General features: G+C 28.2%; 46 protein-coding genes, 1 pseudogene and 1 other annotated feature (2 of these 48 cut by a window edge). Of the genes and pseudogenes, 37 read left to right on the top strand and 10 right to left on the bottom strand.

All coding sequences use genetic code 11. From position 1 onward, the window contains the following. The 4 genes and pseudogenes from mmsB to EJJ37_RS00475 all read left to right on the top strand — a co-directional run. Nucleotides 1-385 (top strand): annotated as a pseudogene (mmsB, locus tag EJJ37_RS00490) (multiple monosaccharide ABC transporter permease) (it extends 803 nt beyond the left edge of the window). A gap of 153 nt (nucleotides 386-538) precedes the next feature. Next, on the top strand, nucleotides 539-2,377 hold the full coding sequence (locus EJJ37_RS00485) for a sensor histidine kinase (RefSeq protein WP_133013634.1): 1,839 nt from the start codon (nucleotides 539-541) through the stop codon (nucleotides 2,375-2,377). 26 nt (nucleotides 2,378-2,403) lie between these two features. Further along, nucleotides 2,404-3,939, top strand: a complete 1,536-nt coding sequence (locus tag EJJ37_RS00480; protein ID WP_133013633.1) for a response regulator — start codon at nucleotides 2,404-2,406, stop codon at nucleotides 3,937-3,939. A 130-nt stretch (nucleotides 3,940-4,069) separates the two neighbouring features. Further along, entirely contained in the window at nucleotides 4,070-4,438 is a 369-nt protein-coding gene (locus tag EJJ37_RS00475; RefSeq protein ID WP_204596848.1) for a transposase, read from the top strand. On the opposite strand, the gene EJJ37_RS00470 is transcribed toward EJJ37_RS00475, so the two are convergent. Beyond that, entirely contained in the window at nucleotides 4,430-5,791 is a 1,362-nt protein-coding gene (locus EJJ37_RS00470) for an MATE family efflux transporter (RefSeq protein ID WP_133013632.1), read from the bottom strand. The genes EJJ37_RS00475 and EJJ37_RS00470 overlap by 9 nt on opposite strands. A 319-nt stretch (nucleotides 5,792-6,110) precedes the next feature. On the opposite strand from EJJ37_RS00470, the gene EJJ37_RS00465 reads away from it, so the two are divergent. The 11 genes from EJJ37_RS00465 to EJJ37_RS00415 all read left to right on the top strand — a co-directional run bounded on the left by EJJ37_RS00465 (nucleotide 6,111) and on the right by EJJ37_RS00415 (nucleotide 19,341). Then, nucleotides 6,111-6,863 carry a DeoR/GlpR family DNA-binding transcription regulator gene (locus EJJ37_RS00465; RefSeq protein ID WP_133013631.1) on the top strand — a complete coding sequence of 251 codons (753 nt, stop codon included), beginning with the start codon at nucleotides 6,111-6,113 and terminating at the stop codon, nucleotides 6,861-6,863. Beyond that, on the top strand, nucleotides 6,863-7,768 hold the full coding sequence (pfkB, locus tag EJJ37_RS00460) for a 1-phosphofructokinase (RefSeq protein ID WP_133013630.1): 906 nt from the start codon (nucleotides 6,863-6,865) through the stop codon (nucleotides 7,766-7,768). The genes EJJ37_RS00465 and pfkB overlap by 1 nt, the downstream gene beginning before the upstream one ends. Nucleotides 7,769-7,789: 21 nt before the next feature. Beyond that, nucleotides 7,790-9,721, top strand: coding sequence for a PTS fructose transporter subunit IIABC (locus EJJ37_RS00455; RefSeq protein ID WP_133013629.1), 1,932 nt, complete (start codon nucleotides 7,790-7,792; stop codon nucleotides 9,719-9,721). A 201-nt stretch (nucleotides 9,722-9,922) separates the two neighbouring features. Then, complete coding sequence (nhaA, locus tag EJJ37_RS00450) at nucleotides 9,923-11,089, top strand: Na+/H+ antiporter NhaA (protein ID WP_133013628.1); 1,167 nt, start codon at nucleotides 9,923-9,925, stop codon at nucleotides 11,087-11,089. Between the two features lie 110 nt (nucleotides 11,090-11,199). Beyond that, nucleotides 11,200-12,843: a GH3 auxin-responsive promoter family protein gene (locus EJJ37_RS00445; protein WP_133013627.1), complete on the top strand. Its 1,644-nt coding sequence runs from the start codon at nucleotides 11,200-11,202 to the stop codon at nucleotides 12,841-12,843. Between the two features lie 264 nt (nucleotides 12,844-13,107). Continuing rightward, nucleotides 13,108-13,317, top strand: a complete 210-nt coding sequence (locus EJJ37_RS00440; protein ID WP_133013626.1) for a hypothetical protein — start codon at nucleotides 13,108-13,110, stop codon at nucleotides 13,315-13,317. Between the two features lie 96 nt (nucleotides 13,318-13,413). Then, a complete protein-coding gene (locus EJJ37_RS00435; protein WP_133013625.1) occupies nucleotides 13,414-14,280 on the top strand; it encodes an EamA family transporter in 867 nt (288 codons plus the stop codon). Between the two features lie 35 nt (nucleotides 14,281-14,315). Further along, nucleotides 14,316-14,774 (top strand): YdeI/OmpD-associated family protein, encoded by a 459-nt coding sequence (locus tag EJJ37_RS00430; protein ID WP_133013624.1) that lies wholly within the window; start codon nucleotides 14,316-14,318, stop codon nucleotides 14,772-14,774. Nucleotides 14,775-14,907: 133 nt separating this feature from the next. After that, nucleotides 14,908-16,536 carry a glycoside hydrolase family 13 protein gene (locus tag EJJ37_RS00425; RefSeq protein ID WP_133013623.1) on the top strand — a complete coding sequence of 543 codons (1,629 nt, stop codon included), beginning with the start codon at nucleotides 14,908-14,910 and terminating at the stop codon, nucleotides 16,534-16,536. A gap of 164 nt (nucleotides 16,537-16,700) precedes the next feature. Next, nucleotides 16,701-18,209, top strand: a complete 1,509-nt coding sequence (locus tag EJJ37_RS00420; RefSeq protein WP_338032221.1) for a carboxypeptidase M32 — start codon at nucleotides 16,701-16,703, stop codon at nucleotides 18,207-18,209. A 121-nt stretch (nucleotides 18,210-18,330) separates the two neighbouring features. Beyond that, entirely contained in the window at nucleotides 18,331-19,341 is a 1,011-nt protein-coding gene (locus EJJ37_RS00415; RefSeq protein ID WP_133013621.1) for a putative ABC transporter permease, read from the top strand. 121 nt (nucleotides 19,342-19,462) lie between these two features. On the opposite strand, the gene EJJ37_RS00410 is transcribed toward EJJ37_RS00415, so the two are convergent. Continuing rightward, on the bottom strand, nucleotides 19,463-20,356 hold the full coding sequence (locus EJJ37_RS00410) for a DMT family transporter (RefSeq protein ID WP_133013620.1): 894 nt from the start codon (nucleotides 20,354-20,356) through the stop codon (nucleotides 19,463-19,465). Nucleotides 20,357-20,509: 153 nt separating this feature from the next. Here EJJ37_RS00410 and EJJ37_RS00405 point away from each other — a divergent pair, with 153 nt between their 5' ends. Next, the gene (locus tag EJJ37_RS00405) at nucleotides 20,510-21,412 is read left to right on the top strand and encodes an AraC family transcriptional regulator (RefSeq protein ID WP_133013619.1); all 903 of its coding nucleotides are present in this window, start codon (nucleotides 20,510-20,512) and stop codon (nucleotides 21,410-21,412) included. Nucleotides 21,413-21,460: 48 nt separating this feature from the next. After that, a complete protein-coding gene (locus tag EJJ37_RS00400) occupies nucleotides 21,461-22,363 on the top strand; it encodes a GNAT family N-acetyltransferase (RefSeq protein WP_133013618.1) in 903 nt (300 codons plus the stop codon). Nucleotides 22,364-22,563: 200 nt separating this feature from the next. On the opposite strand, the gene EJJ37_RS00395 is transcribed toward EJJ37_RS00400, so the two are convergent. Beyond that, nucleotides 22,564-23,382 (bottom strand): AraC family transcriptional regulator, encoded by an 819-nt coding sequence (locus EJJ37_RS00395; protein ID WP_133013617.1) that lies wholly within the window; start codon nucleotides 23,380-23,382, stop codon nucleotides 22,564-22,566. A gap of 132 nt (nucleotides 23,383-23,514) precedes the next feature. Between EJJ37_RS00395 and EJJ37_RS00390 the strand changes: the two genes are divergently transcribed. Together EJJ37_RS00390 and EJJ37_RS00385 are read left to right on the top strand one after the other, a co-directional pair. Next, nucleotides 23,515-25,704, top strand: coding sequence for an alpha-galactosidase (locus EJJ37_RS00390; RefSeq protein WP_133013616.1), 2,190 nt, complete (start codon nucleotides 23,515-23,517; stop codon nucleotides 25,702-25,704). Nucleotides 25,705-25,717: 13 nt separating this feature from the next. Continuing rightward, nucleotides 25,718-27,157 carry a PTS transporter subunit EIIC gene (locus tag EJJ37_RS00385; protein ID WP_133013615.1) on the top strand — a complete coding sequence of 480 codons (1,440 nt, stop codon included), beginning with the start codon at nucleotides 25,718-25,720 and terminating at the stop codon, nucleotides 27,155-27,157. A gap of 134 nt (nucleotides 27,158-27,291) precedes the next feature. Here EJJ37_RS00385 and EJJ37_RS00380 read toward each other — a convergent pair whose 3' ends face one another. After that, on the bottom strand, nucleotides 27,292-27,957 hold the full coding sequence (locus tag EJJ37_RS00380) for a Crp/Fnr family transcriptional regulator (RefSeq protein ID WP_133013614.1): 666 nt from the start codon (nucleotides 27,955-27,957) through the stop codon (nucleotides 27,292-27,294). A gap of 185 nt (nucleotides 27,958-28,142) precedes the next feature. On the opposite strand from EJJ37_RS00380, the gene EJJ37_RS00375 reads away from it, so the two are divergent. From EJJ37_RS00375 to EJJ37_RS00350, 6 genes are all read left to right on the top strand, one after another. Continuing rightward, nucleotides 28,143-28,622: an NUDIX hydrolase gene (locus tag EJJ37_RS00375; RefSeq protein WP_133013613.1), complete on the top strand. Its 480-nt coding sequence runs from the start codon at nucleotides 28,143-28,145 to the stop codon at nucleotides 28,620-28,622. Nucleotides 28,623-28,639: 17 nt separating this feature from the next. Continuing rightward, a complete protein-coding gene (gene fliB / locus EJJ37_RS00370; RefSeq protein ID WP_193553904.1) occupies nucleotides 28,640-29,578 on the top strand; it encodes a flagellin lysine-N-methylase in 939 nt (312 codons plus the stop codon). Between the two features lie 169 nt (nucleotides 29,579-29,747). Continuing rightward, a complete protein-coding gene (locus EJJ37_RS00365; protein WP_133013611.1) occupies nucleotides 29,748-31,352 on the top strand; it encodes a family 20 glycosylhydrolase in 1,605 nt (534 codons plus the stop codon). 148 nt (nucleotides 31,353-31,500) lie between these two features. After that, nucleotides 31,501-32,076, top strand: a complete 576-nt coding sequence (locus tag EJJ37_RS00360) for a histidine phosphatase family protein (protein WP_133013610.1) — start codon at nucleotides 31,501-31,503, stop codon at nucleotides 32,074-32,076. A 125-nt stretch (nucleotides 32,077-32,201) separates the two neighbouring features. Then, nucleotides 32,202-32,492 (top strand) — a binding site (T-box leader). Nucleotides 32,493-32,537: 45 nt separating this feature from the next. Beyond that, on the top strand, nucleotides 32,538-33,020 hold the full coding sequence (locus tag EJJ37_RS00355; protein ID WP_133013609.1) for an Lrp/AsnC family transcriptional regulator: 483 nt from the start codon (nucleotides 32,538-32,540) through the stop codon (nucleotides 33,018-33,020). Continuing rightward, entirely contained in the window at nucleotides 33,017-34,192 is a 1,176-nt protein-coding gene (locus EJJ37_RS00350) for an aminotransferase class I/II-fold pyridoxal phosphate-dependent enzyme (RefSeq protein ID WP_133013608.1), read from the top strand. The genes EJJ37_RS00355 and EJJ37_RS00350 overlap by 4 nt, the downstream gene beginning before the upstream one ends. Nucleotides 34,193-34,280: 88 nt before the next feature. Here the strand turns inward: EJJ37_RS00350 and EJJ37_RS00345 are convergent, their stop codons facing one another. Further along, nucleotides 34,281-35,579, bottom strand: a complete 1,299-nt coding sequence (locus EJJ37_RS00345) for a glycoside hydrolase family 27 protein (protein ID WP_133013607.1) — start codon at nucleotides 35,577-35,579, stop codon at nucleotides 34,281-34,283. Between the two features lie 371 nt (nucleotides 35,580-35,950). Here EJJ37_RS00345 and EJJ37_RS00340 point away from each other — a divergent pair, with 371 nt between their 5' ends. The 3 genes from EJJ37_RS00340 (at nucleotide 35,951) to EJJ37_RS00330 (ending at nucleotide 41,873) form a co-directional block, all read left to right on the top strand. Beyond that, on the top strand, nucleotides 35,951-38,521 hold the full coding sequence (locus EJJ37_RS00340; protein ID WP_133013606.1) for a glycoside hydrolase family 3 N-terminal domain-containing protein: 2,571 nt from the start codon (nucleotides 35,951-35,953) through the stop codon (nucleotides 38,519-38,521). Nucleotides 38,522-38,747: 226 nt separating this feature from the next. Next, nucleotides 38,748-40,739 carry a fructose-1,6-bisphosphatase gene (locus EJJ37_RS00335; RefSeq protein ID WP_133013605.1) on the top strand — a complete coding sequence of 664 codons (1,992 nt, stop codon included), beginning with the start codon at nucleotides 38,748-38,750 and terminating at the stop codon, nucleotides 40,737-40,739. A 147-nt stretch (nucleotides 40,740-40,886) separates the two neighbouring features. Beyond that, nucleotides 40,887-41,873 carry a LacI family DNA-binding transcriptional regulator gene (locus EJJ37_RS00330; RefSeq protein WP_133013604.1) on the top strand — a complete coding sequence of 329 codons (987 nt, stop codon included), beginning with the start codon at nucleotides 40,887-40,889 and terminating at the stop codon, nucleotides 41,871-41,873. A gap of 70 nt (nucleotides 41,874-41,943) precedes the next feature. Here EJJ37_RS00330 and rbr read toward each other — a convergent pair whose 3' ends face one another. From rbr to EJJ37_RS00315, 3 genes are all read right to left on the bottom strand, one after another. Further along, the gene (rbr, locus tag EJJ37_RS00325) at nucleotides 41,944-43,980 is read right to left on the bottom strand and encodes a rubrerythrin (RefSeq protein WP_133013603.1); all 2,037 of its coding nucleotides are present in this window, start codon (nucleotides 43,978-43,980) and stop codon (nucleotides 41,944-41,946) included. 362 nt (nucleotides 43,981-44,342) lie between these two features. Continuing rightward, nucleotides 44,343-45,806: a sucrose phosphorylase gene (gene gtfA, locus EJJ37_RS00320; protein ID WP_133013602.1), complete on the bottom strand. Its 1,464-nt coding sequence runs from the start codon at nucleotides 45,804-45,806 to the stop codon at nucleotides 44,343-44,345. Nucleotides 45,807-45,828: 22 nt separating this feature from the next. Beyond that, nucleotides 45,829-46,785, bottom strand: coding sequence for a carbohydrate kinase family protein (locus EJJ37_RS00315; RefSeq protein ID WP_133013601.1), 957 nt, complete (start codon nucleotides 46,783-46,785; stop codon nucleotides 45,829-45,831). Nucleotides 46,786-47,038: 253 nt separating this feature from the next. Between EJJ37_RS00315 and EJJ37_RS00310 the strand changes: the two genes are divergently transcribed. Then, entirely contained in the window at nucleotides 47,039-48,190 is a 1,152-nt protein-coding gene (locus tag EJJ37_RS00310) for an alpha/beta hydrolase (RefSeq protein WP_133013600.1), read from the top strand. Nucleotides 48,191-48,413: 223 nt separating this feature from the next. Here EJJ37_RS00310 and EJJ37_RS00305 read toward each other — a convergent pair whose 3' ends face one another. Next, nucleotides 48,414-49,148 (bottom strand): GntR family transcriptional regulator, encoded by a 735-nt coding sequence (locus EJJ37_RS00305; protein WP_133013599.1) that lies wholly within the window; start codon nucleotides 49,146-49,148, stop codon nucleotides 48,414-48,416. A 221-nt stretch (nucleotides 49,149-49,369) separates the two neighbouring features. Here EJJ37_RS00305 and udp point away from each other — a divergent pair, with 221 nt between their 5' ends. The 7 genes from udp (at nucleotide 49,370) to fsa (ending at nucleotide 55,958) form a co-directional block, all read left to right on the top strand. Further along, the gene (udp, locus tag EJJ37_RS00300; RefSeq protein WP_133013598.1) at nucleotides 49,370-50,152 is read left to right on the top strand and encodes a uridine phosphorylase; all 783 of its coding nucleotides are present in this window, start codon (nucleotides 49,370-49,372) and stop codon (nucleotides 50,150-50,152) included. Nucleotides 50,153-50,198: 46 nt separating this feature from the next. After that, nucleotides 50,199-51,401 (top strand): NupC/NupG family nucleoside CNT transporter, encoded by a 1,203-nt coding sequence (locus tag EJJ37_RS00295; protein WP_133013597.1) that lies wholly within the window; start codon nucleotides 50,199-50,201, stop codon nucleotides 51,399-51,401. A gap of 66 nt (nucleotides 51,402-51,467) precedes the next feature. Beyond that, nucleotides 51,468-52,658 carry a phosphopentomutase gene (locus EJJ37_RS00290; protein WP_133013596.1) on the top strand — a complete coding sequence of 397 codons (1,191 nt, stop codon included), beginning with the start codon at nucleotides 51,468-51,470 and terminating at the stop codon, nucleotides 52,656-52,658. Between the two features lie 48 nt (nucleotides 52,659-52,706). Beyond that, nucleotides 52,707-53,513 carry a transketolase gene (locus EJJ37_RS00285; protein ID WP_133013595.1) on the top strand — a complete coding sequence of 269 codons (807 nt, stop codon included), beginning with the start codon at nucleotides 52,707-52,709 and terminating at the stop codon, nucleotides 53,511-53,513. Nucleotides 53,514-53,529: 16 nt separating this feature from the next. Next, complete coding sequence (locus EJJ37_RS00280; protein WP_133013594.1) at nucleotides 53,530-54,453, top strand: transketolase family protein; 924 nt, start codon at nucleotides 53,530-53,532, stop codon at nucleotides 54,451-54,453. 26 nt (nucleotides 54,454-54,479) lie between these two features. Then, nucleotides 54,480-55,187 (top strand): purine-nucleoside phosphorylase, encoded by a 708-nt coding sequence (gene deoD, locus EJJ37_RS00275; protein ID WP_133013593.1) that lies wholly within the window; start codon nucleotides 54,480-54,482, stop codon nucleotides 55,185-55,187. Between the two features lie 117 nt (nucleotides 55,188-55,304). After that, nucleotides 55,305-55,958 carry a fructose-6-phosphate aldolase gene (gene fsa / locus EJJ37_RS00270; RefSeq protein WP_133013592.1) on the top strand — a complete coding sequence of 218 codons (654 nt, stop codon included), beginning with the start codon at nucleotides 55,305-55,307 and terminating at the stop codon, nucleotides 55,956-55,958. Nucleotides 55,959-56,193: 235 nt separating this feature from the next. Here fsa and EJJ37_RS00265 read toward each other — a convergent pair whose 3' ends face one another. Continuing rightward, nucleotides 56,194-56,901 (bottom strand): GntR family transcriptional regulator, encoded by a 708-nt coding sequence (locus tag EJJ37_RS00265; protein WP_133013591.1) that lies wholly within the window; start codon nucleotides 56,899-56,901, stop codon nucleotides 56,194-56,196. 178 nt (nucleotides 56,902-57,079) lie between these two features. Between EJJ37_RS00265 and EJJ37_RS00260 the strand changes: the two genes are divergently transcribed. Beyond that, nucleotides 57,080-57,671 carry the 5' portion of a beta-glucoside-specific PTS transporter subunit IIABC gene (locus tag EJJ37_RS00260; protein ID WP_133013590.1) on the top strand. The gene runs 1,319 nt beyond the window's last position, so only the first 592 of its 1,911 coding nucleotides appear in the window; the start codon lies at nucleotides 57,080-57,082; the stop codon falls past the right edge of the window.

The following is a 57,671-nucleotide window of genomic DNA, read 5'->3' as shown; positions in this document are numbered from 1 at the left end:
ACATGTTTATGCATTAGGAGGAAATGAAAAAGCTACTAAATTATCAGGAATAAAAACTAAAAAAGTAATGTTTATGGTATATGTAAACATGGGAATTATGGCAGCATTAGCAGGATTATTATTTGCAGCAAGACTAAATGCTTCTACACCAGGAGCAGGAGAAGGATTTGAATTAGATGCAATAGCAGCTTGTTATATTTGAGGAGCATCAGCAACAGGTGGAGTTGGAACTATAATTGGAGCTATAATTGGTGGACTTGTAATGGGAGTTTTAAATAATGGTATGTCATTAATGGGGGTAGGATCTGATTGGCAACAAACTATTAAGGGACTTGTATTATTAGCAGCAGTAGCCTTCGATATATATAATCAATCTAAAAAGTAATTATATTAAAAAAGGGTTAAGAAGTTGAGCGTTCTAACTTCTTAACCTTTTTTAGTAATAAAAATACATTAATACATAATTATACAATTAAATACAATAAGTTTAAAAATATAAAAATGTTAGTTATAATAAAAGGATAGGTGATAGAGTGGTATGAGATTTAATAAAAATGATTTAATAAAAGATAAAAAAAGTTTAAAGTATAAATTAATTTCAACATTTTTAATAGTATCAATAATCCCATTATTTATAGCACAAGTAATATTTTATATTTTAACTATAAATAAAATGAAGAATAATGTTTATGATTTAGTTAATTTGAATTTAAAACAAACACAAAAGAGTTTAGACTTAACTTTAGAATCTTATGAAGATTTTTTATATAGGATTTATTCTAATAAAGATATTATTAAAGCTATAGAAAATATAAATGTAAATAATGATGTTACTAGTAATATTGAAATTTTACAGGAGAGTTTAAAAAATTTATGTGATTCTAAATATGGAATTGAAGGAATACAGATATTAACTTCTAAAGAAGAATGGTTTTTTTATGATGGGATATCAAATTCTGCAAATGAAAGCCAATGGATATATAACAATAAATACTTCTATAATAACTTTATAAATTCTGATGAAGTTATAACAACTACAACTAGGTTTGCAATTAAAGATGATATTAAAAGCTATTATGTATTTGAAATGGCTCATAAAATTATAAGTAATACAAATGAAAATGAATCAATTGGAGTAGTAGTAATAAGTATAAATTCAGATGTATTGGAATCTGTTTGTAAAACAAATGAGTATTATTACAAAGCAAATAAGATTACTGGAATTAATTATATTTATGATAAATATAGAAATATAGTCTATTTTCCAGACAAACGCAAATTAGGTAGAAATTTAAAAAACTATCATATAGAATCAATATATAATAAAGATAATATTAATATAAAGTTAGTTGAAAATGATCAATATTTTACTGAAGAATTAGAAATTCCTAAGGGTGAAAATTTTACTATTACTGAGTTAACAGACGATAATACAGGATGGACAATTGCTTATTTACAAGATGAAAATGAATTATATACTTCAATAAAATCTTATCAAGTTTTATATATTAGTATTGGTATATTAGCAAATATTTTAATACTATTATTAATAGTAAGATCAACTAATAGAATTACAAGTTCAATTAATAAAATTATTAGTGCTATGAATAGTGTAGGGGATGGAGATTTGCTTACAGAAATCACTATTGACCCTGGGGATGTAAAGGAAGTATGTATAATAGCTAATAATTTTAATAAAATGGTTAATAATTTAAGAGAACTCGTAGAAAAAGTAAAATATATTACAATGAGACAGAAAGAGGCTGAAATAAAAGCATTGGAAGCTCAGATAAATCCACACTTTTTATATAACACTTTAGATACAATTAATTGGAAGGCCATTGAAAAAGATGAATATGAAATTAGTAATATGATTAATGCACTTGCTAAAATTTTAAGATATGCAGTTCAAGATAGTAATAAGATGGTTGTTGTTAGAGATGAATTGGAATGGGTAAAGGAATATATTTTATTGCAGCAAAGTCGTTTAAATTCTCCATTTAAGTTTGTATTGGATGTTGATGAAAAGGTTTTAAATTATAAGATTTATAAATTAATCTTACAGCCGTTTTTAGAAAATTCTATAATACATGGTTTTGAAGAGTGTAATGAACAGTGTATTTTGAAAGTTAGCATAAAAGAATATAGAAATTTATTAAAAATATCAATTGTAGATAATGGAAGAGGAATGAGTAAAAGGGTACTACAGAAATTCATAGATGAAGAGCTAACAATAAATACAAATGGCGAACATATAGGAGTAAATAATGTTATAGGAAGATTAAAAATGTACTATGGGAATAGTTCTAAATTTAATATAAAAAGTGAATTTGGAAAGGGAACAGAAATTAATATTATGGTTCCTAAGTATTTATAATAATTTGTGTATTAGGAGAGAAAGTAATGAGGGTTGTTATTGTTGAGGATGAAGATGTTATTAGAGCTGGGTTAAGCAAATTGATATGTAAAATAAATAATAATGTAAGGGTTATAGCTACTGTAAATAATGGGCTAGAAGGATTAGAAGTAATAAATAAAACAAAGCCAGATCTTGTAATAACAGATATAAAAATGCCTAAGTTAGATGGTTTAGGTATGTTAAATGAACTTAAAGCTAGAGGGATTAAGCATAAAACTATTATTTTAAGTGCATATTCTGAGTTTGAATATGCGCAGCAAGCTATAAAATTAGGAGTTAGTGAATATATTTTAAAACCAATATCGATTACAGATATGACTCAGGCATTAAAAAATATTGAGGAACAAATAGCAACAGCAAATAATCTAGATGAAAAAGAAAACCAATTAAGTCTAGATGATATTTTAAAAAGAATACTATTTACGGAAACAATAAATGAAGCTGAAGTTAAGAGTTTTTTTAAAATAAAAAATGATATAAGATATGATGATAAAATTGGAGTGTTTGTATTATATAATTCTATATATGATGCAGAATATATAGAAAATTTAAAGAAAAGCTTAGAAGATATATTTCAATTAGAAGCCAAGTTAGAGTATTTTATTATAGAAAATAAAGAGAAAAAAGAAATAGTAATATTATTGTTTAAAGTAGATAAGTATAAAAAAGTTTTAGAGAATATAATTACTAAATGTTATATAAATAAGGAAAGGGATAATTTAGCTTTAGGATACTCAGAGTGTTATGGAATAGTAAATCTTAATAATACATTTAAAGATATCAATAATAATTTAGAATGGAATTTAAGTAAGAATGATAAAAAGATTATCTATTCAGATAAGATAAATGATAGATATACTTTACCTATATATTATCCAATAGAAATAGAAAACCAATTAAGAAATAATATATGCAAGATGAAATTTGAAGAAATACAAAATGTTTTTAATAAATTTATTTCATATTGTAAGAAAGATATATATAATCCTAAGGAAATAAAAAATAATTTAATTAGATTTCTATGGGCTGTAATTAATACTACAAAGGAAATAAATAGCTCTGATGAGATTAATATAGATGCGCAAAAGCTTTTGGCAAATATAATGTTAGCAAAAACTTGGAGCGAAATAGAAGTTGTCTTTAACATTTTATTTAAATATATTAGTGAAAATAATGATATAAATAGTAAAGAAAAGAATATAAGTTTGTTAGTAAAACGAGCAAAAAGTTTAACACATGAATTTTATAGTCAAGGAATTACACTTGAAGAAATTTCAGATAGATTAAATGTTACGCCTGAATATTTAGGAACTCAATTTAAAAAGGAAATTGGTGAAACATTTAGTATTTATATAAAAAAATATAGAATAAATAAAGCTAAAAAATTGTTATTAAGTACAAATTTAAAACTATATCAAATTTCAGAAAGAGTTGGATATAATGATCCGAAATATTTTAGTAAGGTATTTAAAGAGAGGACAAACTATTTACCATTAGAATATAGAAAGTTATATAAATAAAGATATAGGAAAATTAATATTATAAAGTTAAAGGGGCTGTCGCACTAATTAATTAGTGCGACAGCCCCTTTTGCTAAAAAAAATAAATCCTAGACTCTATAAGCCTAGGATTTATGGTAAAATATTTTTCATGCTAACAAAAAAAATCTTACAACAAAATTATACTTTAAATCGAAAGTTTTATCAATTAAAACTTCCTTTTGATATAGATTGCATAATTCCAGAAAATGATTCGGTGAGATTACTAAGTCAGTTTGTAGAGGAGATGGATTTAACTGAACTATATTCTACTTATTCTAGAATAAGAGAAAATCAAGTACCGCCAATGAATATGCTGAAAATTATGCTTTATGGATATATGAATGGATTTTATTCTTCAAGAGATATAGAAACTGCATGTCGAAGAGATATCAATTTTATGTTTCTACTAGAGGGTGCTTCGCCTCCGGATCATTCAACATTTGCTTTTTATAAATTTTTTAAATATTATTTATGCTAATTCAGCTTTGTGCAATATGTTTAATGACTTAAACTCTTTGAAGATTAAAACTAATGTTATAACAACAGAGAAGAAATCAGCACAGGCACCTGCAGCCCAAACCCCATCTAATCCAATAAATAAAGGTAATATTAAAGTAAATGGAATTAATAATATAACTTGTCTAAGTAAGCTAACAAACATAGACATTTTAGCTTTACCTATTGATTGGAAATAACTAGTTGATACAATATTGATTCCTACTATAGGCATCATTAATAAATACATTCTAACTCCTTTTACAGCAACAGCAGTAAGTTCAGGATCATTATTAAATAAGCTAATTGCAAATTGAGGGAAAGTCTGAATTAGAACTCCACCAATAGTACAAATAACTGTAGCAGCAATAGTAGCTATTTTAAATGTCTTTTTAGCTCTGTCGTATTTTTTAGCACCATAGTTAAATCCTATAATTGGTTGACAACCTTGATTAATACCAAAAATAGGCATCATAAATACCATGTTAATAGATCCTATTATAGCCATAGCACCTATAGATAAATCATTACCATAGGCTTTTAAAGAGTTATTAGCAATAACTTGTACTAAACTGTTAGCAATTTGAGTTGCAAAAGGAGCAATACCAATTGCAAATGTCATCATAACTAAATTTTTCTTTAGTTTCATATTTTTAATTTTTAATTTTAAGTTAGATTTTCCTTTTGTATAGTAGTAAAGAATTATAATGAATGTAAGTGCTTGAGAAATGACAGTTGCAAATGCAGCACCTTTAATTCCCATATTTAATACAAAAACAAATAAATAGTCTAATATTATATTAGTACCACATCCAATAACCATTGTTATTGAAGCTAGCTTAGGATTACCGTCAGCTCTTACAGTACTATTTAATGCAAAAGAAAGAATATTAAAAGTACATCCACCTAAAATTACGATAATATATTGCTTAGCATAAAATAAAGTATTTTCACTTGCTCCAAAAATATTTAATATTGGATTTAAGAAGATAATCCCAATAATAGTTAGTGCAATACCAACTATTAAACTTAATGTTAGTGCACTACCGATTAACTTTTCTGCATCATCTCTTTTACCACGACCAAGATTTAAAGATATATTTGCTGTTGATCCAATTCCAATAAGCATACCAAATGCTAAAAGAATAGACATTATAGGCATAGTTATTCCAACACCTGTTAAAGCAAGAGAACCAACTTCAGGTATACGACCAATAAACATTCTATCTACAATATTATATAAGGCGTTAACAAGCATACCAATTATTGCTGGAATAGAATATTTTAATAATAATTTGCCTATAGGCTCTTTACCTAATTGATTTTGATGTCCCATATTTTTGTCCTCCTATATAAGTTAGAAATCATTTTAATAAATCTTTCCTTAAGCGAAATTGATAATTAATATTGAATTTATATTAAGGTAAAATGACTGTTAAATTGACTAACATATTATACTGTTAAAATAGTTGCAAATACAACTAAAAAAAGTTGGGATTGCAACTATTTTTTTAATATAAAAAATATATTATTACAAAAATAAAACAGTAAATGAAATAAAATGAATGATTATGAATGTAAATGAAAGTTTTTGAGTGAAAATGATTGACTTATCATTAAAAGTAGAGTATTATGAAATCAAGGAAGTGATGTAAATGTTATCAGAAGAGAGACATAAGATTATTTTAGAAAAGTTAGAAAGAGAATCAGTAGTTTATTTAAATGATTTAGTTAAATATTTAAACACTTCAGAATCCACTATTAGAAGAGATTTAACTGCTCTTGATAAAGCAGGATTATTAAAGAAGGTTCATGGAGGAGCTACATCATTAAAAGAAATAAGTATAAATACAACTGATGATATTGTTGAGAATAGACAGTCTTTAAATATAGATGAAAAGTTAAAAATTGCAGAATATGCTGCATCACTAATAGAAGATAGTGATTTGGTATATATAGATGCAGGAACGACTACAGAACTTATGATTAATTTTATAAATAATACAAAAGCTATATTTGTAACTAACGGAATTGTTCATGCAAGAAAGTTAATTAAAAAGAACTGTACTACTTATATCTTAGGTGGAGAGCTAAAGCTTGCTACTGAAGCTATAGTAGGAGTTGAAACTGTAAATAGTTTAAGAAAATACAATTTTACAAAGGGCTTCTTTGGAGCAAATGGAGTAGATATTGAAAGAGGTTTTACTACCCCAGATGTTAAAGAAGCTATGGTAAAAAATGAAGCATTACATAGAAGTAAAAAAAGATTTGTTTTATGTGATAAATCAAAATTTGATGAAATAAGTTCAATAACTTTTGCAAATATTAAAGAAGCTAAAATAATAACTAGAGGTTTAGAGAATAATAGATATAAGCATGAAACAGAAATTTTGGAGGTGGAAAGTTAATGATATATACAATTACGTTTAATCCGGCTTTAGATTACATTGTTAAGATGGATGAATTCAACTTAGGACATGTTAATAGAAGTAATAATGAATTTGTTTATGCTGGTGGAAAAGGAATTAATGTATCAATCGTATTAAATAATTTAGAAGTAAAAAGTAAAGCATTAGGATTTATAGCTGGTTTTACTGGAGATGAAATAGAAAGAAGAGTTAGAGAGTTTGGATGCGATACTGAATTTATAAAGTTAAAAGAAGGTATGTCTAGAATAAATGTAAAAATAAAGGCTGATGTTGAAAGTGAAATAAATGGTGGTGGTCCTGATATTTCATCAGAGGCATTAGAAGAACTTTATAAAAAGTTAGATACATTAACAGCTGGAGACATATTAGTTTTAGCGGGTAGTATTCCAAAAACAATGCCAACAGATGTTTATGAAAGAATTATGGAAAGACTTCAAGAGAAAGATGTTAAGTTTATAGTTGATACAACTGGTGAATCATTACTTAAAGTACTAAAGTATAATCCATTTTTAATAAAACCAAATCATCATGAACTAGGAGAATTATTTGGAGTAAAGCTTAATAATAAAGAAGAAGTTATAGAGTATGCAAAGAAGCTTAAAGATATGGGAGCACAAAATGTAATTATATCTATGGCTGGAGATGGAGCAGTGTTAATAGATTCTAATGGAGGAGTTGTAACAAGTAATGTACCAAAAGGTGTAGTGAAAAACTCAGTTGGAGCAGGAGATTCAATGGTTGCTGGATTTATAGCTGGATATTTAAATTCAGGAAAAATTGAAGATGGATTTAAATTAGGTGTGGCAACAGGAAGTGCATCAGCATTTTCAGAAGGATTAGCTACAAAAGATTATGTTTATGAATTGTTAGAACAAGTAAGATAGAGAACCAAGGAGGAAGAAAAAGTGAAAATTACTGATTTATTAAAAAAGAATGGTATAGCACTTAATCCTAAAGTAGATTCTAAAGAAGCAGCAATAAATAAATTAGTTGATTTAATGGAGGCTACAGGAAGATTAAGAGATAAAGAGGCATATAAAAATGCTGTTTTAGAAAGAGAAAGCTTAAGTACAACAGGAATTGGAGATAATATAGCAATTCCACATGCTAAGACAAGTGCAGTAAAGGAAGCAGGTCTTAGTGCAATGGTACTTACTAATGGTGTTGATTATGATTCATTAGATGGTGAACCAGCAAAGTTATTCTTCATGATAGCAGCGCCAGAAGGTGAAAATAATCTTCACTTAGATGTATTAGCAAGATTATCAATGATGTTAATGGATCCAGAGTTTAAAGAGCAATTAATAAATGCTAAAAGTGTTGATGAGTTTTTATCACTTATTGATTCTAAAGAAAATGATAAATTAAAAGCAGAAAATGATAAAGAAGAAGCTCAAAAGGCACAAACTAATGGATACAGAGTATTAGCTGTTACTGCATGTCCAACAGGTATAGCTCATACATTTATGGCAGCTGAAGCTTTAGAAAATAAGGCTAAGGATATGGGAATTACAATAAAAGTTGAAACTAATGGTTCAGGAGGAGCTAAAAATGTTTTAACTGATGAAGAAATAGCTAATGCGGAATGTATAATAGTTGCAGCTGATAAAAAAGTTGAAATGGCTAGATTTGAAGGAAAAAGAGTTATTCAAACTAAAGTTGCAAATGGAATTCATAAAACAGAAGAATTATTAAATAGAGCTACTAGTGGAGATGCGCCAGTTTACCATCATGCAGGCGGAAGTGATAGAGATGGTTCAGCATCAGAAGAAGGAGAAAGCTTTGGAAGACAAATATATAAACACTTAATGAATGGTGTATCTCATATGTTACCATTTGTTATTGGTGGAGGTATATTAATAGCTTTAGCATTCTTATTAGACAATTACAGTATTAATCCAGCTAACTTTGGTAAAAATACTCCAATAGCTGCATTAATAAAAACTATAGGTGAAACTGCATTTGGATTTATGTTACCTGTATTAGCAGGATATATTTCAATGAGTATTGCAGATAGACCAGGTCTTGCAGTTGGTTTTGTTGGTGGTATGTTAGCTAATTTAGGAACAACTTATGCAAGTGCATTTGATTCTTCAGTATCAGTTATTAGTGGAGGATTTTTAGGAGCATTATTTGCAGGGTTCTTAGGTGGTTACTTAGTATTAGGATTAAAGAAGATATTTGATAAATTACCACAATCATTAGAAGGTTTAAAACCAACATTATTATATCCTTTCTTTGGTATTGGATTAATTGGTGTAATAATGATATTTGTAAATCCATTCTTTGGTGGAATAAATGAAGCAATTACACATTTCCTTAACTCAATGGGTGGAACAAGTAGAGTATTATTAGGTATTGTTGTTGCAGGTATGATGTCAATTGATATGGGTGGTCCTTTCAATAAAGCAGCATACGTATTTGGTACAGCATCACTTGCATCTGGTAACTATGAAGTAATGGCAGCAGTAATGGCTGGTGGTATGGTTCCACCACTTGCAATAGCTTTAGCATCAACATTCTTTAAAAATAAGTTTACTAAGAGAGAAAGACAATCAGCTCTTACAAACTACATTATGGGATTATCATTTATAACAGAAGGAGCAATTCCTTTTGCAGCAGCAGATCCATTAAGAGTTATACCTTCATGTGTATTAGGTTCTGCAACAGCTGGAGCACTTACAATGTTATTTAACTGTCAATTAAGAGCTCCTCATGGTGGAATATTTGTATTACCTGTAATAGGAAATCCATTTGGATTCTTAGCTGCAGTTGTTATAGGTTCTGTAGTAGGAATGGCAATGTTAGCATTATTAAAGAAAAAGGTAGTAGAATAAAATAGGGAAATTTTAAAGGTCTGAGACATTTACTAATTTAGTTAGTGTCTCAGACTTTTTTGTTTTGCTATATTATTAATTAATTAATAAAACAGATATATATTTCCAATAGAAAGTATCGCATTACACAAAGGATAAAAAGCATAGAACTGTACAAAATATAAGAGTGAATAAAAAGAAGTAAGTAGTAGGAGAAATATTATGGGAAAGAATAAAGAAAATAAAAAAAGTATAGTAAATTCAGAAGCCTTTCCAGGAATATTACTATTGGCAAGTACAATATTAGCTTTAATTTTGGCCAACACTCAGTTAGATAAATTTTACAATTTTATATTATATGATTTAAAAATAGGAAAGGAATTTAATTTACATTTATTTATAAATGATTTTCTAATGGCTATTTTTTTCTTGGTAGTAGGATGTGAAATTAAAAGAGAGCTTGTATATGGAAAACTTTCAAGTATAAAACAAGCATCTTTTCCTGTGATAGCAGCTGTTGGAGGAATGGTTGTACCAGCATTAATATTTACTCTATTTAATTATAGTAGTGGATTTGAGATAGGTGCAGGAATACCGTTATCTACTGATATAGCATTTGCAATAGGAATTTTCTCCATATTAGAAAGTAGGCTTAATATTTCATTAAAATTATTTTTACTTACTTTAGCTGTTGTAGATGATTTGTTATCAATAATAATAATAGGGGTATTCTATTCATCTCATATAAGAATTTCAGGAATAATTATTGCTTTAATTATAATAGCTCTCCTATTTTCTATTAGATTTTTTAATAAAAGAAATAAATTATATCCATATTTAATATTAGGTTTAGCTTTATGGATAGCCATATTTTATAGTGGTATTCACTCTACATTAAGTGGAGTAATTTTAGCATTTAGTATACCAGTATTACAGGAAAAAGATAGAAAGAAAGATTTGAGTTATAAGGTGCAACATAAATTAGAACCATTTTCTAATTATGTAATACTTCCTTTATTTGCTTTTGCCAATACAGGAATAGCATTAGGTGGAGATTTGAACTTAGCAAAAGATTATCCATTAATGATAGGAATAATATTAGGCTTAGTTATAGGAAAGCCACTTGGAATTATGTCTTTTGGATATTTAGGAAGTTTAATTGGAATAACAAAAAAGCCTAAAGATACATCATGGTATGATGTTTTAGAAGTATCTATACTAGCGGGAATAGGATTTACAATGTCATTATTTATATCAGAAATAGCTTTTGCAGGAGAAGAAGTTGAACTTAGTGTATCAAAAATTTCTGTATTAATAGCGGCTGTTATTTCAATAATACTAGCCAGTATACTAACATCAATAGGTGAAAAAATTCAACATAAAAAGTAATTTAAGAATATAATAATCAATTTATAAAGCACTTTCATATATTACTTACGACAGAAATATATAGGAAGTGCTTTATTACGAGTATAATAAGTAAAGTTTTATATCGTACTATGATTTCAGCAGGAGGATTAGTAGAAAAAAAGTTTAATAAGTATACTTTAAATTCAAGGTATATAAATGAAGAAGTATTATTTAAAATATTAAATAAAAATAGTACATCGAAATATGGAGAAAAATATAAGTTTAATTCAATAAAATCTGTGGATGAATATAAATCAAATGTACCTATTACAGATTATTTAGATTATGAGCTATATATAAATGAAATGCTCAAAGGGGAGAAAAATATTTTAATTACTGATGATGTTGAATTTTTTGGACATACATCAGGAACAACAGGTAAACAAAAACTAGTTCCTGTTACTAAAAAATCAAGAGAAGTTGGCAGTAAGTATATGGCATTGTTAATCGAAAGATTTGCATATAACAATTTGAAAAATAAATGGAATTATGGAAGAGGGCTAATGTTAGCTGATACTGTTATGACAACTTATTCAGAAGGTGGAGTACCTATATGTTCAGCAACATCAGGAGGAATGGATGCTATAAAAGTCATACTTCCTAAAATATATACTTCACCATATGAAGTAATGAAAATTAAAGATAAAAATGCAGCATTATATTTACACTTATTATTTGCTCTTGAGGATAAAAACTTAACTTATATAAGTGGTGTTTTTATATCAAATGTTTTAGATGCATTAAGAACGTTAGAAGATAATGCAGAGTTATTAGTTAGAGATATTAGAAGAGGTAGTATAAATAGAAATTTAAATATTGATGGAGAGACAAGAAAAAAATTAAATAAATGTTTAAAACCAAATGCAGGACGAGCTGATGAAATGGAATTAGAGTTTTCTAAAGGTTTTGAAGGAATATGTAGAAGAATATGGCCTAAATTAATTTATATTGCATCAGTAACAGGAGCTAATTTTTCTATATATGATGATATGGTTAATTATTATACTGGATCTGTACCAATATACTCTCCGGCATATGCATCAACTGAAGCAATGATAGGAATTAATCCATATATATCTAAAATAAGATATGTAATAATACCAGATACTGTATTTTACGAATTTATTCCAGTAAAAGAAAGTAATAAAGAAAATCCTCAAACTTATTGTATAGATGAGTTAAAAGTAGGAGAAAAATATGAGATTATAATAACTAGCTATGCTGGATTTTATAGATATAGATTAGGTGATGTTGTTAAGGTAGTTGATTATTATAATAATTCACCAGAGATAGAGTTTTTATATAGAAAAAATCAAGCACTTAATATGGTTTCTGAAAAAACAACAGAAGATCATTTAAGGGAGTCTCTTAGTAAAACTGTAAAAGAATTTAATTTGTCTTTAGTTGATTATACAACTTTAGAGGATAATAGTATAACACCAGGAAGGTATGTTTTCTATTTAGAATTTAATGAAGAGATACCTAAGAGTAAAATAAAATTTATAGAAAATACCTTAGATAAAGAGTTACAAAAAGCAAATTTGGCATATGGAAGATTTAGAAAAAACAATAGATTAGCATGCTTAAGTATTAATATAGTTAGAAGAAATACATTTGATATTATAAAAGGATATTTAATATCAAAGGGAGTTTCAAAAAGTCAAATTAAAATTCCAAGGGTAATAACTAATAAAAAAGATATTTTAAATATATTAAATGATAATAGTAAGTAATTATAAATTGTATTCTATAAAAAGGTTAATATAATTTTTTTATAGAATACAATTAAGTTTTATTCCAAAAAAGTTAAAATTTATATATAATAAGATGATAAAAAAGATATTTTAAATGATATAAATGAGGGGGAAAAGCGCTTGGAGTGGATGGGGTGGTTTAGTTTTATTATTCTTTTGTGTTATTCTTCATATCCAGGAAGAGTAAAAAAGCTTGAGAAAAAAATTAAAAAACTTACAAAGAAAGAAAAGGGGGAATATAATATGTCAAGTATAATATCTAAACTTGTGGGAGAAAAGTGTAAAATAAAAACAGAAGAAGCATTATTTTTAGGAAGTATGGAATGTTATTGCACGGTATTAGAAGCAGATGATGAATGGATTAAAATTTCTTATTCTGATAAAAAAGGTAATAGTAAAATAAAAATATTAAGAATAGAATCTATTAATGATATAGAATTAGATGTAGAATAAATTATGACATAATTTACTTAATTAAGTTATAAAATAAGTAAAAGGTTGCCTTAGGCAACCTTTTTAATTACATAAATGAAGGGGGAATAATTATTTATGTGGATATTATACGCATTAGGATCGGCATTTTTTGCAGGAGTTACATCAATTTTAGCTAAGATAGGTGTTAAAGATGTAGACTCTCATGTAGCAACAGCTATAAGAACTATTATAGTCTTAATTTTTTCATGGATAATGGTATTTATAATTGGTTCACAAAGTACAATACTAAATATTGATGGAAAAACTTTTTTATTCTTAATTTTATCAGGTTTATCAACAGGAGCATCTTGGTTATGTTATTTTAAAGCATTGCAATTAGGTGATGTAAATAAGGTAGTACCTATTGATAAAAGTAGTACAATATTAACTATGATTTTAGCTTTTATTTTCTTAAATGAAAAGATAACTATAAACATGGTAATTGGAATGATAGGAATAGCTATTGGAACTTACTTAATGATTCAAAAGAAAGAAGGAGTAGAAAAGGTTGTTAAGGGAAAGGCATGGTTAATATATGCTTTATTATCAGCTTTATTTGCTTCGTTAACATCTATACTAGGTAAGGTTGGTATAGAAAATGTTGAATCAAATTTAGGAACAGCTATTAGAACGATAGTTGTACTTATAATGGCTTGGATTATAGTTTTTGCTACTAAAAAACAAGGAGATATTAAGAAGATTGATAAAAACAGTTTAATATTTTTAATTTTATCTGGAATAGCAACTGGTGCATCATGGCTTTGCTATTATAAGGCTTTACAAGATGGACTAGCTTCTATAGTTGTTCCTATAGACAAGCTTAGTATTTTAGTAACTGTATTATTTGCTTATATATTTTTAAAAGAAAAATTATCAAAAAAATCATTATTAGGTTTAATTTTAATTGTAGTTGGAACATTACTATTATTAATAAAAGTTTAGATGCAGGAAAGTTAATTCTAGGAGGGCAATAACAAATGAAAAAATTTAATGCAGAAATAAAAAAAATAGAGGAAAAAGATGGAGCATATATAGAGATACCTTTTGATGTAGAAGAGGTATATGGAGCTAAAAGGGTAAAGGTAAAAGCCACTTTTGATGGAGTTGAATATAGAGGTTCAATAGTTAAGATGGGATTACCATGTTATATTATAGGAATAACTAAAGATATAAGAAAAAAGATAGAAAAGGAACCAGGCGATATTATTGAAGTAATCATAGAAAAAGATGAAGAAGAAAGAGTTGTTGAGATACCTACGTATTTTAAAGAGAGAATAGAGTTAGATAATAATATAAAAGAATTTTGGAATACATTATCTTTTTCTATGCAAAAAAAATATGTTACATGGATAACTTCAGCTAAGAAAGAAGACACAAGAAATAAAAGAATAGATACAGCAATAGAAAAACTGAAAAATAAAGAGAAGATGAAGTAAAATAGCATTATTGTGTTAAAAAAAGCCTATATTTTGCAAGTAAAGTAATAAGAATATTATGTATAATCACATTATAAATCATTAATTGTAATAAAAAGATAAATTGAGTTTTTATAATGTGGAGGTAACAAATATGGAAAGACAATGGTGGCATAGCTCAGTAGTATATCAAATATACCCAAGAAGCTTTAATGATAGTAATGGTGATGGAATAGGTGATATTAACGGAATTAGGGAAAAGTTAGATTATCTAAAAGAGCTTGGGATAGATGTTATTTGGCTTAGCCCAGTTTATAAATCTCCAAATGATGATAATGGATATGATATAAGTGATTACTGTGATATCATGGACGAATTTGGAACAATGGAAGATATGGATAATCTTTTAAAAGAAGCTAATGAAAGAGGAATTAAGATTCTTATGGACTTAGTTGTTAATCATACTTCAGATGAACATAAATGGTTTATTGAAGCTAAAAAATCTAAGGATAATGAGTATAGAGATTACTATATATGGAGAGATCCAGTAGATGGACATGAACCAAATGATTTAGGATCAACATTTAGTGGAAGTGCATGGCAATATGATGAAACAACAGGTCAATACTATTTACATTTATTTAGTAAGAAACAACCTGATTTAAATTGGGAAAATGAAAATGTTAGAAGTGAAGTTTATAAAATGATGAATTTCTGGGTGGATAAAGGTATTGGTGGATTTAGAATGGATGTTATTGACCTTATCGGTAAAGTTCCAGATGAGATGATAACAGGAAATGGACCTAAATTACATGAATATCTACAAGAAATGAATAAGGCAGCATTAGAAGGAAATGATTTATTAACAGTAGGTGAAACTTGGGGAGCAACTCCGGAGGTAGCCAAGCTTTATTCAAATCCAGAAAGAAAAGAATTAAGTATGGTATTCCAATTTGAACATATAGGATTAGATCAAATTGAAGGAAAAGAAAAGTGGGATCTTAAGGAATTAGAATTACTTGATTTAAAGAGAGTTTTATCTAAGTGGCAAACAGAGCTTGAAGGACAAGGGTGGAACAGTCTTTTCTGGAATAATCATGATTTACCAAGAATAGTTTCAAGATGGGGAAATGATAAAGAATATAGAGTTCTAAGTGCGAAAATGTTTGCAACTCTTCTTCATGGAATGAAAGGTACTCCGTATATTTATCAAGGAGAAGAACTTGGAATGACTAATGTGAAATTCGAAGATATTAATGAGTATAATGATATTGAAAGTTTAAATATGTATAAAGATAGACTTTCAAAAGGATATACCCATGATGAAATAATGGAATCTATCTATGCAAAGGGAAGAGATAATGCTAGAACTCCAATGCAATGGGATTCAACAGAAAATGCAGGATTTACTACAGGAACTCCTTGGATTGCTGTAAACAAAAATTATAATGAAATAAATGCTAAACAATGTTTACAAGATGAAAATTCAATTTTCCATCATTATAGAAAATTAATAGATATAAGAAAGAACAATGATACTATAATTTATGGAGATTATACTTTATTATGTCCTGAAGATAAAAATATCTTTGCTTATACTAGAGAGTTAAATGGAGACAAGATATTAGTAGTTTGTAATTTCTATGATAAGGAAGTTATTTTCAGTTTTGACGGTGATTTTAATCATGCTGATATTTTATTAAGCAATTATAAGGATTCAAGCACATTGATTGAGAAATTAAACTTAAGACCATATGAAGCTATAATGTTTAGAGTTAAATAATATTAAAATGTAAAATAATGTATGAACCTCCGGGGTCAATCCAGAATATGGATTGACCCCGGAGGCGCATACATTTTTTTCCTGATAAAAATGTACTATTCATTTAATTCAAAATAAAGTATATAATTAAATGAATAGAAAATATTAGAATGGGGGCTAAATTTTTGGATAAATTAGAGAAAAAGTTAGAAGAGCTTTCAGCATATTTAAAAACTATTGAGCATTATAGAAATGTAGGAAGTCTTATGTATTGGGATATGACAACTGGAATGCCAGAAAATGCAGCAGAGGGAAGAGCAGAAACTATGTCTTTCATGCAAATGCAAGCACATAATTTATCTGTTTCAAAAGAAATTCATGACTTTATTAAATTCTTTGAGAAGAACGAAGAAAAATTAGATTTTGTTCAGAAAAGAATGGTACATGAACTTAAGAAGAATTATGAAAAAGAAAAAATATTTCCTGAAGAATTTATAAAGGAATTTTCTTTAGCAGCCTCTAGGGGACAGTTAGCTTGGGAGAAAGCTAAGAATGAAGATAACTTTGAAATATTTAAACCTGCCTTAGAAAAGATAGTAGAGCTTACAAAGAAATCAATAAAATATAAAGGATATAAAGGTAATAAGTATAATGCCTTACTAGATGATTATGAGCCAGGACTTACTGTTGAAAAATTAGACAAAGTTTTTGATGAGTTAAGAGATGGAATTGTTAATATATTAAAAAAGATAAATAATAGTGGAACAGAAATTTCTAATGTCTTTGAGGGAAAAGAATTTCCTAAAGAAAATCAAAAAAGATTTTGTATTAAAATTTTAAAGACTATCGGATTCGATTTTAAATCTGGAAGAATGGATGAAACTGAACATCCATATACTTTAGATATGAGTAATAAGGACGTCAGAATAACTAATCATTATTACTTAAATGACTTTACATCAGCAATGTTTTCAGCAATACATGAAGGTGGACATGGAATATATGAACAAAATATACCTGACTACTTAGAAGGTACTGGATTAAATGTTGCAGCATCTATGGCTATTCACGAATCACAATCAAGATTTTATGAAAATATAATAGGAAGAAATAAAGCATTTTGTGGATATTTATATGAAGAAGCTAAAAAAGAGTTTCCTAATCAGTTTGAGTTTATTAATGAAGAAGAATTTTATAATACAATAAATAAGGTACAACCTTCATTAATAAGAACTGAGGCAGATGAACTAACTTATAGTATTCATGTAATTATAAGATATGAAATAGAAAAATTACTTATAAATGATAAAATTCAAGTTGCTGATTTACCTAGAGTTTGGAATGAAAAGTACAAGGAGTATTTAGGAATAGAACCAACAAGTGATAAGGTTGGAGTACTTCAAGATATGCATTGGTCAGATGGATCCTTTGGATATTTTCCAAGTTATGCATTAGGGAATCTTTACGGAGCACAAATGTTAAATGAAATGCTTAAGGATATTCCGAATATATACGATGAAATAGCTACAGGAGATTTGTCTTCAGTATATGAATGGTTAAAAGAAAATGTTCATGAATATGCTAATCTTTATGATCCAAGCGATTTAATAAAGAGAATTACAGGAGAGGAACTTCAAGCAAAATATTTTATTGAATACTTAGATAAGAAATATAAGGAAATATATAATTATTAATTCATATCTAAATTACCCTCAGAAAAAATTTTATTATAGATAACTTTTTTTCTGAGGTATTTTTATTTTAAAAAATTTACAAATATGATATGAAGTAATTATTAAGAAATGAGGGGAGAGAATGCACATATATACCTTACATCAATGGCTTCTTTTATTTTATCTATATTGTTTTATAGGTTGGGTATGGGAGTCATGTTATGTATCTTTAAAAAAGCATAAGTGGGTAAATAGAGGATTTTTAAAAGGACCTTTATTACCTATTTATGGATCAGGAGCTATAGTAGTATTAATTTCCACATTACCAGTTGAGAGGAATCTTATATTAGTTTTTATTATAGGGATGATTTCTGCAACAATATTAGAATATATAACTGGTGTAGTGATGGAGAAATTATTTCATGTTAGGTACTGGGATTACACTAAAGAGCCTTTTAATATTAATGGGCATATTTGTTTAATATCGTCTTTAGCTTGGGGAGTTTTTTCTGTACTTTTAGTTAGATTTGTTAATCCTAATATAGAGAGTTTAGTTACAATAATACCTTATGGAATATCAGAAATAATTTCATATATTATAACTGTTTTTATTACAATTGATGGTGTACAATCATTCAATGAAGCTATGGACTTAAAGAATATTTTAATAAAGTTTACTGAAAGAAATGAGGCTATTATCAATGTAAAGAAGAGAATAGAGATAATAGAAGCTTTTGTTAACGAAGATGTAAAATCCATGCAAGAAAAATTAGTTGAAAAAGTAGCAATTAAACAACAGGAAGCATTACTTAAGAAGAGCACAAGAAAGCAATCTATTGAAGTAATTATTAGAAAAAATTTGGAATTAAAAGAAGAAGCAATGAAGGGATTTGTTGAAAAGGTATCAAGATATGTTGATAAATTTGATGAGCTATCAGCAAAGGCCATAGATGAGCCAAGTAAAATAAAGGCTGAGTTTTTAGAGTATTTATCAAAACTAAAAGTACATGAATTAAAAATTAATAATACTGAAAATAAGGTTTATATGAATTCTATAAATATATTAAGAAGAAATCCAAATGCAAGAGCTAAGAAGTATGAAGAGGCTATGAGAGAGGTTAAAAACTTAGATAAGTATATAAAGGATAAATAAATTTATAATTTCAATATTAAAGTATATATTAAGAATTATTATATAAAATACTATTTATAATTATGAAAGGATCTTAAGTATTTAGTTTAAATTTAAGATCCTTTTATAATATATAGATTTATTATTTCTTTGAAAAAGATAAAAGTATTACAGTGAAAATTATACAAGCTGTTCCTATAAGTTCTGGTAAACCAAATGATACATTTAACCATAAAATAGATAGAATTGTAGCAGATAAAGGTTCTACACATCCTAGTATACTTGATTCTGTTGGTAGAAGATATTTAAGGCTTTCCAAGTAACAATAAAATGCAATAAGTGTTCCAAAAATAACAATAAAAATAACTGAGATTATAGAAATAATAGATAGTTCACCAGTAAAATTAAAGGGTGAATGTATAAAACTAAAAGCTAGTCCACCAATGAGCATACCCCAGCCGACTACAGCTATAGAGCTATATTTCTTTAGCAGAGAAATAGGTTGTAAGGTGTATATTGCAGCACAAAATGCAGAAGAAATACCCCAAAATAAAGCTGCTTTTGAGAGTGATAAACTATGAATATCTCCTCTTGTTATTATAAAGAATGTACCTATTAAAGCTAAAACTATTGCAAGTAATTCTCTGAAATTAGGCAATTTTTTATTACGTATAATTAAATAACAAGTTATAATGACTGGAGATAAGTATTGAAGTATAGTAGCTGTTGCTGCATTTCCATGTTTAATTGCAGCAAAGTATGTATATTGTACACCAAGCATACCAATGATACCGAATAGTATAAGGGTTATACGATCATTTTTTTCCTTCCATATATTTTTCATATCTTTATTCTTTTTTAGATAACCATATAAAAGTAGTGTGAAACCAGATATTAATAATCTAACTACAACAAGCCATTCAGGATTAAATGATTTCTGCTGAAATAAAAATTGTGCTACGGTACCAGATATACCCCATAACATTGTACCTACAATTACTAAAATTATTCCTTTAGTTCTTAAATTTAAGTTCATATTCTTCACTCCTCTAAAGACTTATATAATAAAGGGAATATAATACAAATATTGATTTATAAGTATTAATCTGTAATAATTTTATTAATATTTAAAGTATATAACAATTAATATATTGATATAAATTAAAACTATATTAGCAAAGAGGTAAAAATGCAGGTTAATAAAATAGATGTAGATAGTAATTTACAAGAGATAATAAAACATGGATCTAGTGACTTGCCAATAGCTTTATATAATGATGATTTTAGTTTATTTGATGAGGGATATATAAGATGGCATTGGCATAAGGAGGTACAGATTTCTTATGTTTTAAGTGATAAGGTATGTTTTCAAGTTGAAGGTGAAGAAATTATATTGGAACCAGATGAGGGAATTATATTTAATACAAATGTTTTACATCAAATAAAGCCAGTCATAAACAATTGTAAGATGTATTCTATTGTGTTTGATTCAAACTTCATTGATGGCAATGAAAATTCATTAATAAATAAGAAATATATAAATCCTATTTTATATAGTAGCAATTTAAAGTATATAGTATTAAAAAAAGATATTATATGGAAAAAAGAGATTTTAGACTATACTGAAAAGATTTTTAAAGCTTTTAATAAAAAGGAATATGCTTATGAATTAGAGGTAAGGAATTATTTAAACTATATTTGGTTTACTTTAGTAAAGGAGATGAAAACTTATAATAAAAGTTCAAATAAGTTATCTCTATATGATGAAAAAAGGGTTAAATTAGCATTAGAATATATACATAGTAATTATGAAAATAGTATTTCTTTAAATGATATAGCTATGGCTGTAAATATTAGCAAAAGCGAATGTTGTAGAGCTTTCAAAAGGGTTTTAAATACGACTCCATTTGAGTATTTGATGGAGTATAGAGTTTTAAAATCTACTCATTATCTTTGTAACAGTAATGAATCTATATCTAATATTGCACTTAATGTAGGCTTTAATGGAATAAGTTATTATGGAAAGATATTTAAAAAACATATGAATTGTACACCTTCCCAATATAGAAGAAAATATAATATTTATATATAAAGTTGTATATAATTGATAAAAGGTAAGGAAGAATATGAGGGGTGTAAAATGAGTAAAAAAGTATTGATTAATGGTTATGAATATACCTATATAAAAGGTTATAGGGATAACGAAAATTTAAGAGATGGTCTTAATAAGTTAACAGAAGAAACTTATGGGTTTAATTTTAGAAAATGGTATGAGGCTGGTTATTGGGGAGAAGGATATATCCCATATTCATTATTAGATGATGATAAATTAGTAGCTAATGTATCAGTAAGTATTATGAAAATAAATATTTTAGGAGAAGAAAAAAATTATATCCAAATAGGAACTGTAATGACTGATGAAAAATATAGAAATCAAGGTTTATCAAGATTTCTTATGGAGAAAGTTTTAAGTGAATGGGAAAATAAATGTGATTGTATATATCTTTTTGCAAATGATACTGTATTAGATTTTTATCCTAAGTTTGGATTTGAAAGAGTTTATGAATATCAATATTCTATAAAAAAGAACAAAGAGAGAAGTAATAAAAAAGTTAGAAAAATAAATATTAATGATAATGAGGACAAAGTACTTTTAGAAAATATAATTAATAATAGTATTCAAATTTCAAAGCTTCATGTTAAAGATAATAAAAATTTAATTATGTTTTATTGCTTGGATTTCTTGAAGGATAATATTTATTATATTGAGGATTGTAATTCAATAGCAATTTGTGAATATGATGGGGAAGAGTTATTTATTCAATATGTATTTATGGATGAAGAAATAGATCTAAATATAGTTATTGATTTATTAATGAATGAAGATACTAAGATTATTAGATTAGGGTTTACCCCTATAAATATTGAAGAATATAATAAAGAATTATTAAATGATGATAATGATGCTCTATATGTTAAGAGTAAGAATAAAAGTGTTTTTAATAATGAAAATATAATGTTTCCTATATTATCTCATGCATAAGTAAGAATTATATTTAATCAAAAACTGTACTTTCTACTATTATTTATTAAAACTAATAATTATCAAAAGAGAGAGGTATAAAGCCTATCTCTTTTTTTATATAGAAATTTATTAAGAATTAAATATTTACCGTATATAATTTAAATTTTAATAAGCCTTATAGAAGTAAAAAACATAGAAATGAAAATATACCATGATTATTAATTAAACTTTCTATATCTTGAAGGAGTACAACCTTTATATTTTTTGAAAGTTTTAGAAAATAGCATAGTATCATTATAGCCTACTGAACGTGCTATATCTCCTATAGTTAAAGAGGTTGTTGATAATAATTCAGTGGCTTTTTCTAATTTAAGGTTCAAAATATACTCTTGAGGAGATAAGTTTAAAATTCTTTTAAATATTCTATGTAAATAAGATCTATCAATAGATAAGTGATTTGCAATATCCATAATAGAAATATTGTCTTGGAAATTTAATTGAATATAAAGTAATGCCTCATCTAAATAAGTTTGCTGAGTATTTTTATTGCTATTTATTAGATTAGGAAATTCATTTAATAATTCAAAAAGAAAATCATATAAAGTAGCTAATATTTTTAAATTCTTATTATTATCTATCTTAGTGCTATTAATTATAGAATTAATAGAATTTATTAATTTACTGCTTTCACTTAAAGTAAATATAGGATTAGATTTAGAAATTGAAGTTTTGTTTAAATAATCACTTATCTTAGTACCAACAAGTCCAACCCAAATATATTCCCAGGGATTATCTTTATCTGCTTCATAGTATATAAGTTCATTAGGATAGATTAAAAAGCCATCTCCAGCAGTTAAATTATATGAAGTATTATTAACTTTATATGTTCCTTTACCATTTAAAACTATATGAATTAAATATCCGCTTCTTACAGCTGGTCCATAAGAATGCTTACTTTTACAAGATTCATGTCCACAAGTATAAAGATTTAATTCAATATTATCATAGGGATTCCTATAAGAAAAATTAAAATCCATAATAGCCTCCTAGTTTAAAAATTAGTCACAAAGTTTATAGTATTTGTCTACATAATTCCATATTAATACATTTTAAAAAGGTTTACAATATAAATGTAAAAAGAATAAAAAAATATTTGAAAGAGGTAGAGCATGGGTATTAAGATAGATAATAAAAAATCTTTATTCCATATACAGGGAAAAAGTACAAGCTACATTATGCAGGTTTTAGAGGGTGGATATTTAGCTCATTTATACTATGGGGCTAGGATTAATGAATATAGAGGAAGTAATAAAATAATTTATTTAGACAGAGGATTTTCACCTAATCCATGTGATAAAGATAGAAGCTTTTCATTAGATACAATTCCACAAGAATATCAAGGATTTGGCAATGGAGATTTTAGAATACCGGCATACCAAGTTAAATTGGAGAATGGAACAAGAATTTCAGATTTAAGATATCTAGGTTATAAAGTATTTAAAGGGAAAAAACAATTAGTGGGGTTACCAGCAACTTATGCTAATAATGATGATGAGTGTGATAGTTTAGAAATATATTTAGAAGATAAAGTAATAGGTTTGAAGGTAATATTAAATTACTCTGTATTTAATGATTTAGATGTAATAACAAGAAGTGTTAAGTTTATTAATGAAGGACAAGAAGAAATAAGACTTTTAAGAGCGTTAAGTATGAGCATTGATTTTAGAGATGATGATTTTGAAATGATTACTTTATATGGTGCTCACAACAATGAGAAAAATATTGAAAGAAGAAAAATCGTATCAGGGATTCAAATGGTAGATAGTTCAAGAGGAGCGAGTAGTCCTCATCAAGCACCTTTTGTAGCATTAGTTAGAAAAGATACAAATGAGGATAGTGGAGAGGCCTATGGATTTAATTTTGTATACAGTGGGAATTTTACCGCACAAGTTCAAGTAGACCAATATAGAAATACAAGAGTTGCTATGGGAATTAATCCATTTGATTTTTCATGGTTATTAAAAGAAAATGAAGAATTTCAAACACCAGAAGTTGTTATGATTTACTCTAATAATGGATTAGGAGGAATGTCAAGAAAGTTTCATAATTTATATAAGGAAAATTTATGTAGAGGAGAATTTAAACATAAAGTTAGACCTATATTGATAAATAATTGGGAAGCTACATATTTTGATTTTAATGAAGATAAACTTATTAAAATTGCAGAAGAAGGTAAAAAACTTGGAATGGAACTTTTTGTTCTGGATGATGGATGGTTTGGACAAAGAGATGATGACAATACTTCTTTAGGGGATTGGGTAGTAGATAGAAGAAAATTACCTAATGGAATAGAAGGAATTGCAAATAAAATAGTAGATATGGGAATGGAGTTTGGATTATGGTTTGAGCCAGAAATGATTTCAATAGAAAGTAATTTATATAAAGCTCATCCAGATTGGTGTATTCATGTACCAAATAGACCATATACAATGGGAAGAGGGCAATTAGTTTTAGACTTATCAAGAAAAGATGTTTGTGATTATATAGTTGAATCTGTATGTAAGATATTAGAATCAGCACCTATAACCTATGTTAAGTGGGATATGAATAGACACATTACAGATATAGGTTCTGAATTATTGCCAATAGAAAGACAAGAGGAAACAAGTCATAGATACATGTTAGGATTATATGATGTTATGGAAAGAATAACTGGTAGATTTCCTAATATATTATTTGAAAGTTGTTCAAGTGGAGGAGGAAGATTTGATCCAGGAATGCTTTATTACATGCCACAAACATGGGTAAGTGATAATACAGATGCTATTTGTAGGACAAAAATACAGTATGGGACTAGTTTAGCATATCCTCCAATAACTATGGGCTGTCATGTATCAACAGTAGCTAATCATCAAGTTGGTAGAATAACGCCACTTGAAACAAGAGGAAATGTAGCAATGGCAGGTAATTTTGGATATGAGTTAGATTTAACCAAATTAACTGAAGAAGAAAAGGAAATAGTTAAGGAGCAAATAAAAGAATATAAGGATATAAGAGAAGTAATTCAATTTGGTGATTTATATAGAATATTTAATCCTTTTGATGGAAATGAATCAGCATGGAATATTGTTTCAAAAGATAAAACACAGTTTGTTGCTACTTACGTAAAGGTTTTATCTTTGCCAGCAGCTCAAATTAGAACTATAAAGTTTAGAGGGCTAAATCCAGAGTATTTATATAAAGATATTAAAACAGGTGAAATATTTGCTGGTGATGAGCTTATGAATGTTGGTATAACAATTGAAAGAGTGAAACAAGACTTCTATAGCAAAAAATGGATATTTAAAGCGATTGGTTAAGGGAGAGTTTGTAATGAGTAAAGTTATTAATAAAAATGAAAGATATTTAAATATCACTAATGATATTATTAAAAATATCGGTGGTAAGGAAAATATTAAAGGGGTAGCGCACTGTGCAACAAGACTTAGAATTGTTTTAGATGATGATAGTAAAATAAATATGAAGGCTTTAGATGAAATAGATATGGCTAAAGGTGTATTTATGGTTGGGGATCAGCTTCAAATAATTTTTGGTGCAGGGTTAGTTAATGAAGTATATGAGATATTTGCTCAATATACTAATATGCAAAACATGTCACTTTCGGATATAAAAACTAAATCAGCTGAAAAACAAAACATATTTCAAAAAGCAATAAAATCGATTTCTGATGTATTTATAGAGATAATGCCAGCAATTCTTGCAGCTGCTTTATTATTAGGGATATCAGGACTTTTAGGGCAACAAGGTATTTTTGGTAAGCAATCTGTAGTTGAGATGTGGCCTTGGCTTGAAGGAATAAATAGATTTATATCAATAGTATCATCGAGTGTATTTGATATTTTACCATTAATAGTTGTTTATTCAGCAACTAGAAGATATGGAGGTAGACCAGTATTAGGACTAGTTATAGGAGCAATAATGCTTAGTTCAAAGTTAACAGATGCATATTCAGCAGCACAGGGAACTATTACTCCGGAAACTATTAATGTATTAGGGTTAAAAATACAATTAGTTGGATTCCAAGGTGGGGTTATTATTGCACTTATGATGGGAGCTGTTATATCTTATTTAGATAAATTTTTTGAAAGCAAAGTTGCTAATAGTATAAAGTTATTAGTTTCTCCAATGCTTACAGTATTTGTTTCTGCATTATTATTATTTACAGTAATTGGACCTGTTGGGCGTACATTAGCAAGTTTAATTACTACAACATTAGTTTGGACAACTACTAATTTAGGTGTTTTTGGATATATGGTATTTGCAGGTTTCCATCAGATAATTGTAATAACAGGTTTACATCATATATTTGGAGCAATAGAAAGTCAATTATTAGTTGATACAGGTGTAAATTTCTTAAATCCAATATTTTCGGTAGCAGTTGTTGCTCAAGGTGGAGCTGTTTTAGGATATTTAGCATTACATTGGAATGATGTAAAAGCAAGAGAAATGTGTATTCCAGCATTTACATCAACATTATTTGGTATATCAGAACCTGCTGTTTTTGGTGTTACTTTAAGAAATAAATATCCACTAATTTGTGGATGTCTAGCATCTGCTTTAGCAGGAGGATATATTTATATAAGTAAGTTAACTGCAATAGGTTTTGGAACAACTGCAGTACCAGGATTTGCAATAGTAAATTCAGCAAATAATGGATATTTAAATTATATAATAGCTCATTTAATTGCACTTTTAGGTGGCTTATTGATAACTATGATTTGGGGAAAAATGAATATTAAAGTTAATAAATAATTATTAAAATGCTGAATCGTAATTAAATTTATGATTCAGCATTTTAAATTTATAAATATAAATTATTAATATATTTTCTTTATTTTTTTCTTATAATTATATGCTTTATAGAAGGACAAGTCTAAAGCACCTCATTACTTTATAATTTCACTTAAATCTTTTTCTATTTGTATTTTACCTCTGCCTAATTTTAAATATCCTTTTCTTTCTAGCTCTTTCAGCTTTCTACTTACTACTTCTCTAGCAGAATCTAATTCAAAAGCTAAATCATTATGAGTTAAATAAATGTTTTTACTTTTTTTATCTATAAGTAACTTAACTAATCTATTTGTTAGTGATTCATGTTTAACTTCTTCTTTTACATTTACAATTAGCGTAAATTTACTATATAAATCCTTATAAATGTATTGTAAAAATAAAGTATCATGTAATAAGTAATTATTAACAACATCAAATGGAACAACGCATATTTTAGAATCTTGAAGTGCTCTGGCTATAATATTTAGAGATTTACAATTCATAAAACAGCTTAAAGATTCATGGCATAATTGACCTTTTTCAACATTATAAAGATTAGTTTCTTCACCTTTTTCATTTATCTTTTGAATTTTTATATTTCCACTTATAACAAATAAAAAACCTATACATTCACCTTCATGGGTTGTTAAATATTCATCTGATAAAAGTTCTTTAAAGGTTGCTCTTTGACTTAATATTCCATCATTATCTTTATCTATTTGAGATAAAATTGGATATGCTTCATAAAGCTCACTTATATAGTGATTTCTATTATTAATCATATTTTTATTTGATTCTCCTCCATAAATAAAAAATTATCTTATCTAATATTTTATATATTTAATATACATATATATTGTGACTTAGTCACGTAAAAATAATATTATTACTAATAAGTGGTTAAATTGATGTGAGTATAAACTAATAAATATAAAGTTTAATTATAAATTAAAGGGAGGAATAGGTTATGGTATTTCCAACACATATAGTAGCAGCTGGGGCATTAGTGATTAATGAAAAAGATGAGGTTTTATTAGTTAAAAATCCACATAGGGGATGGGAATTTCCAGGTGGACAAATTGAAAATGGAGAAGATTTAATTGAAGGAGTAACTAGAGAGGTTTTTGAAGAATCAGGAATAAAAATTGCTGTTAAGAAGCTTGCTGGAGTTTATTCTAACACAAAGTCATATATAGGATGGGATAATGAAACATTTGTACCTACTAAGGTAATCTTTGATTTCTTGGCAGTAAAAGTTGGAGGAGAACTAAGAAGTAGTGAAGAAAGTATTGAGGTTGGATGGTTTAATAAAAGTGTAGCTTTAGATATGATAAAGGAACCATGGATAAAAGAAAGGGCAAAGGATATGCTAGATTTTAATGGACAAGTAGTTTATAGAGTATATTCATCAAGACCTTATGAAGTTTATAGAGATGAGTATATATGAGAATATGATATAATTAAATTTCAAATGTTTGTACATGCTTTCCAAGGGTAACTAATAAAATAGATGAAACTTATGAGATGTCTTTAGATGTGGCATGTCCGGAAGCAGCAAGGCTTATTTTATTAAAAGAAGAAGGAATAAAATTTGTTAATAAAGAAGAAGAACTAGGCAAACATATAATATCTGCACAAATAAATACAAATTTAAAAGAAGTAAAAAATACACCTTTAAAATATTTTAAAGAGATAAGAGATTTTTCTATAAAAATTATTCAAGATAGAAGGTTTACTATAAGTGAAAGATTATATTCATTAGGATGTTTTATAGAGCAACTTGAAGAAGAAGTTCAAAATAATAATAATATAATTAAATTTATAGAAAGTTATGATGTTTATTTATTTGCTAAGTCTTATTTAGATTATGATCTTAATCTTTTATTAGGAAATAGCAATATGAACTATATAATACAAATAGACTTATTTAGGAAAATGCTTAAAATATTAAGAGTAGATAAAGATGTTAAAAGTTTTAGATTTAAGGAATATACAAGTAGAATGCTAAATGGCTATAGTTTTGGGGAAGGAGAAAATATCCAATATAAATCAGAGTTTTATATAAAAGCTTTTGAAGAGTACAATGAAAAATATTTTGATAAATATAGCTATATCTTAGAAAACTATTTAGTTAATTTTATTTATAATAATATGTTCCCGTTTAATGGGGTTTTATCATTTTTTGATAGTTATATGATGCTTATAATAAGAGTTAGTTTTATAAGATTCTATTTAGTTGGATTATATTTAAACAATAAAGAAGATAACCATGAGAATATAGTTGATTTCATACAAGTATTTTCAAAAACTATCGAGCATCATAAAAGTTATTTAATAGATTCATTACATTATATTAAGAGAAAAGAATTTGATAATATGGAATTTGCAAAGACTATTTTATAAGTTTAAAGCTACTAATATTGAGATATGAAAAATCAATATTGGTAGTTTTTTTTATATAAAATGTATAAACATTTTTTGTATTATTATCATAATGAAGAGAAATAATAAAATTTGTAAAGCCTAATAAATTTAAATGATAGAAAAATATAAATTTTAAGGACGTGTACATATGAAAAATATATTTAAATGGAATAAAACAACACTTCTATTAATAATAATGGGAATAGTAACTATATCTGTGATATGTTTTAAAATATATATGATAGATAGTTATGATGTAAAAGAGGTTTTTAATGATGAAGGGAGTGTGGGAAAAATTAATATTATTCCAAAGCCAATGAGTTACCAAAGTAAAGAAGGAAAGTTTATTTTAACAAAAGATAGTGCAATTTATATAAAAGGAAAAAATGATGAAGAAACTGAGCATATTAAATGGGTTGCAGAGTTTATAAGAGAAAAATTAAATGCATCAACAGGATTTGATTTGAAAATTATTGTAAGTGATAAGCCTACGGATGGAAGTATTTACTTAACAACTATTAATTCAAATGAAGAATTAGGCAATGAAGGATATGAAATGAATACGACTTCAAAAGCTGTTAAAATTACAGCTTATAAACCAGAAGGAATATCAAGAGGAGTTCAGACATTAAGACAATTATTGCCACCAGAAATTGATAGTAGTAAGGTTTTTGAAAATATAGAATGGAGTGTACCTGCATCAGTAATTAAAGATAAGCCAGAGTATAGTTATAGAGGATTAATGATAGATGTTGCAAGGCATTTTTTTACTGTTGATGAAATTAAGAGACAAATAGACTTAGCAGCACAATATAAGATAAATAAAGTTCATTTACATTTAAGTGATGACCAAGGATGGCGTCTTGAAATAAAGAAATATCCTGACTTAACGCTTATAGGTGGAAGCACAGAAGTTGGTGGAGGGCCTGGTGGATACTATACTCAAGAGCAGTTTAAAGATATAGTAAACTTTGCAATGCAAAGATATGTAGAAATAGTTCCAGAGTTTGATATGCCAGGTCATACAAATGCAGCATTAGCTTCTTATGGATTTTTAAATCCAGATGGTAAAAGAGCGCCTTTATATACAGGAACAGAGGTAGGATTTAGTTCTTTTATGGCTCATAGTGAAAAGACTTATGAATTTATAGATGATGTATTTAAGGAAGTTTCACAAATATCCCCATCAAAATATCTTCAAATTGGAGGAGATGAGGCACATAATACTAAAAAGGAAGACTATGATTATTTTGTAGGAAGAGTAGCTAAAATAGCACAAAAGTATGGAAAGACACCAATAGGTTGGGATCCGATAGATACTTCTCCTGAAATAGATTCAAGTGTAATACTTCAAAACTGGAAAGATTCAAATGAAGAGGCTGTAAAAAAGAATATGAAAATACTTGTATCAATTGCAAGTAAAGCTTATTTAGATATGAAATATAATGAGGAAACGCCTTATGGACTTAATTGGGCAGGGTATATTCCTGTTGATGTAGCATATAAATGGGATCCAACAGATTATGCACCAAAGAATTTAGTTTTAGGAATAGAAGCACCATTATGGACAGAAACAATATCAACACAAGATCAAATGGATTATATGATATATCCAAGGTTACCGGGATATGCTGAAATAGGATGGACAGCTAAAGCTAATAGAAATTGGGATGAATATAAGGTAAGGTTAGCCGCACAAGAAAAAAGATTAACTAATGAAGGGGTAAATTATTATAAATGGACAGAATCATAATAAAAGAATAACTTATTTTTATAGAGAAAGTAAATTATTACTTTCTCTATAAATTTTTAACTAAAATTCTTGACTTAGAGTTAACTTCAATGTGTAAAATTTAAGTCAAATAGATAATATTTGAAGTATACTTAAGGGAGAGGGAGTAATGAAAAAGACTTTATATTTAATGAGGCATGGACAAACTTTATTTAATCTAAGAAGGAAAATACAAGGAAGTTGTGATTCACCTTTAACTGAGTTAGGAAGAGAACAAGCAAAAGTTGCAGGTGAATTTTTAAAAGATATTAAATTTGATAATTATTATAGTTCAACATCAGAGCGTAGTTGTGATACATTAGAAATAGTTACTGATTATAAGGTTACATATACGCGATTAAAGGGATTGAAAGAAATGGATTTTGGAATTTTTGAAGGAGAAAGTGAAGATTTAAATCCAAAGACGCCAGGCGGATATGCAACATTTTTTAAAGATTATGGTGGTGAAACTCAAGAGGAAGTTAAAGAACGTTTAAAAAATACTTGTATTGAAATCATGGAAAAAGAAGATAATCAAACAGTACTAGCAGTATCTCATGCAGGGGCCTGCTATCATTTTTTAAGAAATTGGCATGATGATGAGTTTGTGACTACAGAACTTAAAAAAGGATTTCCTAATTGTTGCATTTTTAAGTATGAATATGAGAATAAAGTATTTAATCTTGTTGAAGTTATTAGATTTTAGAATTTATTAATTTATATTCACATTATATATTAAAAAAGCTAAAATAAGGTTAATTTTTTATTGACTTAAAAATAAATATAATAGATAATAGTATAAAGGAAATATCCTATTTTAATAAAATAAAATTAAAGATTATGATAAGGAAGAGTAATTTAAGTGATTACTTTTAGAGAGCTAAGGGTAGGTGTAACTTAGTAGTAATACTTTTATGAAGCAGCCTTTGAATCGCTTACTGAGAACTAAGAAATACTCTTAATGTAGGTAAAGCCGTATATCCTAACGTTATAAGGAATAGAATATGAATTTGCAACTCAATTTACTGAATAAGGAGTTGTTTCAGAAGTATTCTTACTGAGTGAGTAAAGAGATTTACTTATGAGGGTGGTACCGCGGAATTTTATAGCTTCGTCCCTTTTTTATATAGGGATGGGGCTTTTTTTTATTATTAAGGAGGGCTAATTATGGATGAAATTTTAGAGATTTTAGAAGAGAATAGTAGATATAGTGATGAGCAAATAGCCGTAATGGCAGGTAAAACTGTAGAGGAAGTTAGAGAAGCTATTAGAGATTATGAAGAAAAAAGCATAATAGCGGGATATACTACTCTTATAAATTGGGAAAATACAGGTAAAGAAACAGTTACTGCTCTTATACAAGTTAAAATAACACCTCAAAGAGGAGAAGGTTTTGATAAAGTAGCAGAAAGAATATATAAATTTGATCAAGTTAAAGCATGTTATTTAATGTCTTCAGGAGGTTTTGATCTTACTGTTATAGTTGAGGGAAAAACAATGAAGGAAGTTGCTATGTTTGTATCAGAAAAGTTAGCAGTACAAGATAATGTAATTGGAACAGCAACACATTTTGTATTAAAGAAATATAAAGATCATGGAACTATCTTTAAAGAGAAGAAAACTTCAAACAGGGAGGTAATATTTATATGATACTAGAAAATATGATAAGAAAAGAAGTTAAGGAAATGCCTCCTTCAGGTATAAGAAAATATTTTGATATAGTAAATGAGATGGAAGGTGTAATATCTTTAGGGGTAGGAGAACCTGATTTTGTAACTCCTTGGAATGTTAGAGAGGCTGGAATATATTCATTAGAGCAAGGGGACACTCATTATTCCTCTAATGCAGGGTTTATAGAGCTTAGAGAAGAAATAGCTAAGTATTTATATAGAAGATTTGATTTAAAGTACAATCCAAAGGATGAAATTTTAGTTACTGTCGGTGGTAGTGAAGGAATAGATATTGCACTAAGGGCTTTAGTTGGGCCAGGAGATGAAGTTATTATTCCAGAGCCAAGCTTTGTTGCATATAAGGGATGTACAGCATTTACAGGGGCTACTTCAAAGGTAATAAATCTTAAGGCAGAAAATGATTTTAAGTTAACAGCGCAAGAATTAGAAGAAGCAATTACTGAAAAAACAAAAGTAGTTATAATACCATTTCCTAATAATCCAACAGGAGCAATAATGACAAGAGAAGAATTAGCTCCACTTGTTGAGGTATTAAAGGACAAAGATATAATTGTTATTTCAGATGAGATTTATGCAGAATTATCTTATGATAAGCCACATGTATCTATAGCAAGCTTCCCTGAGATTAAGGAAAAAACTCTTGTTATAAATGGATTTTCAAAATCTTATGCCATGACAGGATGGAGATTAGGTTATGTATGTGGGCATCCAGTGCTTTTAGAGGCTATGAAAAAGATTCACCAATATGCAATAATGTGTTCACCAACAACAGCACAATTTGCAGCAATTGAGGCTTTAAAGAATGGCGATGAAAGTGTTACTAAGATGGTTAAGGAATATAATAGAAGAAGAAGAGTTCTTGTTGATGGATTTAGAAAACTTGGATTAGATTGTTTTGAGCCACTTGGAGCTTTTTATGTATTCCCGTGTATTAAATCTACAGGAATGACATCTGATGAATTCTGTGAAAAACTTTTATTAAAAGAAAAAGTACTAGCAGTGCCAGGAAATGCTTTTGGTGAATGTGGTGAAGGATTCATTAGAGCATGTTACGCATCTTCTATGGAAAACATAATGGAAGCACTTAAGAGAATTGAAAAGTTCTTAGATGAAGAAGTAAATAATAAATAAGCTTATATAGAGTGTTTATAATAAAAATATAAACTAAATAAAATCTCCATAAGTTATTTTTAGCATTAACTTATGGAGATTTTATTAATTATAATCCTATTTCATAAACAGCACTAGCATGAGGAGCTAGTTCTTTAGAAATAATTTTATTTACATTTTTAGAGGAATTGTTTGTCCAAAGGTCAGTAAGTGTAACTTTTGTTTTAAGAATGTCTAATTCTTCTAAGTTGACGGAAATATTAGCAGTTTCATCACTAAGATTGAAAAGTGCTACATATTTTTTATTAGTTTTATTGTTACTAGCAAACCAGATAGCATTTGTATCATCAAGAGAAATTTGTTTAGGCTTACAATCTGGAGTAAGCATAGCTAATACTTTTTTATTTGTAAGTAAAGATAATGTAAAATCATCTAATTTAGTCATTTCAGCACCTAACATTAGTGGAGAACCAAATAAACACCATAATGTCATCATTGTTTGTTGTTCATCTTTAGTAAAGTTTGTTACTCTTTCTTCCCCAAATCCTTTACCTAAATAACCTAAAGGTAACATATCACAGTCTGGATAACATCCTTCAGATACATGATTTTGCCATAGTTCACAACGATAGAACATATCTTTAAGAAGAGTCCAATTATCCCAAAAGTCATCAGTAATACGCCACATATTAGCATATTTTTCATAGTGCCATGCTTTATCAATAAGAGCAGGACCAGGGGAAAGAGAAAGGACAATAGGTCTTCCACACTTTTGAATTGCTTTTGCTAGCATTTCAATTTCATGTCTAGCAGAATATTGATTTTCAGGATAAATATTTGTATTACAGATATCATCACATTTTATAAAATCTACTCCCCAAGAAGCATAAAGTTCTATTAAAGAATCATAATAAGCTTGTCCTTCAGAAGTATTACGAACTCCATACATATCGGGATTCCAACCGCAAATAGAACTTGGATCAGCAATCATATCAGCAGTAACACTACAATCTTTAATTTTAGTATGATTATGAGCAGCAGTACGTGGAATTCCTCTCATAATATGAATACCAAATTTTAAACCAAGACTATGAATATATTTTGCTAATGGAGCAAAACCAGCACCGTTTATTGATGAAGGAAAACGTTTGGGATCTGGTTGTAACCTTGAATATTCATCTATTTCTAAATCTGAAAAAGGAATGTATTGAAATTTTTTTCTCATTGATCCTGCATTATGAGCATACCATTGAATATCAATTATAATATATTCCCAACCATATTCTTTTAAGTATTTAGCCATATAATCTGCATTAGCTTTAATTTGAGATTCGTTTACAGTAGTATCGTAGTAATCATAACTATTCCAACCCATAGGTGGAGTTTGGGCAAATGTATTTTTATTCATAATTTCCTCCTTGAAACTATATATAGAAAATTGTTTACTAAAATAGAAAATATTTAAAAACGTATAATTTAATTATAATACTATTGGTATGAATAATTAAATGTTATTTTTGTAAGTTATTTACAAAGCATGTTGGAATATCATCAACCAGGTATCAAAAGAGTTAAAAATTAAATTAATAGGTATAAATATTGAATGAAATATTAACATTTAATAGATACTAGAAATAAAGAAAATATTTAATAAAATTAATGAAATAAAATTTTGTGAATTTTTACAAAAAATGAAAAAAACATTGATTTCTGAAAAAATACTGTAAAATTTTATTGTAAACGTTATAAGAGCGGATAAAAAAGAGGGGACGAGAAAATATGAAGAGAAAGAAAATTATGGCTATGATAATGGCTACACTGATTTCAAGTTCATTAATACTAGGAAATGCTACAAATACTTATGCAGCAGATTCAACTATTCAAGCTAAAGCTATTGTGAATGAAATGACAATAGAACAAAAAATTGGACAAATGTTAATGCCTGATTTTAGACAGTGGAAAATGGAAGGAGAAGATAACCTTTCTAATTTCACTACAATGAATGAAGAAGTTGCTAAAATTATAGATGATTTTGATTTAGGGGGAGTAATTTTATTTGCTCAAAACGTTGAAACTACAGAGCAAACTACGCAATTAACTCACGATTTACAACAAGTTATTGCAAATGATGAATCTAATGATATACCGTTACTAATATCAATAGACCAAGAAGGTGGTATTGTTACTAGACTTGGTACAGGTACAAGCTTACCAGGAAATATGGCATTAGGAGCTACAAAAAATGAATTAAGTTCTTATAGAGCTGGTACTGTATTAGGAAAAGAGTTAGATTCTTTGGGGATTAATGTTAATTTTGCACCATCTTTAGATGTTAATAATAATCCAGCAAATCCAGTCATAGGTCTAAGATCATTTTCAAGTGATGCAGAATTAGTTGGTAAGCTAGGTATTCAAATGATAAATGGTATTCAAGAACAGGGTGTTTCAGCGGCTGCTAAGCATTTCCCAGGGCATGGTGATACTGCAACAGACTCTCACTATGGATTACCTTTAGTAGATAAGAGTTATGAAGAAATTAAGGAAGTAGAGTTAAAACCTTTCCAAGAAGCAGTTGACAATGGGGTAGATATGATAATGACAGCTCATATTCAATATCCGCAAATTGAAAGTGATACTTATACATCTAAAAATGATGGAACAGAAATAACTCTTCCAGCTACTTTATCAGATGATATATTAACTGGAGTTTTAAGAGGAGATATGGGTTATGATGGGGTAATTGTAACAGATGCTCTTAATATGGATGCCATTGCTGTAAACTTTGGAGAGGTGGAAGCAGTTATTATGACTATTAAAGCAGGAGCTGATATAGCGTTAATGCCTACTGTTTTAAGAAGTACTGATGATATTCATAAGTTACAAGCTATAGTTGATGGAGTTAAAGCAGCAGTTGAATCTGGCGAATTAACAATGGCTGAGCTTGATGATTCTGTTGAAAGAATAATTAAATTAAAAATAGATAGAGGTATCATGGATGTTAATAATGATACTAAAACTCTTGAAGAAAAAATAGCTAATGCTAAAAATATTGTTGGTTCTGAAGAAAATAGACTTATAGAAAGAGAAGTATCTGCAGAAGCTGTTACTGTAGTTAAGAATGAAAATAACATATTACCTTTAAATCCTAAGGAAGGTGAAAATGTACTTCTTATAGCTCCATATAATAATGAACTTCCAGGTATGAAATATGGTGTTACTAGGCTTATTTCTGAAGGAAAACTTAATTCTGTAAATATTGAAACTCATCGTTATTCAAATGGTAATTTATTAACTGATGAATTAAAGAATAAAATAGAAGATGCAGATTATGTTATAGTTATATCTGAAATGGGTAGTTACTCTCATTTAAATGCTAACCATTGGATAACTGCTGGACCAAATTCTATAGTTGATTATGCTAATGAATTAAATAAGGATTCTGTAATTGTAAGTGTTGGTAAACCTTATGATGTTGCAGCTCATAAAACTTCTAATGCTGAAGTAGTTGTTTATGGATATAAAGGAATGGATCCAACTGAAGCTGATGGGGGATTAAATCCAACTCAAACATTTGGACCAAACATTCCAGCTGCAATGGATGTTATATTTGGTGCTTATGAAGCTCAAGGCACGTTACCAGTTGATATTCCACAAGTTGATGAAACTGGTTCTATAATTACTGGAGAAAATGCATATGAATATGGATTTGGTATAACTGATTTAACTTCTGTAGGAATATCTACTTCTATTAATGAAGAAGAAGTTAAATCATTAGAAGAGTTTGACGTTAAACTTTCTTTAAGTGAAATTGAAGGACTTAAATCTGATAATTATTCATTAAAAGTTAATTTCAATAATGCTGATTTTGAAGTAGTTTCTGTAAAATCTAATGACGAAAACTTAAGTGTAGTAGATTATTTAGTTGATGGTTCATTATTAACTATTAATTTATCTGATATAAATGAAGATGCTTTAACTGATGTTACAATAACATTAAAAGCTATTGGTGAAGCAAAAACTGATGCAGTTATTTTCGATGACATTAAGGTGCTTGATAGAAAAGATAGAGAGTTTACTACTTCTGGAACTTACTCAACTATTAATATAGTTGAAGATAATAATACAAATAATCCAGATGTTCCGGTTGAACCAGAAGAACCATCAGAGCCAGAAAAACCATCTAACCAAGGAAATTCAAGTAAACCAGGAAATACTTCTAAACCTGGGAACACAACTAAACCTAGTAGTGGAAAATTGCCTAACACAGGAGGCATATCTGCTGTGGCTGTTGGTATATTTGGTACATTAATTTCCACTGCTGGTGCATTTATTTCTAGAAAGAAAAAATAATAGTTTATAAAAAATAAAAATAATCCTAAAGCTTTATAAGGCTTTAGGATTATTTTTATTTTTTGAATATATAGCTTTTATATGTTTAAAGCACTAATAAATATTTTTTATTCACAAATTAGCTTAAATGTCAATTATAAAAATTTACAAAAATATAAATTGTGATAAAATCTATATTATGGGTAAAATTCACAAATAAAGAATTTTAAGAGAGGTGAATAAAAGAATGTCTAATAATTTAGAAGAATTTAATAATGAAACTATAAGTGAATTAGAATATTTAAAGCTATTATCTAAAAGGTATCCAAGTATTGCATCGGCATCAACTGAAATAATAAACTTAGAAGCAATATTAAACTTACCAAAAGGTACAGAACATTTTCTAACAGATTTACATGGAGAATATGAGCCTTTTGTACATGTATTGAAAAATGGATCAGGAGTAATAAAAATTAAAATTCAAGAGATGTTTGGAAGACAATTAACAGAATTAGAGCAAAAAAGCTTAGCAACATTAGTTTATTATCCAGAACAAAAGTTAGATATAGTTCTAAAAAATGAAAGTAATATTAATGATTGGTATAGGATAACTTTATATAGATTAATTAAATTATGTAGATATGCAGCTTCAAAATATACTAGATCAAAGGTGAGAAAAGCATTGCCAAAGGATTTTGCTTATATAATTGAAGAATTATTACATGAACAAGCTAAGTATGAAGATAAAGAACAATATTATGAGGGGATAATAAATACAATAATAGAAATTGGACGAGCAAAGGAATTTATAATAGCAATTTGTAAATTAATTCAAAGACTTGTAATTGATAGACTTCACATAATAGGAGATATATTCGATAGAGGACCAAGACCAGATATAATATTAGATACACTTATGGAATATCACTCAGTTGATATTCAATGGGGAAATCATGATATGCTTTGGATGGCTGCAGCAGCAGGATGCAAAGGATGTATGGCAAATGTGCTAAGATTTTCGGCAAGATACTCTAATTTAGATGTAATAGAAGATATTTATGGAATAAATCTTTTACCACTAGCAACTTATGCATTAAAGTATTATAAGGATGATCCATGTATAGAATTTAGACCAAAAGTAAAGCAAGAGGATATTTGTAACAATCATGAAGTTGATTTAATTGCAAAAATGCATAAGGCAATTGCTATGTTACAATTTAAAATCGAGTATGAAATAATAAAAAGGCATCCAGAGTTTGAAATGGAAGAAAGACTTTTATTACATAAGATAAATTTTGACAAGGGAACAATAACAATTAATAATATAGAATATAAGCTTAAAGATAAGTACTTTCCGACTATTGATCCAAAGGATCCTTATAAATTAACAGAAGAAGAAAATATATTAATAGAAAAGCTTTCAGCATCTTTTGTTAATAGTGAAAAATTACAAAAACATATTACATTTTTATTTGCAAAAGGAAGTATGTATTTAAAATATAATTCTAATTTATTATTTCATGGTTGTATACCAGTTAATGAAGATAAATCATTTAAAAGTATGATAATTCAAGGAAAATCATATAAGGGAAAGGCTTTACTTGAGAAGTTTGAAAAGTTAGCAAGAGAAGGATATTTTAATAAGGAAAGTATTGAAGAAAAACAATATGCAATGGATATAATGTGGTATCTAGGTAATGGATGTTGTTCATCATTATTTGGAAAAAGAGGAATGTCAACCTTTGAAAGATATTTTATTGATGATAAAGAAATTCAAAAGGAAAAGAAAAATCCATATTATAAATTTAGAGAAGATGAAGACATGTGTAATAGAATATTTGAGGAATTTGGATTAGATCCCAATACATCAAGAATAGTAAATGGACATGTTCCTGTTCGTAGAAAGCAAGGGGAGAGTCCAATTAAGGCTAATGGTAAGTTACTAGTTATTGATGGTGGATTTTCTAAGGCATATAGAGGTAAAACTGGAATTGCAGGATATACTTTAATATATAATTCTTATGGAATGAGATTGGTGGCACATGAACCCTTTGAATCTATTGAGGCTGCAATATCAGAGGAAAAGGATATTATTTCAACTGAATTAATTGTTGATAAAGAAGTAGTAAGAAAAAGAGTTAGTGATACTGATGTAGGTGAGGAATTAAAGAAACAGATTGCCAAACTTAAGTTACTGCTAACTGCATATAGTAAGGGATTAATTAATGAAAAAATATAACAATAAAATATAACAATAAATGTAAGCACCTCCGGGGTTAATCCAAATATTGGATTAACCCCGGAGGTGCTTACATTATTTGGATTGACCTTAGGGGAGAATTTTTATTATAATTATTAATATTAATTATGATAGGAGAAGAGAAATATGGCTACAATAGTAGATGTTGCAAAGCTAGCAGGTGTTACTCCAACTACTGTATCACGTGTAATTAACAATAGAGGGTATATTAGTGAAAAAACAAGAAATAAGGTTAATGAAGCAATGGATCAGTTAGGCTATCAACCAAATGAAATAGCACGATCCTTAACAAAGCAAAAAAGTAATACCATAGGTGTAATAGTTCCACATATATCTCATCCATACTTTGCAAAGTTAATAAGTAATTTAGAAAATGAAGCATCTAAAAATGGTTATAAAATAATTTTATGTAATAGCAAAGAAAAAGCTGAAAAAGAAAAACAATATTTAGATATGTGTAAAAGTAATAGGGTAGCGGGAATAATTTTATGTAGTGGTAATATTGAATCAAATAAGATTAATACTGGCAATATTCCGGTAGTTTTATTAGAAAAAAACTTTGAAGATGGTAAGCTAGGAATTCAATGTGATAATTATCAAGGAGGAAAGCTTGCTACAGAACATTTAATAAAATCTGGTTGTAAAAGATTATTACATTTTAGTGGAGTAATTGATGAGGATATGCCTGCAGATAATAGAGAGAAGGCATTTATAGATATATGTAATGAAAATAATGTTGAGTATTTTATTAGAAAATATGATATAGATACATATAATGAAATGAATTATTATGGATATATAAAAGAGACACTTAAGGAAATAGAAAATATTGATGGAATATTTGCTAGTAGTGATTTGATTGCAGCGCAGGTTATTCAAGTTTGTAATGAATTAAATATCAGAATTCCACAGGATATTAAGCTTGTTGGATTTGATGATGTTGAAATAGCTAAATTAACAACACCAACTATAACAACTATACATCAACCAATTAAGGAAATGGCTAAATTAGCAATTGAATTGGTAGATAGTAAATATAAAAATATAGAAGTAAATGAGCAAACTATATTACCTATAGAATTAGTTATTAGAAATAGTACACTTAATAAGTAAAAATAACTAATCTAAATTAATATAAGGATAAAGTAAAGAAGCATTTTTTAGAAAAATGCTTCTTTTATTATTAATAATTTTCTTTTCTAACTTCAAAGAAGCTTTGAGAGTACTTACATACTGGACATACTTCTGGTGCTTTTTTACCCATTACTAAGTGTCCGCAGATACGGCACTCCCACATAGTTTCTTCACCTTTTTCAAAAACTTGTTGCATTTCTACATTCTTTAATAATGCACGATATCTTTCTTCATGAGATTTTTCTATAGCTGCAACTTTTCTAAATCTTTCAGCTAATTCAGTAAATCCTTCTTCATCTGCTTCTTTAGCAAATTTTGAGTACATATCTGTCCACTCATAATTTTCTCCTTCAGCAGCATGTAGTAAGTTAGTTGCTGTATCACTTAATCCACCTAGTTCTTGATACCAGATTCTTGCATGCTCTTGTTCGTTTCTAGCTGTACTTAAGAATATTTCAGCTAGTTGATCATAACCTTCTTGACTAGCAATATTAGCGAAATAAGTATATTTATTTCTTGCTTGTGACTCTCCTGCAAAAGCTTCCATTAAATTTTTCTCAGTTTTAGTTCCTGCATAAATATTATTTGAAGTTTTCTTTTCTTCTAATAATACAAAAACAGATGCTGGTTGCTTACAAATTGGGCAAACAAATCCTTCTTCTAATTCTCCTTCGTGGATATATCCACATATACTACAACGATATTTCATTTTTTTACCTCCTAATAGTTTACTTTTGTCATTATAATGTGTATGTAACATTTCTTCAGCTAAAGCTGATAATGGTGTTTTATAAAATTCTTTATAAAGATTTTTTATTTCTTCATTTTCATGACTACTTCTAGTATTCATTCCTTTATCATATTTATAAAGTCCATCAATACGTTTTTGTCTTAAGGTATCTCCTTTTAGTAGAGTTCCTTTAGGTTGTCCACCACCACCTATGCAACCACCTGGACAAGTCATAACTTCAATAAAATGATATTCTTTTACGCCTTCTTTTATACGTCTAATCATTTCACTTGCATTCTTTGTTCCAAATACAACAGCAATATTTAGTTTTAATCCATTAATTTCTACTGTTGTTTCTTTAATATCTTCCATTCCACGAATAGGTGTTAAATCATAAAATGAATCTGGTGCTTTTTCTTTAGTGATAAATTCATATGCAGTTCTTAATGCAGCTTCCATAACACCTCCGCTATTGCCAAAAATGGCTCCTGCCCCAGAAGCTTCTCCCATTAAAGAATCAAATTTACTATCATCTAAGCTAACAAAATCAATGTTCTCTTCTTTTGCCCATTTAGCTAATTCTCTAGTAGTAATTACGTAATCCATATCTCGCATTTCATCAACACCTAAGTATTTAGCAGCTGAATTCATTTCTTCACGACGAATTTCATACTTCTTAGCAGTGCAAGGTGTTACTGCAACATTAACAATTTTTTTAGGATCAATACCCATCTTATTTGCATAATATGTTTTGATTGTAGCTCCTTGCATTCCGATAGGACTTTTAGCACTAGATATATGTTCTAACATATCGGGATGATAAATTTCTGCATATTTAACCCAAGCTGGACAGCAACTAGTAAATTGAGGTAATGGTTTATTTTTCTTAGTAATTCTTTCTATTAACTCACTAGCTTCTTCCATAATTGTTAAATCAGCAGAGAAGTTTGTATCTAATACATAATCAGCGCCTAATTGACGAAGTAATGATACCATCTTTCCTTCAACAAAACTTCCATCCATCATATCAAATTCTTCACCTAAAGCAACTCGAATAGATGGAGAAGTACTGAAAATTACAATCTTATTAGGATTAGTAATGGCTTTTTTTACATCTTCATATTCATATTTTTCAGTAATACTAGATACTGGACAGACATTTGCACATTGTCCACAATGAATACAGACAGCAATATCATCTGTATTTTCTAAACAATATGTTCCATGAACACCAATATAATCTGTACAAATATTCTTACATTGTCCACACTTAATACATAGCGGTTCATCTCTTTGTATAGATGGATTATCTACTTCAATTGGAACACGAATATCCATTGGTAAATGCTTACTCATTTAAGATCTCCTTTCTCTTTTGTTTTCCAATAAAACCACAAAAACAACTTTATTTTACAGTTTTATTATACCAATTTTAAAATAAATTTCAAAACTGTATAACAAATTTCTATTTTTATTTATGATTTTAAGTTAATATTTTTTTATTTAATACTTAAATTTAAGAATAGAAATTTTAATAAATAATAATAATAATCTTAAATTATTATGAAATAAATTATTTTTTTATTTAATAGTACGGTATTGAATTTGCGGCATAAATTTAATGAATATTTCTTAAGTTTTAGTGATTATATTTTAAGTTAAGATATAAATAAAAGAAGCATTTTTATTTAGAAAAATGCTTCTTTTATTTATATATATTAAATTGTGTATAATGATGTGTCGCCATCATCATTTATATATTTAATTGTTGATTTGCTAGTATTTAAATCAACATTTAAAGTACAATATTTATAATCTTTTTTCCAAGTTAATATAATTTCATCATCATCTGAAGGTTCAACTGTAAAATCACCATCAAATGCAGAATAATCATTTCTGAAGTCAATTAATTTAAGTAATCTCTGAACTACATCTTGATTATAGGCTTTATCAATTTCATCTAAAGTAAAATTATGTCTATTGATTTCACGACCTTCTCCAGTACGAGCAACATTCTCAACATCATTCTCACCAGCTAATAATCCTACATAGTATACTTGTGGAATACCAGGAGCAAAGAATTGAATTGCTCTTGCAGTTAAGTATGCATCATCATTGCACCCTAAGACAGAATAATAAGAACATCTTATTTGATGAACGTCAAATCCATCTTGGCTCTTATGAGCATCAGAGTGAACTAAGCTTAAATTTGCACCATGATCTAAGCAATGGTTAACAATTTTTCTAGCATCATTTGTTGATACTAAATCATCTAAATCCGGTTTTACAGGAATTCCATCATGACAATCTAACATTGTAAATTGATTATGAGGTCTATCTTTTAAATATTCTGTAATTTGAGAGCTAGATTTATTAACTATTGTGCTAAGAATCATATATGGAAGTATAAAGTCATAAATATAGTTACCGTATTTAGCTAACTTAAATTGGGTAGTGTAATGGGCATGAACTTCCGGAAGTAAGTCAATATTAAGAGATTTAGCTAAATCAGATATCCAATCTAAGAATTTATATATTTCAGGTTCAACAAAGAAACAGCTAGTACCAAGTTTCTTTATTACATATCCTACAGCATCAAGTCTTACAATCTTAACATTATTTTTGTGAAAATTCTCAAAGAATTCCTTTAATAATGCTCTAACTGATTCAGAGTTTATATCAAGATCAATTTGTTCAGATGGAGTTTCTTTACCGAAGGTAGTCCAAACAGAAACTTCTTCACCTTTTATATTAAATGTTGAGTATGGAACTTGTCTACGTAAGAACATTTTATTAATATCTTCTTGAACAGGCTTTCCATCATTCCAAATTTTATCTAATGTAATAAATAAATCAGAATACTTTGATTCTTTTCCGTTCTTTAAAAAATCTTGGAAGAATACTGAGTTTTTAGAAATGTGATTAACCATTAGATCAAGAAGAACATCATGATTTTCACCTATTTTACGAATATCTTCCCATGTACCAAATTCAGGTTCTATTTCTAGATAAGTAAGAGGTGCAAAACCTCTATCCCCTGATGATGGGAATGGAGGAAGTATGTGAATACCACCTTTAAATGTATTTGGAAAATATTTTGTAAGTACATTATCTAATGTTTTTAAATCTCCACCAAGAGAATCAGGATAAGTTATAAGTTGAACTTTATTTTTAACTGCCATTTTAATATCTCCTCTTAATTAACTATATATTATAAAGTATTTTTAATTCTTCTATAGAAGGTAATTCTGCAATAGCACCTACATGTTTTAGCTTGAAAGCACTTGTTGCAAAGCCAATATTTAAAGCTTCTTTTAAAGCGTGATTACTAGTTATAGCTGTATAGAATCCACCCCAAAAAGCATCTCCAGCACCAGTTGTATCTACAACTTCAGTAGCTAAAGTTTTAAATTTAATAGTTTCAGTGCCGTTAGAAACTATTGCACCATCTTTACCTAAAGTCATTATTACAAGTTTTGCACCATATTGAATAAACTTGTCCACATAATTTTCAGGAGTATCTGAACCAAAAATTCTTTCTGCATCAACTTCTGAAGGTTTTATTATATCTACTTTACCTATAAGGCTTTTTATATATTCTATTCCATCATGTCCTTCTTCCCAAATCATTTCATGATAGTTAGGATCAAATCCTATAAGAACATTATTTTTTCTAGCTTCTTCAATAACTTTTTCAATCATTTTTCTAGATTTTGCTTGAGAAATGGGCCAACAAGAAAAATGAACTATTTTACTATTTTTTAATGTTGAATCTATTTCAGAAGTATATTCCAAATTATAATCTGCACTACGATAGAAAATAGGTAGTGGAGTTTCCTTACTCTTAGTTACAAGAACCATACTTGTAGAGTTATTAACTCTAGTAATTAATTCAGTATTAATATTATTTTTCTTTAAGTGATTAATTAAGAAATCGCCTAGTCCGTCATTTCCTACACAGGAAGTTATAATTGGATTACCACCAAGTCTCTTTATATTCATAGTTATATTTGCTGGTGAACCACCAAAAAATCTTGAGTATTTGTTACAAGTGAAGTTAGTATCATAGTCATCGGAAATCATATCTACTAGAATTTCACCAATTGTAAATACATCGTTTGCTTTATTGTGGAATTGTATAGCATTACTAAAATTAAACATTGTTACCTCCTAATGGTTTTCTATAAATAGAGTATAATTATAAAAAATAAATATGTCAAGCGATTGACATAAAGGTGTATATATTATTCTTTTTTCAATTTTATGTTCAGCTATTACAAGAGTAGCCATTATATTTTATAATATAGATAATAATGAAGAAGAAATAGATAAGCTAGATATTGTTTTAAAACAGTAACTTACAGTTAGATGAATGTTAATGATAAATAAAGTTATAAATGGAGCGTGATTATTTATGAGAAAATATTCAAAAGAATACTTGAAAATATTAAAAAATGAGACAATAGAAATTGAAAATAATGGTGTGAAAATTATATTAAAACCAAGTCCAGGGGAGAAAAGAGAAGGATATTTAGATCCTTGTGAAAAATTAATAATGGAAGGTCATTGGGCAAGTAAAACTAGTAATGATAAAGAAATAACAGAAGAAAAAGGTAATTCTGATAATGCATTAGAAGGACAAGCACCTTCGTCAGATATGATTATTTCAATGATTAGGGACAGTATGGGATTTGCGAACTATAACTTAAATACAGTTGAAATTTATACAAAGTTTGAGACAATAACTGATAGTGGAAATGAAGTTGGATTATGGCGTTATTATCCAAGACATATTGAAAAAATTAAAAATAGACCAGCCTTAGTATTTATTCATGGAGGAGGATGGATAGGTGGAACTACATATGTAGTAGAAAATTTCTGTAAGTTAATTGCAGAAAAAGCTAACTGTGTAGTATTTAACATTGATTATTCATTAGCACCTGAAAAACCATATCCAAATGGGTTAAATGATAATTATTATGCAATAAAACATATATATGATAATGCTGATAAGTATGGAATTGATAAGAATAAAATTGCTGTTGGTGGTGATAGTGCCGGTGGAAATTATACTGCAGTAGTTTCGTTAAGAGCTAGGGATGAAGAAATTCCAATGATAGCATTACAAGTATTAATTTATCCAGCAGTAGCTATTGGAGATGCTTCAGTTCCTGGATATAACTGGTCAGAAGATATGATTAAGATTGCACAAGAGTTAGAAGAAAAGATAAGACCGTTGACTGGATTAGGAAGGCCTAGTAAAGATTTTAGTGATCCAATATTATCAAGTTATTTACCTAGTTTTGATTTAGTTGATGATCCGTATGTTAGTCCTATGCTAGCAAAATCGCACTCTAATTTACCAAAGACTATTTTAGTTGGAGCAGAGTTTGATGGACTTCGTATTCAAACAGAGTTTTACGCAAAGCAGCTCAAAGATGCAGGGGTTGATGTAACGTGTTATAGGTATAAAGGAATGACTCATGCATTTATTGATAAATTAGGGTTTGTACCTCAGGCTGAAGATTTAGCTAATATTATTAGTGAAGCTATTAAAGAGATATAATAAAATAGATAATAGTTTTAAAATATATTTTAATATTATTATGAATTATATAGTAATAGTATTAAATTTTATATTATAGAGATTCAAGGTAATATTACAACATGTATTAATTGGCGAGTTGAGGAAAAAATAATAATTAAAAAACTTAAGTGATTATGGGTTTGATACATAATTACTTAAGTTTTTTTTGTTTTGGTTAATTTAAAATTTATAATTGTCCATATTATTTTGTAGGATGAAATTTTATTGTAGTGTATTGTAAAGGAAGATAATGTTTATTAACCATTATAGGAAATTCACTATTTTTATAAACTTTTTCTTCTATTAAATAAAATCCTTTTTCTGATGCTAATGGATATCTTTTAGCTGCAAAATTATTAAAAGTAGAAAATTTAAATTCTACAGAAGTATTAGTACATTGTTCATAGATTTCAGTTTCAAGTAAATTAAGTAGTGAATCTTTATCATTTAAATCAATATTTAATTCATCTATGCTTTCTATAGGAAGTATTGTAAAAGTATAAGCAAAAGTTCCCTCATCAGAGGTATACCATCTATCAACACAAACAGTTGCAAGAGTTTTCTTCTCAAAGATCTTTGTATAATAATCAGAAGGAGGATCTATTTTAAATTCCATTTCTACATTAGTAATTGTTTTTTCTAAGCATTTGTGAACTGTATTACCTATTTTTTCCAAACCTATCTTTTTAGGTGGAGCTTTCTTTTGAATATAATTACCTTTTCCATGGATATTTTTTATTAAACCATCATCTTGCAATAAGGCTAATGCTTGACGTAATGTACTTCTGCTTACCCCTAAATTTTTTGCGAGTTCAGGTTCGGTTGGTAATTTACTATTTTCAGGAAAAGTTCCTTCAGTTATCATTTTAAAAAGCTTGTTATAAACAGCTACATAAAGCAAGCCTTTTTTCTTATCTACAATATTTATATCAGACATTTTTTTACCTCTTTATTAAATAATAGAATATAATGTAAAGTATTTGTTTAAATAAATTATAAAGCATTTATAGTTAATAACCAATAATAATAATATAAAAATTTCCATGTAAACGATTGACAAATATAGCGTATAGTGGTATTATTAACCCATACAAAACATACAACTTAACATACAAGTTTGAACTTGTATGAAAAATGGTTTATTTGGGAGGAATTAAAATGATTTATTCACAAGGTTCAGAAAAGCAATATCACATAAATGTTGCTGCTAGTGAAGTTGGGAAATATGTAATTATGCCAGGTGATCCTAAGAGATGTGCAAAAATAGCAAAATATCTTGAAAATTCAAAATTAGTAGCTGACAGTAGAGAATATGTTACGTATACAGGATATTTAGATGGAGTTAAAGTTAGTGTAACTTCTACAGGAATAGGTGGGCCATCTGCTTCTATAGCATTAGAAGAGTTAGTTAAATGCGGTGCAGATACATTTATTAGAGTAGGAACTTGTGGTGGAATGGATGTTAATGTAAAAGGTGGAGATATGGTAATAGCTACAGGGTCTATAAGAATGGAAGGTACAACTAAGGAGTATGCACCAATTGAATTTCCAGCAGTAGCGAACTTAGAAGTAGTAAACTCACTAGTAAAGGCTTCTAAAAATTTAAATAAAACTTATCATACTGGAGTTGTTCAATCAAAGGATTCTTTTTATGGACAACATTCACCAGAAAAGATGCCAATAGGATATGATTTAATCAATAAATGGGATGCGTGGGTTAAATGTGGTTGCTTAGCTTCAGAGATGGAATCAGCAGCATTATTTATAGTTGGAAGCTATTTAAGGGTTAGAGTAGGAGCAATATTTTTAACAATAGCTAATCAAGAAAGAGAAAAATTAGGTTTAGAAAACATACAAGTTCATGATACAGAAGGTGCTATAAGAGTAGCGGTAGAAGCTATAAGAAATTTAATAAATGAAGATAAGCTAAAAGAAAAATAAATTATCTTAATTAATAAATTATGGTTAATATTGGGGAGTTGGGAAAATGAAAATACTTATAAGTTTATTAGGAATAGTAGTTATATTAAGCATAATGTACTTAATGTCAACAAATAAGAAAAATATTCCTTACAAAACTATATTAAAATCTGTGTCAATACAATTTATTATTGCTTTTGTATTAGTTAAATTTCCTCTTGGTAGGCTTGCTGTTGAAAAGGTTTCAAGTGTTGTAACTAGAATTTTAGATTATGGAAAAGATGGTTTAGTATTTTTATTTGGAAGCCTTGCAGATAGTGGATCATCTACAGGATTTATATTTGCAATTCAAACATTAGGAAATATAATATTCGTTTCAGCTTTAGTTTCAGCTTTATATTATTTAGGAATATTGAGCTTTATAGTAAAAATAATAGGAAAAGCAGTAGGTAAGCTTTTAGGTACTACACAGGTTGAAAGCTTTGTTGCTGTAGCTAATATGTTTTTAGGACAAACTGAAAGTCCTATATTAGTTAGTAAGTATCTAAACAAAATGACTGACAGCGAAATTTTAGTTGTTTTAGTATCTGGAATGGGAAGTATGTCAGCTACAATAATAGGTGGATATACAGCATTGGGAATTCCTATGGAGTATTTACTTATTGCAAGTGCCTTAGTTCCTATGGGGAGTATTGCAATTTCAAAAATATTATATCCTGAAATAGAGGAAACGAGACAGATTAATGATATAAGTATGGATCGTAAAGGTAAAAATGAAAACTTAATTGGAGCTATTTCAGAGGGAGCTATGAGCGGATTAAATACTGCACTAGCAATAGGAGCTTCATTAATTGCAATAATTGCATTAGTGGCTATGGTAAATGGATTTTTAGGTTTATTTGGAACAACTCTTCAAGATTTATTATCTTATTTATTTGCGCCAATTGGATGGTTAATGGGATTAGAAGGAAAAGAAGTTCTTATAGCGGGACAAATGTTAGGTACTAAGATAGTATTAAACGAATTTGTAGCTTTTGAAGCTTTAGGTAAAATGTTAAATGAATTAAGTTATAGAACAGGATTAATAATAACTATTTCACTTTGTGGATTTGCGAATATTTCAAGTATTGGAGTTTGTATCTCAGGAATTTCAGCATTATGCCCAGAAAAGAAAAATACACTTGCTAAATTAGCATTTAAGGCTATGATTGGAGGATTCACAGTAAGTATTTTAAGTGCAATGATAGTTGGAGTTATAACTCTTATATAAAGAATAGATATGTTTTTACAGACTTAAAAATATATTTAATAAAATAGATATATAAGGAGGATTTATATGAAAAAGTATAAAAGAATTTTTACAATAGTAATTGATTCACTAGGAATTGGTGAGATGGAAGATTCTAAAATGTATGGGGATGTTGGAGTTGATACTTTAGGAAATATAGCAAAGTCTGTAGAGAAGTTTGATATTCCTAATATGAAGAAGATGGGTATTTCTAACCTACATAAAATAGAACATGTAGATAAGGTTTCAAAGCCTTTAGGATATCAAATGAAAATGAAGGAAGCTAGTGTTGGGAAAGATACTATGACAGGACATTGGGAAATGATGGGGCTTCATATTACAAAACCATTTAAGACATTTACAGATACAGGATTTCCGGAAAGCTTATTAAAGGAGTTGTCTGAAAAGACAGGACATAAGATTGTTGGAAATAAGAGTGCTAGTGGTACAGAGATATTAGATGAACTTGGTGAACATCAGATAAAAACTGGAGATATGATTGTTTATACATCGGCTGATTCTGTATTACAGATTTGTGGGCATGAAGAAACTTTTGGATTAGATGAATTATATAGATGTTGTGAAATTGCAAGAGAAATAACACTTAAAGATGAATGGAAGGTTGGAAGAGTAATTGCAAGACCCTATTTAGGAGATAAAGTAGGAGAATTCAAACGTACAAGTAATAGACATGATTATGCTTTAAAGCCCTATGGAAGGACTGTACTTAATGAGTTAAAGGACAACGGATTTGATGTAATTTCAGTAGGTAAAATTAATGATATTTTTGATGGTGAGGGTATCACAGAGTATTATAAATCTAAAAGTTCTGTTCATGGAATGGAGCAAACTTTAGAAATTATGGATAAGGATTTTGAAGGATTATGTTTTGTAAACTTAGTTGATTTCGATGCATTATGGGGACATAGAAGAAATCCACAAGGATATGCAAGGGAATTAGAAAAGTTTGATGTTAATCTAGGAAAAGTATTAGAAAAATTAAGAGAAGATGATTTATTAATATTAACTGCAGATCATGGAAATGATCCAACATATGAAGGAACAGATCATACAAGAGAGTATGTGCCATTTTTAGCATATTCACCTTCAATGAAAGTTAACGGATTATTACAAACAGCTGAAAGCTTTGGAACATTAGGGGCTACTATAGCTGATAACTTTAAAGTTAATATGCCAGAAAATACTATTGGAGAATCAATTTTAGATAAATTAATTTAATAGTTAGTAAGAGATATTATATAAATTTAAAAAGTAGTTGGTGAAAATATGAATAATAATAATTTAAGTGTTATAGCAAAAAATATTAGAAAAAACATTATAGAAATGATTTATGAAGCAAAATCTGGACATCCAGGTGGGTCCTTATCTTGTACAGATATAATGACTTATTTATATTTTGAAAAGATGAATATTAATGTAGAAAATCCAAAGGATGAAAATAGAGATAGATTTGTAATGAGTAAAGGACATGCAGCACCAGCATTATATGCTGTTCTTGCTGAAAAAGGTTTTTTCCCTAAAGAACAGTTAATGAATTTAAGAAAAATAGGAGCTATGCTTCAAGGTCATCCAGATGCAAAGAACATACCAGGAGTAGATGTTTCAACTGGATCATTAGGACAAGGAATATCAAATGCTGTAGGAATGTCATTAGGCCTTAAGCATAAAAAAAGTAAATCTAAAGTTTATGCAGTTTTAGGTGACGGAGAGATTCAAGAGGGTTTAGTATGGGAATCTGCAATGGCAGCAGGACATTACAAATTAGATAATTTAGTTGCTATATTAGATTATAATGGCCTTCAGATTGATGGTAAAAATGAAGAAGTAATGACTATTAGTCCTATAGATAAAAAGTTTGAAAGTTTTGGATGGAATGTAGTAGTTTGTGATGGTCATGATTATGAAGATATAGATAAAGCCTTTGGAAAAATAATAGAAGGAAAGCCAACAATTATAATTGCTAAAACTATTAAAGGTAAGGGCGTAAGCTTTATGGAAAATGAAGCAGGATGGCACGGACAAGCTCCTAATTTAGCACAAAAAGAAGTCGCATTAGTGGAATTAAGTAAGTAGAAATGGGAGGTTTAATATGGGTAAGGCAACAAGAGAGTCGTATGGAATGGCATTGGTTGAATTAGGAAAAGAAAATAAAAATATAGTTGTATTAGATGCGGATCTTTCTAAGTCAACAAAAACAGCTGATTTTAAAAAATTATATAGTGATAGATTTTTTAATGCAGGCATAGCTGAACAAAATTTAATGGGAATGGCAGCAGGGCTTGCGAATGTAGGATTAGTACCATTTGCTAGTACATTTGCAGTATTTGCAAGTGGTAGAGCCTTTGAAATAATAAGAAATTCAATATGCTATCCTAAAGTTAATGTTAAAATAGCAGCAACTCATGCAGGTATAACAGTAGGCGAAGATGGTGGATCACATCAATCTATTGAAGATATAGCTTTAATGAATTCACTTCCTAATATGATAGTGATAGTTCCAGCTGATCATAGAGAAGCAATGCAAGCAACAAAAGCAGCAGCTGAAATGTATGGACCAGTTTATTTAAGATTTGGAAGATGTAATACTGAAGATATATTTGATGATAATTATAAGTTTGAAATAGGAAAAGGAACAGAAGTTAGATCAGGAGATGACGTAACAGTAATTGCAACAGGTATGATGGTTCAAAAAGCTATAGAAGCATCGAAGGTTTTAGAGGCAGAAGGGATTAATGTAAGAGTTATTAATATGTCAACAATTAAGCCTATAGATAGAGAAATAATAATTAAAGCTGCAAAGGAAACTAAAGGAATAGTAACGGCAGAAGAACATTCTATAATTGGTGGACTTGGTGCAGTGGTTTCTCAAGTAGTATGTGATGAATGTCCAACTCAAGTTAAAATGGTAGGAATTCAAGATACCTTTGGTGAATCAGGGACTCCTAATGAGCTTATGGAAAAATATAATTTAACATCAAAAGCAATTATTGAAAATATAAAAAAAATATTATAAAAGAGTAAAGAAAGAAGGTAGATTTTATGAGTATACACATTAGTGCAAAACAAGGAGAAATAGCTGAAAATATATTATTACCAGGGGATCCACTTAGAGCAAAATTTATAGCTGAAACATTTTTAGAAAATCCTGTTTGCTATAATAATGTTAGAGGAATGCTTGGATTTACAGGAACTTATAAGGGAAAAAGAATTTCGGTTCAAGGTACTGGAATGGGAATCCCATCTATGTCAATATACGCTACAGAGTTAATAAAAGATTATGGTGTTAAGAATTTAATAAGAGTTGGTACATGTGGATCATACAAAGAAGAAGTAAAGGTTAGAGACTTAGTAATTCCTATGTCTACATCAACCGATTCAAATATAAACTTAAAGAGATTCGAAGGCAGAGTATATGCTCCAACAGCAAGCTTTAAACTTTTAAAATCTGCATATGATGTGGCTATAGAGAAGGGATATGATCCTAAGGTTGGTCAAGTATTCTCATCAGATACATTTTATAATGACGATAATGAAGATTGGAAAAAATGGGCTAATTTTGGATGCTTAGCTGTGGATATGGAGACTGCTGGTTTATATACAATTGCAGCTAAATATGATGTTAATGCTTTAACATTACTTACAGTTAGTGATCATTTTGTAACAGGTGAAGTTACAACAGCAGAAGAAAGACAAACAACTTTTAAAGGTATGATGGAAGTTGCGCTTGATACTTTAGCGAATTTATAGTATTTATTTTGAATATAATAGTATAGTAGAGAGTAAATTTTAGATATATTTAATAATATAAAAACAATATTAGTATTTAGTATAATTAAAAAATAAAATATAAAGGGGTATAGAGATATGAAAATCTTTATAGATACAGCAAATATAGAAGAAATAAGAAAGGCTAATGATTTAGGAGTGATTTGTGGAGTTACAACAAATCCATCATTAATAGCTAGAGAAGGTAGAGATTTAAAAGATGTTATAAATGAAATATGTTCAATTGTTGATGGGCCAATTAGTGCAGAGGTAATGAGCTTAAAAGCTGAAGAAATGATTGAAGAAGGAATTAAGCTTGCTGAAATGCATAAAAATATAGTTATAAAGATTCCAATGTGTGAAGAGGGATTAAAGGCAACTAAAGGATTATCAGCAAAAGGGATTAAGACAAATGTTACATTAATATTCTCACCGGTACAAGCTTTATTAGCTGCTAGGGCAGGAGCTACTTATGTAAGTCCATTTTTAGGTAGATTAGATGATATCGGAAATCCAGGAATAGATGTAATTAGACAAATAGCAGAAATATTCGAAATTCATGAAATTGAAACTGAAATTATATCAGCAAGTATAAGAAATCCAATAAATGTACTAGATGCAGCACTAGCAGGTTCACATATTGCGACAATTCCTTATAATGTTATAGTTCAAATGATGAAACATACTTTAACAGATATAGGAATTGAAAAATTTATAAGTGATTATGAGAAGGTATTTGGAGATAAAAAATGATTAAAGGGATTATTAAATTAATATGATAAAATGTAACTTATGGAACAGAAAAAGCTATTCCATAAGTTATTTTTTATATAATTAAAATATTAGCATAATAACTTTACAGGACAATGGAATTTGAAAAAGATGACCTCTATTAAATATAGAAATCATCTTTTAAATTAATCTACTCTTTTTTAAACTGTTCTTGATAAAGAGCACAGTTTAATTAATCATACATGCTTTTTATATATTATTTCACATATGAAGATTGAAGAAAGAATTGAGTATTTTTATAGTTATAAACTAATTTTGAAACATTAAAAGATACACCAGATGGCAAATATATTTGTTCTAATACAACCATTGCAGGATCTCCGGGTTCTAACTTTAATATAGCAGCAAGGTTATCATTTAATTTTTCTAAATGTAAGTACCTATCAGAAAAACCAGGGTTTAAATTTAAGGCTGTTTTTAGATATTCAAAAATAGAGCCTTTTGCGATTTCCTCAGTAAGGTATGGCACTATACTTTTCTTATAATAAGCTTCTTCATAACACATTATTTCATCATTTATATATCTTATTCTTTTAACAAGATAAGCCTCATCATTAACATCACATTCTATTAACTCTGCAATTTCTTCATCAGCACGTATAAGATCAAACTCTAAAACTTTTGATGTTATATTAAATTCTTTTAAAGAAGTAGTAAACCCTTGAGTCACATTTAAATCTATGTAACCACTACGATTTCTTCTTCTAACAAAGATTCCACTTCCTTGAAGTTGATATACAAGTCCTTTAGATACTAAAGATTCTATAGCCTTAACAATAGTACTTTTACTTACTCTATATTCAGAAGCAAGGGTTTCTACTGTAGGTAATTTAGTTCCTTGTGGAAGGTCATTACTATAAATATTATTTTCTATTTCATTTGCAATTATTTGATATTTTAGCATTTTTACTCCCTTTATTACATTAACATATTTATAAGTTAAGTATAGCATAAAGGAGATATGAAATAAATTTTAGAAAATGTTTTCAAAAAAATATTGACAAATTATACTGGTATAATTATAATTTAAACATACAATTTAATTGTAAGATGATAAAAGGTATTGATTAGGAGGAAAATATATGGCAAATTCAGTACGCGATTATGAAAAACTAGCAGTAGATATAATAAAAGCTGTTGGTGGAAAGAAAAATATTATAAAGGCATCAAGATGTGCAACAAGACTTAGATTAGTTTTAAAAGAAACAAGTAATGAGGCAAAAGAAAACGTTTCAGCGCTTACTGGAGTAATAACAGTTGTTGAAAATTCTGGACAATTCCAGGTTGTTATAGGAACTCATGTAGGAAAGGTTTTTGATAAAGTTGCTAGTGAACTTAACTTAGATAGCAATGCTATAGAAGAGGATGAACCAAAGGTAAGTATTTTAAGCAGAGTAATTGCAACAATGTCAGCAGTATTTGCACCATTTATATACATATTAGCAGCTGCCGGTATATTGCAAGGATGTCTAATAGTAATTAATATGGTTAATCCATCATTTTCAAGTACAGGTACTTATGAAGTATTAAGTTTCATGTCTTGGGCACCGTTTACATTCTTACCAATATTCATAGCGATTACAGCATCTAAACATTTTAAATGTAATATGTTTATTGCAGTAGCGTGTTGTGCAGCTTTAGTAAGTCCAACTTGGGCAGAAATAGCATCAAGAA

Source organism: Clostridium cuniculi (assembly GCF_004353185.1).
In the GTDB taxonomy this organism is placed as follows: domain Bacteria; phylum Bacillota; class Clostridia; order Clostridiales; family Clostridiaceae; genus Clostridium; species Clostridium cuniculi.
The sequence above is the reverse complement of the archived record's forward strand: the minus strand, read 5'-3'. Positions and strand labels throughout refer to the sequence as shown.

Bases quoted from the DNA above. Each gene is read 5' to 3' on its own strand.
- EJJ37_RS00350 (WP_133013608.1), top strand. From the start codon at position 33,017: ATGATACTAGAAAATATGATAAGAAAAGAAGTTAAGGAAATGCCTCCT.
- EJJ37_RS00335 (WP_133013605.1), top strand. From the start codon at position 38,748: ATGTCTAATAATTTAGAAGAATTTAATAATGAAACTATAAGTGAATTA.
- EJJ37_RS00365 (WP_133013611.1), top strand. From the start codon at position 29,748: ATGAAAAATATATTTAAATGGAATAAAACAACACTTCTATTAATAATA.
- EJJ37_RS00435 (WP_133013625.1), top strand. From the start codon at position 13,414: ATGTGGATATTATACGCATTAGGATCGGCATTTTTTGCAGGAGTTACA.
- EJJ37_RS00440 (WP_133013626.1), top strand. From the start codon at position 13,108: ATGTCAAGTATAATATCTAAACTTGTGGGAGAAAAGTGTAAAATAAAA.
- gtfA (WP_133013602.1), bottom strand. From the start codon at position 45,806: ATGGCAGTTAAAAATAAAGTTCAACTTATAACTTATCCTGATTCTCTT.
- EJJ37_RS00425 (WP_133013623.1), top strand. From the start codon at position 14,908: ATGGAAAGACAATGGTGGCATAGCTCAGTAGTATATCAAATATACCCA.
- EJJ37_RS00285 (WP_133013595.1), top strand. From the start codon at position 52,707: ATGAATAATAATAATTTAAGTGTTATAGCAAAAAATATTAGAAAAAAC.
- EJJ37_RS00355 (WP_133013609.1), top strand. From the start codon at position 32,538: ATGGATGAAATTTTAGAGATTTTAGAAGAGAATAGTAGATATAGTGAT.
- EJJ37_RS00305 (WP_133013599.1), bottom strand. From the start codon at position 49,148: ATGTCTGATATAAATATTGTAGATAAGAAAAAAGGCTTGCTTTATGTA.
- EJJ37_RS00295 (WP_133013597.1), top strand. From the start codon at position 50,199: ATGAAAATACTTATAAGTTTATTAGGAATAGTAGTTATATTAAGCATA.
- EJJ37_RS00430 (WP_133013624.1), top strand. From the start codon at position 14,316: ATGAAAAAATTTAATGCAGAAATAAAAAAAATAGAGGAAAAAGATGGA.
- EJJ37_RS00360 (WP_133013610.1), top strand. From the start codon at position 31,501: ATGAAAAAGACTTTATATTTAATGAGGCATGGACAAACTTTATTTAAT.
- EJJ37_RS00395 (WP_133013617.1), bottom strand. From the start codon at position 23,382: ATGGATTTTAATTTTTCTTATAGGAATCCCTATGATAATATTGAATTA.
- EJJ37_RS00400 (WP_133013618.1), top strand. From the start codon at position 21,461: ATGAGTAAAAAAGTATTGATTAATGGTTATGAATATACCTATATAAAA.
- EJJ37_RS00390 (WP_133013616.1), top strand. From the start codon at position 23,515: ATGGGTATTAAGATAGATAATAAAAAATCTTTATTCCATATACAGGGA.
- EJJ37_RS00405 (WP_133013619.1), top strand. From the start codon at position 20,510: ATGCAGGTTAATAAAATAGATGTAGATAGTAATTTACAAGAGATAATA.
- EJJ37_RS00380 (WP_133013614.1), bottom strand. From the start codon at position 27,957: ATGATTAATAATAGAAATCACTATATAAGTGAGCTTTATGAAGCATAT.
- EJJ37_RS00330 (WP_133013604.1), top strand. From the start codon at position 40,887: ATGGCTACAATAGTAGATGTTGCAAAGCTAGCAGGTGTTACTCCAACT.
- fsa (WP_133013592.1), top strand. From the start codon at position 55,305: ATGAAAATCTTTATAGATACAGCAAATATAGAAGAAATAAGAAAGGCT.
- EJJ37_RS00315 (WP_133013601.1), bottom strand. From the start codon at position 46,785: ATGTTTAATTTTAGTAATGCTATACAATTCCACAATAAAGCAAACGAT.
- deoD (WP_133013593.1), top strand. From the start codon at position 54,480: ATGAGTATACACATTAGTGCAAAACAAGGAGAAATAGCTGAAAATATA.
- EJJ37_RS00465 (WP_133013631.1), top strand. From the start codon at position 6,111: ATGTTATCAGAAGAGAGACATAAGATTATTTTAGAAAAGTTAGAAAGA.
- EJJ37_RS00415 (WP_133013621.1), top strand. From the start codon at position 18,331: ATGCACATATATACCTTACATCAATGGCTTCTTTTATTTTATCTATAT.
- EJJ37_RS00445 (WP_133013627.1), top strand. From the start codon at position 11,200: ATGATTTCAGCAGGAGGATTAGTAGAAAAAAAGTTTAATAAGTATACT.
- EJJ37_RS00485 (WP_133013634.1), top strand. From the start codon at position 539: ATGAGATTTAATAAAAATGATTTAATAAAAGATAAAAAAAGTTTAAAG.
- rbr (WP_133013603.1), bottom strand. From the start codon at position 43,980: ATGAGTAAGCATTTACCAATGGATATTCGTGTTCCAATTGAAGTAGAT.
- EJJ37_RS00340 (WP_133013606.1), top strand. From the start codon at position 35,951: ATGAAGAGAAAGAAAATTATGGCTATGATAATGGCTACACTGATTTCA.
- udp (WP_133013598.1), top strand. From the start codon at position 49,370: ATGATTTATTCACAAGGTTCAGAAAAGCAATATCACATAAATGTTGCT.
- pfkB (WP_133013630.1), top strand. From the start codon at position 6,863: ATGATATATACAATTACGTTTAATCCGGCTTTAGATTACATTGTTAAG.
- EJJ37_RS00480 (WP_133013633.1), top strand. From the start codon at position 2,404: ATGAGGGTTGTTATTGTTGAGGATGAAGATGTTATTAGAGCTGGGTTA.
- EJJ37_RS00470 (WP_133013632.1), bottom strand. From the start codon at position 5,791: ATGGGACATCAAAATCAATTAGGTAAAGAGCCTATAGGCAAATTATTA.
- EJJ37_RS00310 (WP_133013600.1), top strand. From the start codon at position 47,039: ATGAGAAAATATTCAAAAGAATACTTGAAAATATTAAAAAATGAGACA.
- nhaA (WP_133013628.1), top strand. From the start codon at position 9,923: ATGGGAAAGAATAAAGAAAATAAAAAAAGTATAGTAAATTCAGAAGCC.
- EJJ37_RS00375 (WP_133013613.1), top strand. From the start codon at position 28,143: ATGGTATTTCCAACACATATAGTAGCAGCTGGGGCATTAGTGATTAAT.
- EJJ37_RS00290 (WP_133013596.1), top strand. From the start codon at position 51,468: ATGAAAAAGTATAAAAGAATTTTTACAATAGTAATTGATTCACTAGGA.
- EJJ37_RS00385 (WP_133013615.1), top strand. From the start codon at position 25,718: ATGAGTAAAGTTATTAATAAAAATGAAAGATATTTAAATATCACTAAT.
- EJJ37_RS00410 (WP_133013620.1), bottom strand. From the start codon at position 20,356: ATGAACTTAAATTTAAGAACTAAAGGAATAATTTTAGTAATTGTAGGT.
- EJJ37_RS00345 (WP_133013607.1), bottom strand. From the start codon at position 35,579: ATGAATAAAAATACATTTGCCCAAACTCCACCTATGGGTTGGAATAGT.
- EJJ37_RS00475 (WP_204596848.1), top strand. From the start codon at position 4,070: ATGCTAACAAAAAAAATCTTACAACAAAATTATACTTTAAATCGAAAG.
- EJJ37_RS00265 (WP_133013591.1), bottom strand. From the start codon at position 56,901: ATGCTAAAATATCAAATAATTGCAAATGAAATAGAAAATAATATTTAT.
- EJJ37_RS00280 (WP_133013594.1), top strand. From the start codon at position 53,530: ATGGGTAAGGCAACAAGAGAGTCGTATGGAATGGCATTGGTTGAATTA.